Raw genomic sequence first — 57,023 nt, forward strand, 5'->3', positions numbered from 1 at the left:
GCGACGCCGCGGTGGCCGTCCTTCAGGTGCGCAACCTGGGCGGCTGGGCGCTGTCGGGGCTGCGGGCGCGCGACAGGTTCGGCGCGGGCGAGCAGACCGTGGACCTGCCGCGCCTGCCCAGGCGCGCGCTCAGGACCGTCTCCTACCCGCTGCCCACGGACGAGCGCGGCGAGATCCCCGTCGGCCCGTTGCTGCTGATCCGCGCCGACCCGCTCGGCCTCACCCGCAGGGTCCGCGAGTACGGCGAGGCCGTCACCCTCCTGGTGCGGCCCCGCACGGTCGCGCTGCCCGTCCCCCCTTCCGGACGCGCCCACCACCTGGAGGGCCCGACCAGCGACAACGCGCCCAGCGGCACGGTCACCTTCCACACCCTGCGCGAGTACGTCGTCGGCGACGACCTGCGCCACGTCCACTGGCGCTCCAGCGCCCGCACGGGCACCCTCATGGTCCGCCAGCTCATCGACGCCAGCCTGCCCACCACGACCGTCGTCCTCGACACCCGCGACCTGACCGAGCTGTCCGTGGACGCCGCCGCCTCCGTCGCGCTGGCCGCCGCCCGCGCGGGCTTCCCCGTGCGGCTCATCACAGGCGAGGGCGTGCTGGCCGAGACCAAGTCCGACGCCGAGCTGGTTCTCGACCGGCTCGCGCTGGTGCGGGCCGGCGACGCGCGCGAGGCGGTACGGCTGGCGCGGGGCGGCGGCTCCCTCGTCCTGGTCACCGCCGACCCTGCCGAGGCCGCGAGGGCGGCGGCCGTCAGGAAGAGGTTCGACAGGGTGATCTGCGTGTTCACCGGCTCGGCCGAGGTCAGCGTGCCGGGGGTCGTCACGCTCCGCCTGGGCGACCTCGACGCCCTGCCGTACGTCTGGACCGCCCGATGACCACCCCACCGCCCCCGCCGCCGCAGGGCCCCTCGCCCGCGTCCTTCTCGGGTCCTTCACCCGCGTCTCCCTCGGGCTCTTCACCCGCATCGTCCTCGGGTCCCTCGCTCGCGTCTGCCTCGGGGGTGGCCTGGGGGCCTGTGGGTGCGCCTGCCCCGGCGCCGCCCGCAGGGCCTTCCGTCGTGCCCGCCGCGGCGCCGCCCCCCACGCCCCCTGGCTCCTCCTCCAGGCGCGCTCGGGGAACCGCATCGAGGCGGCGCGGCCGGCGGGACGGCGCGCGCGTCGCCGAGGTCGCGCTGTGGCGGCGGATCGCCGGGCCTGCCGTCGTGGCGGCGCTCGCCGCGACCGCCGGATGGGGCTTCCACCGCGTCTTCCCCGCCGCCGACCTGCTGGCCGTCGTGGTCCCCTCCGCCATCGTCCCCGCCGTCGTCGCCGCGCTGGCCAGGAACAGGCCGCTGTGGCTCGCGCTCGTCCTGGACGTCGTCCTCTGGCTCGCGGCGACCGTCCCGCTCTACGGCGCCTTCACCCTCGCCTTCGCGAGTGATCTCACCAACTCCTGGCAGGCGCTGCTCACCACCCTGCTGCCCGCGCCCGCCGAGCCCCGGCTGCTGATCCTGACGCACACGCTGGTCTGGCTCGCCGCCGTCACCGGCGCCGAGACCCTCACCCGCACCCGGCTGAGGATCGCTCCCGCGCTGCCCGCCCTCCTCGTGTACGGCGTCGCGCTCGTGCTCGGCGTCGACGGCGAGGGCTCCAACCTGGCCACGTCCGCGGCGCTCCTCGTCATGGTCGGCCTTCTGCTGGTGCTGCGCGAGGACAGGCCCGCCCTGTGGCTGCTGCCCGTGCTGCCCGCCATCGGCGTGGTGACGCTGGTCGCCGTGCTGCTCGGGCCGGTGCTGCCGATGGCGCGGGAGCCGTACGACCCGAGACGGGACGCCGAGCTGCCGCCGCCGGTCAGAGTCGACAGCGTCAGCCCGCTCGACAGGGTCTCGGCCTGGCTGCAGATCCCCGACAGGCCGCTGTTCACCGTGAAAGCCGACAAACCGCTCAACTGGCGGCTGGCCGTCCTCGACCGTTACGACGGCGTGCGCTGGACCTCCAGCGGCCGCTTCCAGCCGACCGGCGGCAGGGTGCCGTCGGACGCCTGGACCGGCGCCACCACGACCGTGCGGCAGACGGTCACCTTCCAGGGGCTGCCAGGCACCTGGCTGCCCGCCGCAGACCGTCCCGTGGATGTGAAGGGCGCGCGAGGGCTGGCCGCCGATCCCGAGAGCGGGGCGCTGCTGACCTCGGCGGCGACGGGGAAGGGCTTCACCTATCAGGTGACCTCCGAGGTGGCCGTCCCCACGAAGGACGAGCTGCTGCACGCCGTGCCGGTGGCCGACCCCGGCCTGACGGCGTTCCCCGTGGGCCCGCAGGAGAAGCTGTTCAGGAAGCTGGCCCAGGACGCCACACGCGGAGCCGACGTGCCGATCAGGCAGGCCTACCGGCTGCAGAACTTCCTGCGCACCACCGCCAAGTACGACATCACCGCGCCGCCCGGGCACTCGCTCAAGGCGCTGGAGTTCTTCCTCGACACCACCTACCGGGGCACCTCCGAGCAGTTCGCCTCCTCCTTCGCGCTCATGGCCCGCACGCTCGGACTGCCCGCCAGGGTCGTCGTGGGCTTCCGGCCAGGGCAGGCGAAGGACGGCGTCTACCACGTGCGCTCGGGCGACGTCATGGCGTGGGCGGAGATCAAGTTCGACAAGCTGGGATGGCGGCCGTTCTACCCCACACCGGGCAAGAGCGGCGCGAAGGACGACCACGACGTCGTCTCCTCGGCGATCGAGGAGAGCGAGCAGCTGGAGGGGGAGTTCGGCCAGAGCGGCGCCTCCAAGGCCAAGGAGCCCGCAGCCAAGGGCAAGCCCGTGCCGGTGGCCGAGAGCACGTCGTACTGGTGGGTGATCGCCCCCGTCGTCGTGGCCGCCTACCTCCTGCTCGCGCTGGCGCTGCCGTGGTGGCGCCGCCGCTCGCGGCGCGTGGCCACTCCTGACGCGCGACGGGTCATGGGCGCCTGGCACCAGGCCTGCCAGGACCTCGGCGTGGTCGGTAAGCACTCACTCACCGCCTCCGAGATCGTGGCAAGGCACCCAGCCGTCGAAGAGCTGCAGCCGCTCGCCGCCCTCGCCAACCACGTCCGCTACGCCCCTGACACCCTCCCGCCGCACGCCGCCTCCGAGGCCTGGCGCTACAGCGACGCCATCCGCGCCCACACCCGCCGAACCACCCCCCTCCACAGCCGCCTGACCCACCGTCTCAACCCGAAAACCCTCATCCGCCCCTGAACCCCGCACCCCTGGGAGGGACGGGCAGTAGGCTCCCGGCTGTGCCGAACCAGACGCGCAGCGCCCGCATGACCGCCCAGCTCCTCCACCGGCCGCAGGGGCTCGGCCCAGGGGAGATGGTGCGCCACCTGCTGGCCGTCCAGGCGCAGGACGTGCCCTCCGCGCTGCTCGCCTTCCGCGCCAGATCCGCCACCCTCACCGTCGCGCAGATCGAGGACGCCTGGCACTCCCGCGAGATCGTCAGGGCGTGGGGCCCGCGCGGAACCCTCCACTTCGTGCACCGCGACGACCTGCCGTGGCTGCTCGCCCTCACTCGCAACGACACCGGCACCCTGCGCAGGCTCGCCCAGGAAGGAGTCACGGGCGGCGACCTGCCGCACCTGATCGACCGCGCCCTCGCGGGACAGGGCCCGCTCACCAAGGCCCAGCTCGAGGAACGGCTCGCGGATCGAGCCAAGGGCCAGGGCGTCGTCCACCTCGTGGCACTCGCCGCCTTCCACGGCCTCGCCGTCCTGGGGCCGCTCAAGGGCGGGAAGCCGACCTACGTCCACGCGGCCGACTGGCTGGGCGCGCCGATCTCCTTCGAGTCCGACCGGGACAGGGCGCTGGCGGAGCTGGCCGTCCGCTACCTGCGCGCCCACGCTCCCGCCACCCCCGAGGACCTGTCCGCCTGGTCGGGGCTGCCCGTGGGCGCCGCCCGCACCGCCTTCCGGCTGGCCGCCCCCTCTGCCGTGGACGCCGCCGCCGAGCCAGGCGGGGTACGGCTGGCGCCCGCCTTCGACGAGTACCTGATGGGGTGGGCGGACCGTACGCCGATCCTCGACGAGCGGCACAGGCGCGAGGTGTTTCCCGGAGGCGGCATCCTCCGCCCCGTCATGCTGGTCGACGGCGTGATCAGAGGCACCTGGTCCCGCAAGGGCGAGGCGGTGACCCTCAGCCCCTTCGAGGAGAGCGAGGCGCCTGAGCGGGAGAGCCTGCGGAACGGCGAGTCGCATGGGCGTGAGCGTCACGGGGATCTCGGCCCGCAGGGGCGGGAGGAGTCTGACGGCGGTTCGCGAGCTCTCGGGGAGACGGGCTCCAGGGGCGGCGGCTCTCGGGGCGGAGATTCTCGGGGGTGGGCGGAGGAGGTGGCCGATGTCCGGGCCTTCCTCAGCGGCTCACCGCGCCTCTGATGCAGTGGGGCTTCGACCAGGCGACCGTGCTCTTCTGGCTGATCTCCAGCGCCGCGCCCACCAGGAAGCAGTAGCCGGTGTCCGGGTCGAGGCCCAGCACCCTGGCAGAGGTGGCGCCCGCCTCCATCGTCATGAGCTGCTGGCCGTCGGCGGGCTCGCGCTGCAGGACGAGCGGGTAGCGGCGGGTCTTCGCGGGCAGAGTCCACTGGACCGTGACCGCGGCCCCCTTGTCGGAGACCACCCGTAGCCTTCGGGGCGCCAGCGCGGCCAGAGCCGCCTTGTTGATCTCGGCGGGCTCGGTCGAGGCCGACTGTGGCCGCTTGGAGGCCCGGGCTGGGGGCTGAGGCTGCTGGTTCTGTCCGGGGAGGACGACGGCGAGGACCGTTCCCGCGACGGCCATGGCCACGACCGACGCGCCGATCACCACTTTGCCCCGCAACCGCGACCCACGCGTCTCGACGGGCGTCGTCGAGGCATGCCTCCCCTCAGCCAGCGTCGCACCCACGCCACCCAGGGAGCCCCCGACGCCCAGGGAGCCCGCAGAGGCTGCGGAACCTGCACCGCCCACGGTGCCCATCGAGCCTGCGGTGCCCATCGAGCCTGCGGTGCCCATGGCGCCGAGGTCCGGGGGGAAGCCGACGGAGCTCGGGGAGGCAGGGAAAGTCGGGGAGGCGAGGGAGTTCGCGGAGGTCGGTGAGACGGGCGAGGGGGTCGTCGGCTGTCCCGCGCCGAAGGCGGGACCGGGTGACGCGGTGACGGGACCCGAACCGGGCGCGAACGGCGATCCGTCAGAGGGAGCGAAGGGCGAAGCCGCGACAGGCCCGTAGGGCGAGCCCGCATGCGCGGGCGGCGCGTAAGGCGAGCCGTCCTGGGAGGGCGGCGCGTAAGGGGAGCTGTTCTGGTGGGGAGGCGCGTAAGGGGAGCCGTCCTGGGAGGGCGGCGCGTAGGGCGGGCCGCCATGCGAAGGAGGCGCGTAGGGGGAGGCGTCCGAAGGGGGCGCGTAAGGGGAGGTGTGGGCAGGAGGGGGCGCCTCCGCCATGGGGGCGGGCGCGGGCTCGGCGGACACCAGGTCCGTGACCGGCAGCCCGAGCGCCTCCTGCACCTCCCTCAGCCGCCTCGCGAACGCCCACGCCGACTCGTACCGCTCGCCCGGCGTCTTGGCCATCGCCCGGAGGATCGCGTCCGTCGCGATCGACGGCACGTCCGGCCTGTTGATGGGCGGCGGCTCACTGCTGAGCACCCTGAACATCAGCGGCGCGATCGAAGGGTCGGTCGGCGAGTGGAAGGCCGGCTGCCCGGCCAGCAGATGGTAGAGCGTGGACCCGAGCGAGTAGACGTCCGACGCGACGCTGTGCGGCTGTCCGCTGACCACCTCGGGCGCCGCGTGCAAGGGCGTGAAAGCCTGGGACGTCGCCGACATCTCGGACGAGTCGACCACCCTCGCGACGCCGAAGTCGGCGATCGCCGGCTCGCCGTACCGGGAGACGAGGATGTTCTGCGGCTTGATGTCGCCGTGCAGCACCCCCGCCTCGTGCACCGCCGCCAGGGCGGCGGCCAGCTTCACGCCGCTGCGCAGCACGTCGGCCAGGGGCAGCGGCCCCTGCGCGCGCACCCTGTCGCGCAGCGAGCCGTTCTCGAAGAACTCCATGGCGATGTACGGCTTGCCCGCCCGCGTCGTGCCCGTGTCGAAGACGGTGACCACGTTCGGATGTCCGGTCAGCCGCCCCGTGAGCTGCAACTCGCGCTGGAACCTGCGCATGGTCCGCTGGTCGACCCTGTCGACGGTCAGGACCTTGAGCGCCACGACCCGGTCGAGGCGCTCCTGGTAGGCCTTGTAGACCACGCCGAACCCGCCCTGTCCCGCCGTGTCGAGCACCCGGTAGCCCGGGGCGTCCTCCCCTGAACGCACGCCGCCTCCCCCTGTTCCCCGGGCGAGTTTAGTGGGGTTTGCGGTGCTTGATGGGGCGTAGTGACATCAGAGCGAGGGCAGGACGGTCGCGGGCAGCATGAGCCACGCGCCGCCGACCACCGAGGCCGCCGCGACCAGCAGGAAGAACAGGACGTAGAAGCCGCCGGGCAGGAAGGTCAGCCTGGCGAGCTGGTCGGCGTCGGAGTCGGGCGCCTGGCCCCTGCGCCGCTTGCGCCTCAGCTCGAGGATGGGTCTGACCCCGCCGAACAGCAGGAACCACACTGCGACCTGCGCCACGACCATCTGGACGTCGTCGGGGGTGTACATCGACAGGGCGAACACCGCGCCGCCCGTCGCCAGCAGGATCAGCGCGCCGTACAGGTTGCGGATCAGCAGCAGCATGCAGACCAGGAACAGCAGCACGCTCCACACCAGCAGAGTGACCCGCCCCTGGGCGGTCAGCCACGCGCCGGCCAGGCCCAGCAGAGAAGGGGCCACGTAGCCGGCGAGCGCGGTGAAGACCATGCCGGGGCCCGTGGGCCTGCCTCTGGTGAGAGTCACGCCCGAGGTGTCGGAGTGCAGGCGGATGCCCTGCAGTTGGCGGCGGCTGAGAAGCGCCACCAGCGCATGACCACCCTCGTGGGCGATGGTGACCAGGCCCCTGGTCAGCTGCCACGACGTGCGGTAGGCGACGATCACGAAGGCGGCCAGGGCCGAGAGCGCCACGAGCCACAGCTCGGGGGGCGGCTGAGCCTCGACCAGGTGGGCCCATAGCTTGTCCATCACGCATGACCCTATCCAGGTAAGGTCGCGACTGTGGCCATAGAACAAGATTCTGCCGTGCCCGGCTGGTGGCAGGCGCTGGGGCTGCCGGGACTTGTCGACCTGCACGTCCACTTCCTGCCCGAGCGGATGGAGCGCAGGGTGTGGCACCACTTCGACAACGGCGGCCCGCTCATGGGACAGGGCTGGCAGATCCGCTACCGGCAGCCGGTGGAGGAGCGCGTCGCGCTGCTGACCGGGATGGGCCTGCGCGCCTTCCCCGCCCTGGCCTACGCCCACAGGCCCGGCATGGCCGCCGACCTCAACGCCTGGACCCTCGACTTCGCCCGCAAGGTACCCGAGTGCCTGCCGTCGGCGACCTTCTTCCCCGAGCCCGGCGTGCTCGCCTACGTACGGCAGGCGCTCGACGACGGCGTCAGGATCTTCAAGATCCACCTTCAGGTCGGCGCCTTCGACCCCAGGCTCCCCGAGCTCGACCCGGTCTGGGGCCTGCTCGCCGAGGCGGGCACGCCCGTCGTGGTGCACGCCAGCTCGGTGCCCGTGCCGGGCGGCTGCGTCGGCGTCCAGCCGGTCAGCGAGGTCATGCGCCGCCACCCCCGCCTGCGCATGGTGATCGCGCACCTGGGGATGCCCGAGTACGAGGACTTCTTCGACCTGGCCGAACGCCACGAGCGCGTCGCCCTGGACACCACGATGGCCTTCACCTCCTTCGCCGAGCTCGGCATGCCCTTCCCCCAACGGCTCAGCCCGAGGCTGCGTGAGCTCGGTCTTGCTGGGAAGGTGGTGCTCGGCAGCGACTTCCCCACCATCCCGCACGCCTACGCCCACCAGCTCGACGGCCTGGAAGGACTCGGTCTGGGTGGTGACTGGTTGCGCGCCGTGTGCTGGGAGAATGCGATACGCATGATCTGATCAGAGGGGGATGTCATGAACGACCGGCATGTGGCCTTGCTCACCACCTTCTTCGAGGCGTTCAGCAAGAGCGACACCGACGCCATGGAGCGTTGCTACCACCCTGACGTCAGCTTCGGTGACCCGGTCTTCCAGGAGCTGGAGGGCCGCGACAAGGTGATGGCCATGTGGCGGCTGATGCTGTCAAGAGGCGACGGCACCGACGTGGCCTACCGGGCGATCACCGCCGACGACTTCACCGGCAGCGCCGGCTGGACGGCCCGCTACACCTTCACCAGCACGGGCCGCGAGGTGGTCAACGAGGTGGAGGCGTTCTTCCGCTTCGACGACGGGCTGATCGTGCGCCACCATGACGACTTCGACTTCCGCCAGTGGTCCAGGATGGCGCTGGGCAGACCTGCGGGGTTGCTGCTCGGGTGGACCCCGATGTTCCGCAAGACCATCAGAGACCGGGCCCAGCAGGCGCTCACCGAGTTCCAGCTGTCGTAGGAGGGCCCCCATGGCACGGATGAAGGGCTTCCTGCGCAGCGGCGGGCGCGAACCGGCACCCGAGCACTCGATGGACCCCAAGAGCGAGGAGGCTCCTCCCTACCGCCCCACCGTCATCGACAACGCCCTCTACCTCGACGGCCACCGCATCGGCACGCCCGCCTCCCTCGCCGACGCCTTCGACAGCCTCAAGAACACTCCAGGCAGCATGGCCTGGATCGGCCTCTACCGACCGAAGGACTGGGAGCTGGCCAAGCTGGCGGGCGAGTTCGGCCTGCACGAGCTGGCGCTCGAGGACGCCATCGTCGGTCACCAGCGTCCCAAGGCCGACCGCTACGGCGAGATGCTCTTCGTGGTGCTGCGCGCCGCCACCTACCTCGACGACGTCGAGGAGGTCGCCTTCGGCGAGGTGCACGCCTTCGTCGGCAACAACTTCGTGGTGACCGTACGGCACGCCGAGTCGCCCGATCTGGCAGCGGTGCGCAGGCGCATGGAGTCGGACCCCGACCTGCTGCGTCAGGGGCCGCAGGCCGTCCTCTACGCCATCCTCGACGCCGTGGTCGACGGCTACGCCCCCGTCGTGGCGGGGCTGCAGAAGGACATCGAGGAGATCGAGGTGCAGGTCTTCGGCGGCGACCCCACGGTCTCCCGCCGCGTCTACGAACTGTTCGGCGAGGTCATCGAGTTCCAGAGGGCGACCAGCCCGCTGCTGTCGATGATCGACGGCTTCATCGCGGGCGCCCACAAGTACGGCGTCAACGAGGAGCTGCAGAGCTACCTGCGCGACGTCGCCGACCACGCGATCACCGTCTCCGAGCGGGTGGCGGGCTTCCGCCAGCTGCTGCAGAACATCCTCATGATCAACTCGACGCTCGTGGCGCAGGAGCAGACCAGGGCCAGCTACGCGCAGAGCGAGGAGGTCAAGAAGATCTCCGCGTGGGCGGCCATCCTGTTCGCGCCCACGCTGGTCGGCACCATCTACGGGATGAACTTCGACCACATGCCCGAGACCCACTGGGCCTTCGGCTACCCGTTCGCGATCCTCTTGATGGCCTTGGTGTGCGTCGTCCTCTACGTGGTCTTCAAACGGCGCGACTGGCTGTGAGCCCGATCCCTGGAGGGCGGTCTCACTTGGAAGGCAGCGTCCAGGTCACGGTGCGGGTGAGTGATCCGTGGGTGTTGAAGGACTTGGCCCAGCCGAGGACCTCGAACCGTCCGTTCTCGTCGTCAGGGATCCCGGTGGCCTTGTCCGCGGCGCCCGCGTTGAAGTTGTAGCGGTCCTCGGCGTGCAGGGTGATCTGCATGGTCGCCTGGTTGCCCTGGACGGTGACGTTGCCGCTTCCCCAGATCGCGTGCGCGCCGATCGCCTTGTCCCAGTTCTCCGTGGTGGTGTCCCCCTTGGTCGGCAGGCCCGTCATCTCGAAGCGGTTCCTGCCGCTCTCCCTGTACAGGCGCTCGGCCTCCGCCTGGGCGTTGGCGATGGCGTCGTCGACGGACCTGCGCACCCCGTCGTCCTCGTCGTAGGCCTTCTCGTAGTTCACCTGATGGTCGCGGCCCGAACCGCTCATGTAGCGCTCGTAGGCGTCCAGCCCGTCTTCGAGGTCGGGGCGCTTGATCCGGGCCCCGTGCATCTTGGCCCGCCACTCGTACCAGTTCCTGTAGTCCTCGAGCGTCGGCTTGAGATCGGGGTCGTAGGGGAAGTCGTGGTCGTAGGCCATCTCGGGCGGCTGAACCGGTCCGATGCGGTACTGCCCCGACCACGGGACGCCACGGGGCGACTCAGGGGCGGGGTCATGCCGCTTCGGTCCCTCTTTGTACAGCACGCCGCCGGCCGCCGCCAGCATCGTGGGCGCCGTCGGGAACCGGAGCCGGCGCTTGGGGACCTTGGGCAGTGCCGGCGGCTTCGCGCCGAGCATCCGGCGCACGCGGGCTTCCACGGCTCGGACGAGCCTTCCGCGGAAGTACCTTTCGAGCTTCTGGCGCAGAACCGCCACGAAGCGCCGGGCGAACACCCGCAGGATCCCCACGAAGGTGCGCGCCTTGAGCATGGCCAGCCCTCCGGAGAGGACGGCCATGGCGAGGGCCCATGCCAGGGCGACCATCACGTAGATAGCCAGGAGGATCAGCGCCGCCTTGACGATCTCGATGAGGCGGGCGACCAGGTCGAGGCCGTCGGCGAGGGCGTGCATGGAGGCGGCGAGGCCCTGTAGATGCCCCTTCGGCGCGGTGCCGCCGTCGTCGTACTCGGCCATGTAGCCGTTGAGCGCGTCGACGTGCTCGCCCGAGTTGCCGGCGGAGGCGTAGGCGACGGCGCCCTTGGCCCCCGGGTTCACCTCGCCGGACAGCGCGTCGCCGCAGCCGCGGTAGGCGGCGGCGCACCGCCGCAGCACGTCCTCGTCCTCGTCCGGCCACGGGACACCCAGCAGGTTGAAGCCAGGCCGGAGCTCGGCGGGCATGGTCACCGCCATCAGGCCGGCCTCCTTCGCGTGGGTACGGGCCTTGTGCCGTCAGATCTCACGGCTGTTCCGTGCCCGGTCGATGGCCTGGGCGCCGGCGACGGCGTCCGCCTCGGCCAGACGGAGCTCCTTGGCCATGTCGTCCATGCCGGCGCCGGCAAGGTCGATGTTGCGGTGCAGGTGGCCGCACACCTCGTCCAGCAGGTCGTGGAGCGCCTCCATGTCCATGCCGATGTCGCTGCCGCCCCATGCTGTCGTACCGCTGCCGCGCACCGTCGCGAGGAGGGCATCGGTGTGCTGACGCAGCAGCAGACCGGCCTCACGCAGATGCTGGGCGCCACCGCTCATGGACGCGTCGTCGAACAGAAGCTCCCGTTCCACCGTTCACCTCGTGCGCAAAGATCACTTACGCAGGAAGATATCACCGCTCGATGTGCTTTTGAGGTCGTTCAGGAGAACAAAGCCGACATGGTGGGGTGCGGGCGGGTCTCTCCCCGAAGTACGGCGGGCAGGGCTCGCGCGCCGTACTCGGGAGAGACCCGCAGGTCAGGTGAGCAGCTTGCGCGCCGCCTGCTCGATCTCGGCCTCCGACAGCAACACGTGGTTGGCGGCCTCGCCCAGCGGGATGAAGCTGTCGGCCGAGGCGACCCTGGCCAGCTGCCCGGTGAAGCCCGCGTCGAGCATCTCGGCCACGATGCCCTCCGAGACGCCGCCCGTGCGCCTGCTCTCGTCGGCGATCAGGACCTTGCCAGTCAGCTCGGCCGCCCGCATGAGGTCCTCCATCGGCAGCGGCGCCAGCCACCGCAGGTCGAGGACCCTGCAGCTCACCCCGTCCTGGGTGAGCTTGACCGCCGCCCGCAGGCTCATCCGCAGGCCGTTGCCGTACGTCACGATCGTCAGGTCACGGCCGTCGCCGTAACCGCGCGCCCTGCCGATCGGCACGTGCGTCTCGGCCCACCTGGTCGGCGGCGCGTACGGCGCGAGCCACCCGCTGTCGCCCTCGTCGAACAGGTCGCGGGTGTTGTAGAGCGCGATCGGCTCGATGAACACGCACACCGAGCCCTCGGTGCGCGCGGCGGCCAGGCACGTGCGCAGCATCGCCGAGGCGTCGTCGGGCCTGGACGGCGAGGCGATGACGATGCCAGGGATGTCGCGCAGCGCGGCGATGGAGTTGTCGTTGTGGAAGTGGCCGCCGAACCCCTTCTGGTAGGCGTAGCCCGCCACGCGCACCACCATCGGGTTGCGGTAGGCGCCGCGGGAGAAGAACGACATCGTCGCCGCCTCGCCGCGGATCTGGTCGAGCGCGTTGTGCAGGTAGGCGAGGTACTGGATCTCCGGCACCGGCAGCATCCTGGACACGCCCGTGCCGAGCGCCAGGCCGAGCACGGCCTGCTCGTCGAGGAGGGTGTCGAAGACACGCCCTGCGCCGAAGCGCTTCTGCAGCCCTCGCGTCACGCCGTAGACGCCGCCCTTCTTGGCGACGTCCTCGCCGAAGACCATCATCTCCGGGTAGACGGCCAGCGCGTCGGCCAGCGTGCGGTTGATCGCCTGGGAGAGCGTGAGCGGCTTGTCCTCCTTCTCGGGCAGCTGCCCCGCGAAGGCCTTCTCCCTCGCCGAGGGCTCGGCGGCGACCGGGCTGATCTTGGCGATCATGTCGGCCCTGCGCGGGGCGAGCGGCTCGATGATCTCGCGGGCGGAGGTGAGCTTGGGCGCGCGGGTGGCCTCCAGCGCCATCCGCAGCAGGTGCTCGCGCTCGGCCTCGTAGCGCCTGAGCAGCTCCTCGGGCGTGGCCAGCCCCGCCTCGACCAGCAGGGCGGCCGTGCGCAGCAGCGGGTCGCGCTCGTAGTCGGCGCGGATCTCGCGCTGGGTGCGGTAGGAGGACTCGACGTCGGAGCCCGCGTGGCCCATCAGCCGCACGGTGCTCAGGTGCAGGAAGGCAGGCGAGCGCGTGGTGCGCACGTGCTCGGCGGCGCGGACGGCCGCGTCGTGGACCTCGGCCAGGTCGCAGCCGTCGGCCTGGATGTACTCGATGCCCGGACGGCGCGCGGCCGCCTCCACCCAGCCCTTGGGCGTGCGGACCGAGATGCCGAGGCCGTTGTCCTCGCACACGAACAGGATCGGCAGCGGCTGGCCCTGGTAGGTGGCGTAGGAGGCGGTGTTGAAGGCCGACAGGGCGCTGGCGTGGTTGATCGAGGCGTCGCCGAAGCTGCACACCGCGATCGCGTCGCCCGGCCAGGCGGAGGCGACGCCGAGCGCCCTGGCCCGCTCGATGGCCAGCGCGACGCCCACCGAGCGCGGCAGGTGGCTGGCGATCGTGGAGGTCTGCGGGATGATCGCCAGGTCTGGATGGCCGAACACCTTGTGCCTGCCACCCGCGATCGGCTCGTCGGACGAGGCGGTCAGCCCCAGCAGCACGTCGCGCAGCCCTTGCTCGGGCAGGCGGCCCGCCATGACGGAGCGAGTCAGGTAGAACGCCCCCGAGCGGTAGTGAAGGAGAGCGGGATCGGTGGTCCGGACGGCGGCGGCCACCGCGGCGTTGCCCTCGTGGCCGGCCGAGCCGATGGTGTAGAAGCCCTCGTTCTGCTCGCGCAGCCATCTGGCGGCGATGTCGAGCAGCCGGCTGCCCTGCTGGCGGTCGTACAGCTCACGGCATCGCTCGCCGGTCAGCGTGCTGCCCTCCTTGATGGGCAGGGCCGGATCTCGGGGAGCGCCCGCCTTGAGCGTCGCAACCGCATCGGTGAAGTGAGTCTCAACAGTGTCGCGCGCCACAAGCCCGATTATGTCCCCCAGATACCGCGTGCGTCTGCCGGTCCGGCAGGACGAAGTTCTTATCTGACAGATCTGAATGACAGTTTGTCAGGATTTCAAACTCTTTGCCTGTCCTAAACGTCTACTTTAAGTACGACGTGGCACCCTCATGCCGCGTTTCAACCAACGGGGAAAGGAACGGAGTACCCGAATGTTGCAACGCTTTCGAGCGGCAGCCGTGGCGCTCGCGGTAGGAGCAGGGGCACTCGCCCTCGCGCCCACCGCCACTGCGGCGACCGCGCCGAGCATCTCTCAGGTGGATGTCTCTCCCTCGCCGATCGTCGTCACCGGCGACCAGCAGGTCACCGCGACGTTCACGTTCACGACCAAAGACGCCGGCAAGGCCGAGCTGAAGCTCAGGGCCCCCGGCGACGTGGGTGTGGGCACCCCGGTCGACCTGACTCCCGCGCCTCACGGGCAGGAGACCAGGTGGACGGGCAAGAAGTCCTTCGACGCCAAGAACGCCGGCAAGTGGAACCTCCTGGCCATCGCCCACTCGGGTGACGGCTCGGAGAAGTCGACCAACGGCTCCTTCACCGTCGAGGTCAAGAAGAGCGCCGTCGACACGAAGATCGTGGACTTCGGCGCGCACCCGGACGTGGTCGCCAAGGGCGACCGCATCTCCGTCTCAGGCCGCCTGCTCGCCGAGCGCGACGGCTGGAAGGGATACGGCGACCAGCGCGTCACCATCACCTTCCGCGAGAAGGGCACCGACGCCTACCGGCACATCACCACGGTCGGCACCAGCCGTAGCGGCTGGTTCTCCGCCAGGGTGAGCGTCGAGGCCACCGGCTGGTGGCGGGCCGAGTTCAACGGCCACGCCGGCGCCAAGGGCTCCGTCAGCGACACCGACAGGGTCGATGTCAGGCACCGGTCGGCCGACAGCAGGATCGTCGGCTTCAGCGCCGACCCCGAGCCCGTCGACAAGGGCGACAGGCTCAACTTCAGGGGCGCCCTGCAGGTCGACGGCTCGCACGGCTGGGACGGCCTGGCCGGCCAGCGGGTCACCATCCTGTTCAAGGCGCACGGCTCCAGCAGGTGGGAGGCCGTGACCGGTGACAGGACCGGCCGCGACGGCCGCTTCTGGGCCTCGGCCACCGCGCAGACCTCCGGCTGGTGGCGCGCGGTGTTCTCGGGGAGCAGGGGCGTCGAAGGCTCCAGCAGCTCGAGTGACTGGGTGAGGGTCGTCAAGCCGACGCCCCCGCCGAGCAGGGACAAGAGCAAGCTGGTCAAGTTCAACGCCTACCCCGAGCCGGTCAAGTACGGCAACTACCTGCGATTCAGGGGCGTGCTCCTGGTCGACGGCGGTGGCTACGAGGCCAAGGTCGGGCTGTACTTCAAGCCCAAGGGCTCCAGCAAGTGGCAGTTCGTCAAGACGACGAACTCCACCGGCAGCGGCAAGCTCTACACCAAGGTCAAGGCCTACAAGTCGGGCTACTGGAAGTTCGTCTTCAAGGGTGACGACGACGCCTACGGCTCGCAGAGCGGCAGGGACTACGTCCGCGTCAAGAGGTAAATGATCGGTGAACGAGGGGGCCTGGTCGTCAGATCAGGCCCCTTTTCATCGCCGTGACCACGGCGGCCGCCCTGTTGTCGACGCCGAGCTTGCCGAAGACGTGCCGCAGGTGGGTCTTGACCGTGGTCTCGCTGATCAGCAGCCGCCTGGCGATCTCCTTGTTGCCCGCGCCCGCCGCGACCAGACGCAACACCTCCAGCTCGCGTGGGCTCGGCTCGACCTGCTCGCGCAGGCCGAGCAGCTTGGAGGTGATCGAGGGGGCGATCATCGGACGGTCCTGCGCCGCCGTGCGGACCGCCCTGTGCAGATCCTCGCGCGGCGCGTCCTTCAGCAGATAGCCGACCACGCCGTGGGCCAGCGCCCTGGAGACGTCCTCGTCGGAGTCGTAGGTGGTCAGCACGATCACCCTGATCTCTGGACGGTCGGCGCGTAACCTCCTGATGGCGCCCACGCCGTCGAGTCCGGGCATCCGCAGATCCATGAGCACCACGTCGGGCCGCGCGCTGTCGGCCATCGCCAAGGCCTCGTGCCCGTCACCGGCCTCGGCCACCACCTCGATGTCGGACAGCCCCTCGAACATGCCGCGCAGCCCGTCGCGCACCACGGGATGGTCGTCGACGATCATCAGGCGCAGGGGATGCTCACGCACAGCGCCGTCCCCTCTCCTCGCGCCGACTCCACCGTGACCGCGCCGCCCACGCGGGCCGCCCGCTCCCGCATCGCGGTCAGCCCGTAGCCGCCCTCCCCGCCCGCGCCGCCCGGTCCCGCGCCGTCGACGCTCAGTCCGTCGAGTCCCGCGCCGTCGAGTCCCGCGCCGTCGTCGAGCACGTCGAGCGTCACCTCCCCGTCCATGTACGTCAGCGTGAGCGCCACCGAGGTGGCCCGCGCGTGCCTGGCCACGTTGGCCAGGCCCTCCTGCGCCGCGCGCAGCAGCACGACCTCCACGTCGGGGTCGAGCGGGCGGGGCGGCCCGCTGACCGCCATCCGCGCGCGCACCCCGGTCCGCGCCGACCAGCGCCTGACCACACCCGCCAGGGCGAGGTCGAGCCGCTCCCTCTGCAGCGGCTCCGGCCGCAGCTGGTGCACCGACCTGCGCGCCTCCGCCAGGCTCTCCCTGGCCAGCCGCTTCGCGCTGGCGATCCGCTCCCGTACGGCCGCCAGGTCGTCGCCCGCCTGCTCGGCCGCCTCCAGCTGGGTGATCACCCCGCTGAAGCCCTGCGCGAGGGTGTCGTGGATCTCCCCTGCGAGCCTGGTCCGCTCCTCGAGCACGCCCAGTTCCTTGTTGCGTTCACCGGCTTTGACCAGGAAGTTGACGAACAGCCCCATCAGGACGGCCAGCGCGATGCCGGCCAGGAGCGAGACGGCCCTGGAGGGAGCCCGGCTGATCTCGGCTAGGCCGCCCGCGGCGCTGAAGGCCGTTGTCACGAGCACCGCCGCGCCGCCGTACGCCCATCTGCCCGGCAGCATGACGTACGGCAGCGAGAGCATCCCGAAGATCAGCGTGTCGAAGGCGGGATCGAGGACGATCAGCACGGCCATGAGCGCGATGAGCACCGTCAGGTGCCAGCCCATCGGGTGCAGCCGCTCGAACCTGTCCCTGCCGCGCACGACGAAGAGCCAGTAGTAGAGCGCCATCACCGCGGCCACCGCCCACGCGGGGGCCCCGCCCTCGCGGCCGGTCAGCGCCGGGATCGCCAGACACGCGTAGAACAGCAGGTGGAAGGCTCTAAACCACCTGGCCTCCTCGTCCATCTCACTCCCAGCGGAACAGCGCGGCCGAAATGACGGTGGACACCACGATTATCCCCGTGAGCGCGAGCAGGGGAAGCGCCGTCGGCGTTCCCGCCCAGCCCTCGCGCAGCGCGGTGACCGCCGGGCCGAGCGGCAGGTACTCGCCGATCGCGCGCAGCGCAGGGGGCAGTCCCTCCCTGGGGATCGCCGCCCCGCTGAGGAAGATCATCGGGAACATGATCATCAGGCCGAGCAGGTCGGCCACCCTGACCGTGCGCGCGACGGCGGCGATCAGGAACCCGAGCGAGCAGGTCATCAGCACGGTCAGCACGAAGGCCAGGGCCAGCGGGGCCGGGTGGGCGGGAGCGTCCACCCCGAAGGCGGCCAGCGCCGCGACCACGATGATGGCCGCGCCCGCCAGCCCCATGACCAGCTGCGCCACCACCTGCGCGGCCAGGACGGCCAGCGGCGCGATCGGCGTGGTGGCCAGGCGGCGCAGCACCTTGCGCTCGCGGTAGGTCACGACGAACCCGGGAAGCGCGGAGATGCCGCCGATGGCCAGGATCATGGCCAGGTAGCTCGGCACGAGGACCGCGATCCTCTCGCTGCCTGTGTGCAGCACCAGCAGCATCAGGGGGAAGGCCACCATGAAGAACAGCGTGCCGGGGTCGCGGGACAGCAGGGTCAGCTCGGTCGCCGACATCCGGGTGAAGGCTCTCATCGGACCAGCTCCAGGTAGGCCTCGTCCAGGGAGTTCGTCCCCGTGGCGGTCATGAGCTCGGCGGCTGTTCCGAGCGAGATGATCCTTCCCCTGGCGAAGACGGCGATCCTGTCGCACAGCGCCTCGGCCTCGTCCATGAAGTGGCTGACCAGCACCACCGTGACGCCCGCGGCCTTGAGCTCGCCCACCAGCGCCCAGGTCTCCCGCCTGGCGACGGGGTCGAGCCCGGTGGTGAGCTCGTCGAGTATCACCAGTTCAGGGCTGCCCACCAGGGCCAGCGCGATCTGCAGGCGCTGGCGCTGACCGCCCGACAGGTCGCCGTAGGCCTTGCGGGCCAGCGGGGCGAGCCCCCAGCGCTCCATCACCTGCCGCCAGTCGTCGGGGCGGCGGTAGAAGGCGGCGAAGAGCCTGAGCGCCTCGGCGACCTTGAGCCGGTCGGGCAGGCCCGCCTCCTGGAGCTGGACGCCGATGCGCTCGGCGAGCGCGCGGCGGCGGCGCGCGGGGTCGAGCCCGAGCACCTCGATCGATCCTCCGTCGGGGCGGCGCAGGCCCGACAGGCACTCGACCGTGCTCGTCTTGCCCGCCCCGTTGTGTCCGACGACGCCGAAGGTCTCCCCGGTGTCCACGGTGAACGACACGTCGTCGACGGCGACGTTCGCTCCGTACGTCTTGCGCAGTGCGCTGACTCGTATGGCTGTCATGCCGCCAGCCTCGCCGCGGGACGGGAGCCGCGGCATCGACCTGGACGGCGCCCCCGCCTCGTCCTTTCGGACGATGGAGCTACCCGGCCCTCTTGAACTGCGCGACCGCGATGCCCAGCAGGGCCGCGCCGACCAGCGCCACCAGGCCGAGCTCGACGGCCACGGGCACCTGCCAGCCGTACCTTCCGCTATCTAGACAATGGAGGCGGTAAGGCCAGGCGTTCTGTTAAGGGCCGTTAACTAAGGGTGGACAGGCCCGCGCGCGCCATCGCGCGCAGCACCTCCCTCATCGCCTCCGGCGGCAGCTCGCCCGCGCTGTGCGGCGTCGAGTTGAGCAGTCCGAAGGCCGCGTGGGTCGCGGCCCGCAGGCGCGGAGGCGGGCAGCCGGGGTGCAGCTCGGCCAGGACGGTCACCCACTCCTCGACGTAGAGCCGCTGCAGGCGCCTGATCTGCCGCCGCTGCGGCTCGGGCACGTTGCCCAGCTCCCTGTCGTGCACCGTGATCAGCGCGGGCTGCTCGAGCGCGAACGTGATCTGGGTGTCGAGCAGGGCTTCCAGCGCCTGGGCGGGATCCTGCGCGGAGGTGACGACCGCGACCGCCGCCTCGCGCAGGCGGGTGCTCACGTCGGTGAGCATCTCGGCCAGCAGCGCCTCCTTGCCGCTGAAGTGGCGGTAGAGCGCGGGGCCCGAGACGCCTACCGCGCCGCCGATGTCCTCGATGGACACGCCGTGGTAGCCGCGGGCGGCGAACAGGGTCGCCGCGGCCTCCAGGATCTCGACGCGGCGATTCCGGGTAGGAGTTCTCACATCTCACATTCTAGACACAGACGTTAATGATGATTAACCTTCAGGGCATGTTCAAGCGCAACGCCGAGGTCAACGAGCGGCTGGCGGCCGAGCTGCGCGAGCGCCTGGCCGAGGCCGCCAAGGGTGGACCCGAGCGCTCCAGGCAGCGTCACGTCGAGCGAGGCAAGCTGCTGCCGCGCGACAGGGTCGACGGGCTGCTCGATCCCGGCTCCCGCTTCCTGGAGCTGTCGCCGCTGGCCGCCAACGGCCTCTACGACGACCAGGCCCCCGCCGCGGGCATCATCACGGGAGTGGGCAGGGTCTCGGGCCGCGAGTGCGTGGTCGTGGCCAACGACGCCACGGTCAAGGGCGGCACCTACTACCCGATGACCGTCAAGAAGCACCTCAGGGCGCAGGAGGTGGCGCTGCAGAACCACCTGCCCTGCCTCTACCTGGTCGACTCGGGCGGCGCGTTCCTTCCCAAGCAGGACGAGGTCTTCCCCGACCGCGAGCACTTCGGCCGCATCTTCTACAACCAGGCGACGATGTCGGCGCGCGGCATCCCGCAGATCGCCGCCGTCCTCGGCTCCTGCACGGCAGGCGGCGCCTACGTCCCCGCGATGAGCGACGAGGCCGTCATCGTGCGCGAGCAGGGCACGATCTTCCTCGGCGGGCCCCCGCTGGTGAAGGCCGCCACCGGCGAGGAGGTCACCGCAGAGGAGCTCGGAGGGGGCGACCTGCACGCCCGCGTCAGCGGCGTCACCGACCACCTCGCCGAGGACGACGCGCACGCGCTGGCCATCGTCCGCGACATCGTCGCCACGCTCGCTCCCAGGTCCGACTCGCCGTGGGAGCGCGCCGACCCGGAGGAGCCGCACCTCGACCCGCAGGAGCTGTACGGCATCGTGCCGCCCGACCCCCGCACGCCGTACGACGTGCGGGAGGTGGTGCGACGGATCGTCGACGGCTCCCGCTTCCTGGAGTTCAAGGCCGAGTACGGCACCACGCTGGTCACGGGCTTCGCCCACATCCACGGCCACCCCGTCGGGATCGTGGCCAACAACGGCATCCTGTTCAGCGAGTCGGCGCTGAAGGGCGCGCACTTCATCGAGCTGTGCGACCGGCGGAAGATCCCCCTGGTCTTCCTGCAGAACATCAGCGGCTTCATGGTCGGCAAGGCCTACGAGGCAGGCGGCATCGCCAAGCACGGCGCGAAGATGGTGACCGCGGTGTCGTGCGCGCGGGTGCCGAAGTTCACCGTCGTGATCGGCGGATCGTTCGGCGCGGGCAACTACGCGATGGCGGGCAGGGCCTACTCGCCCAGGTTCCTGTGGATGTGGCCGAACGCCCGCATCTCGGTGATGGGCGGTGAGCAGGCGGCCACCGTGCTCACCACGGTCGGCAACGCGGACGCCGACGCCATCAGGGCGCAGTACGAGCACCAGGGCAACCCCTACTACTCGACGGCCAGGCTCTGGGACGACGGGGTGATCGACCCCATCGACACCCGCACCGTCCTCGGACTCGGGCTGTCGGCGGCGGCCAACGCGCCGCTCGACCCCATCGGCTACGGCGTCTTCCGGATGTGATGATGTTCAGCACCGTACTGATCGCGAACAGGGGCGAGATCGCCGTGCGGATCATCCGCACGCTCCGCTCCATGGGCATCGCCTCGGTCGCCGTCTACGTCGAGGCGGACGCGGGCGCGCTCCACGTGCGCCTGGCCGACCACGCGCTCCGGGTGCCGCGATACCTGGACATGGAGGCGGTGATCGCGGCGGCGCGGTCGTCGGGGGCGCAGGCCGTCCACCCCGGCTACGGGTTCCTGGCCGAGAACGCCGAGTTCGCCCGCACGTGCGCGGCCGAGGGCCTGGCCTTCATCGGCCCGCCCGCCGAGGCGATCGAGGCGATGGGCGACAAGATCCGCGCCAAGCGGACCGTCGCGGCGGCGGGCGTGCCCGTCGTGCCCGGCGGCATCTCCGACCTGGCCTCGTGGAACGACTTCCCCGCGCTGATCAAGCCGTCGGCCGGCGGCGGCGGCAAGGGCATGGTGCTGGTGCGGTCGGCGGCCGAGCTGCCCGAGGCGCTCGCATCCGCCCGCCGTACGGCGGAGGCGGCCTTCGGCGACGGCACCCTGCTGATCGAGCGCTACATCGAGAACCCCAGGCACATCGAGATCCAGGTGCTCGCCGACGCGCACGGCAACGTCGTGCACCTGGGCGAGCGTGAGTGCAGCCTGCAGCGCCGCCACCAGAAGATCATCGAGGAGGCGCCCTCGCCCTTCGTCACCGCCGAGAGGCGCCAGGCGATGGGGGCGGCGGCCGTCGAGGCGGCCCGCTCGGTCGGCTACACCGGCGCGGGCACCGTCGAGTTCATCGTCGACGGGCGCTCGGGCGACTACCACTTCATGGAGATGAACACCAGGCTGCAGGTCGAGCACCCGGTGACCGAGCTGGTCACCGGCCTCGACCTGGTGGAGCTGCAGGTCCGGGTGGCCGCGGGCGAGCCGCTGCCCTTCGGCCAGGACTCGGTACGGCTGCGCGGCCACGCGGTCGAGGCGCGCGTCTACGCCGAGGACCCGGCGCGCGGCTTCCTGCCCACGGGCGGGCGGGTGCTGGCCCTGCGCGAGCCCTCGGACGTCAGGGTCGACTCCTCGCTGACCGAGGGGCTGGTCGTCGGCAGCGACTTCGACCCGATGCTGTCGAAGGTGATCGCGTGGGCCGAGGACCGCTCCTCCGCGCTGCGGTCGCTGGACAGGGCGCTGGCATCGGCCGCCGTGCTGGGTGTGACGACGAACATCCCGTTCCTGCGGGCGCTGCTCGCCGAGCCGGACGTCGTCGCGGGCGCGCTGGACACCGGTCTGGTCGAGAGGGTGCTGCCGTCGCTCCCGCTGGCCGCGCCCGTCCCTGACGAGGTGCTGGCCGCCGCCGCGCTGGCCTTCCACACCACGCCCCGGGCGAAGGACCCATGGGAGATCGCCGACGGCTGGCGGGTGGGAGAGCCCGCCTGGACCACCTGGCGGCTGGAGTCACGCGAAGGGATCCACGAGGTCGGAGTGCGCGGGCTGCCCGCCTCCGGCGCGGAGGTCCGCCTGCCCGCCGCCTCCCCCTCCGGCGGCTCCGGCGCCGTGGGCGCCCAGGCCGCGCCTGCTCGGATCGTGGGCGCCAGGGCGGTGGCCGAGGGGGGCGAGCTGGCCGTCACCCTCGGCGGGCGCGCCTTCCGGTTCACGGCGGCCCGCGAAGGGGAGACGCTGTGGCTCGGGCGTGAAGGACAAGCATGGGCGCTGACCAGGCACAGGATCGGTGACCCAGGCGACAGGGCGGGCGCGGCTGGCGCGGGCGACGGCGTGGTGCGCAGCCCCATGCCCGGCACCGTCCTGCTGGTCAAGGTCTCGCAGGGCGACCAGGTGAGCGAAGGCCAGCCGCTGGTCATCGTGGAGGCGATGAAGATGGAGCACACCGTCACCGCGCCCATGGCGGGCGTGATCTCCGAGCTGCCTGTCAAGGCGGGACAGTCCGTCGACATGGACGCGGTCCTGGCCGTCGTCGACACGGAGGGGTGAGAGGCGTGCCGTTCAGAATCGACGGTCTCCCCGAGCGGGTGACGGTCTACGAGGTGGGGCCGCGCGACGGCCTGCAGAACGAGAAGGCGGTCATCCCTGTCGAGGTGAAGGCCGAGTTCATCGACAGGCTCGCCGACGCGGGGCACCGGGTGATCGAGGCGACCAGCTTCGTGCACCCGAAGTGGGTGCCGCAGCTGGCTGACTCCGGCGAGCTGCTCACGATGCTCAAGCGGCGGCCGGGCATCCGCTACCCGGTGCTGGTGCCCAACGAGCGGGGCCTGGACAGGGCCCTGGAGAGCGGCGTCGATGAGGTGGCGGTCTTCGCCAGCGCCACCGAGACCTTCGCCGCCAAGAACCTCAACAGGAGCCTCGAGACCCAGTTCGACATGTTCGAGCCGGTCGTCGCCCGCGCCCTGGAGGCGGGGGTGAAGGTGCGCGCCTACGTCTCGATGGTCTTCGGCGACCCGTGGGAGGGCCCGACCCCGATCGAGCAGGTCGTGCGCGTCGGCACCAGGCTGCTCGACCTCGGCTGCCACGAGCTGTCCCTCGGCGACACCATCGGCGTGGGCACGCCCGGTCACGCCACCGCGCTCGTCGAGGCCTTCGGCGACCCCTCCAGGCTCGCCGTCCACTTCCACGACACCTACGGCCAGGCACTGGCCAACACGCTCGCCGCGCTCAGGGCGGGCGTCACCGTCGTCGACGCCTCCACCGGAGGCATCGGCGGCTGCCCCTACGCCGAGTCGGCCACCGGCAACCTCGCCACCGAGGACCTGGTCTGGATGCTGCGAGGGCTCGGCATCGACACAGGACTCGACCTCGGCAAGCTCGTCGCCACCAGCGTCTGGCTCGCCGAGCGGCTCGGCCGTCCCAGCCCCTCCCGGGTCGTCCAGGCCCTCTCGAAAGGGTGACAACCATGCTCAACGACGAGTACCAAGAGCTGCGCAAGACCGTCGAGTCCTTCGCCCGCGAGGTGGTGGCGCCGGTCATCGGCGACTACTACGAGCGTGAGGAGTTCCCCTACGACATCGTCCGCCAGATGGGCGACATGGGGCTGTTCGGGCTGCCGATCCCCGAGGAGTACGGCGGGATGGGCGGCGACTACTTCGCCCTGTGCCTCGCCCTCGAGGAGCTGGCACGGGTCGACTCCAGCGTGTCCATCACGCTGGAGGCGGCGGTGTCCCTGGGCGCGATGCCGATCTACCGCTTCGGCACGGCCGAGCAGAAGGCGCACTGGCTGCCCGAGCTCTCCTCGGGACGGATGCTCGGCGCCTTCGGCCTCACCGAGCCGGGCGGCGGCAGCGACGTGCCCGGCGGGATGCGCACCACGGCCGTCCTCGAAGGCGACGAATGGGTGCTGAACGGCACCAAGGCGTTCATCACCAACTCGGGCACCTCGCTGACCGGCGTGGTCGCCGTGGCGGCGCTGACGGGCGAGCGGGAGATCTCCACGATCCTCGTGCCCAGCGGCACGCCGGGCTTCGCCGTGTCGAAGAAGTACTCCAAGGTCGGATGGAACGCCTCCGACACCCGCGAGCTGTCCTTCACCGACTGCAGGGTGCCCGCCGCGAACCTGCTGGGGGAGAGGGGCCGCGGCTACGCGCAGTTCCTGCAGACCCTCGACGAGGGCCGCATCGCGATCGCCGCGCTCAGCGTCGGGCTCGCGCAGGGCTGCGTGGACGAGTCGCTGCGCTATGTCCGCGACAGGCGCGCCTTCGGCCACCCCATCGGCCACTACCAGGCCATCCAGTTCAAGGTCGCCGACATGGAGGTCCGCGCGCACACCGCCCGCCTGGCCTACTACCACGCGGCGTCGCTGATGCTGGCGGGCAGGCCGTTCAAGAAGGAGGCGGCCATCGCCAAGCTGGTCTCCTCCAACGCCGCCATGGACAACGCCCGCGACGCCACCCAGATCTTCGGCGGCTACGGATTCATGAACGAGTTCCCCGTCGGACGCTTCTACAGGGACGCCAAGATCCTCGAGATCGGCGAGGGCACCAGCGAGGTCCAGCGCATGCTGATCGCCAGGCAGCTGGGCCTGGGTGATCTGTAGAAATGCTGGAGTTCCGGATTGGACGGACGGTGCGGGAACGATCTAGGGTCCACGTCATGACCTCAGACGATCCGCACATCCGGAGGGCGGAGCCGAGCGACGTAGATGAGATCTTCGCGCTGGCGCGGGAGTTCGGGCTGACCTTCAGACCCGAGCGCGCGGCCTTCGACCTGGCCTTCCCGCGGTTGCTTGACGACGAGGACGCGCTGATCCTCACCGCGGTGGCCGAGGGCCGCGTCCACGGTTACCTGCTGGGTTTCGTCCACCTCACCCTGTTCGCCAACGGGCCCGTGGCATGGGTGGAAGAGGCCATGGTGCAGCCCGGTTTCCGCAGGCAGGGCATCGGCAGGCGGCTGCTGGAGGAGTTCGAGGTCTGGGCGCGCGAACGGCAGGCGGGCTACGTCGCCCTGGCCACGCGGCGCGCCCCCGAGTTCTACAAGGCCCTCGGCTACGAGGAGTCGGCGAACTTCTATCGCAAGGTGCTGCGCTGAGTTTCGTCAGAGCCTGATGGCATCCTGTTGGGCGTGAGTACCAATACCGTGAGCCCCCTGTTCGTCGGCAGGGCCGACGAGCTCGCCACCCTCGAGGGGGCGCTCGGCCGCGCGCGTGACGGCGCCTCCTCCACCGTGCTGGTCGGCGGCGAGGCGGGCGTCGGCAAGACCAGGCTGATCCGCGAGTTCGCCGAGCGCGCCGAAGGGGCCAGGGTGCTCGTGGGCGGCTGCCTCGAACTCGGCACGGACGGCCTGCCGTTCGCGCCCTTCACCGCGGTGCTGCGCAGGCTCGTGCGCGACCTCGGCCGCGACGCCATCGCCGAGCTGCTGCCCGGCGGCTCGACCCGAGGGCTCGGCCGCCTGCTGCCCGAGTTCGGCGAGCCGGAGGGCGACGGGCCCGAGGCCCGCGCCCGCCTGTTCGAGCAGGTGCTCGGGCTGATGGAGCGCCTGGCCGAGCAGCGAGAGACCGTCCTCATCGTCGAGGACGCCCACTGGGCCGACCGCTCCACCCGCGACCTGCTCTCCTTCCTGGTGCGTTACCAGCGCTCCGACCTGCCGCTGCTCATCGTCGTCACCTACCGAGCCGACGAGCTGCACCGCACCCACCCGCTGCGCCCCCTCCTGGCCGAGCTGGGCAGGATCGACTGGGTCACCAGGCTCGAGCTGCGCAGGCTGAGCCGCCGCGAGGTGGTCGAGCAGGCGTCGAGCATCCTCGGCGGCCTGCCGGGCAGGCTCGACGTCGACGACGTCTACTCGCGCAGCGAGGGCAACCCGCTCTTCGTCGAGGCGCTGCTGGCGGGCGACGGGCACGACACGGTCCCCGAGTCGCTGCGCGACCTGCTGCTGGCCAGCGTCGAGCGGCTGCCGGAGGAGACCCAGGAGCTGCTGCGGGTGGCCAGCGCGGGCGGCGCCAGGATCGAGCACGCGCTGCTGACGGCCGTCGCCGGGCTCGACGAGGGGTCGCTGTCCAGGGCGCTGCGGCCCGCCGTGGCCGGAAACGTGCTGGTCGTCGACGGCGAGGGCTACTCCTTCCGTCACGCGCTGATCCGCGAGGCCGTCCACGACGACCTGCTGCCGGGCGAGCGCACCCGCCTGCACACCCGCTTCGCCAAGACGCTCGAGGACAACCCGCTGCTGCTGCCCGCCACCAGGGCGGCGATCGAGCTGGCCCACCACTGGCACGCCGCCCACGACGTACGGCCCGCGCTGGTCAGCGCGTGGCGGGCGGCGGCGGCCGCCAGGAAGGCCACCGCCTACGACGAGCAACTCAGAATGCTCACCAGGGTGCTGGAGCTGTGGGATCAGGTGCCCGACGCCGCCGAGCTGCTCGAGACCGACCATCTCGAGGTGCTGAGCACCGTCATCCTCGTGGCGCACCTGGCGGGCGAGTTCGAGCGGGCCATCTCCCTGTCGCGGGCGGCGCTGCGGCTGGTCGACCCCGAGCGCGACCCCACGATCACGGCGGGGCTGCTGCGCAGGCGCGGTCTGGCCGCCTACGACCTCGGGCGCGCGGGCTACGTCGACGACCTGCGCACGGCGGCCCAGCTGGTGCCCGCCTCGCCGCCCAGCGCGCTGCGCGCCAGGATCCTGGAGGGTCTGGCGCGCATGCTCAACACGCCCGACGTCTGGGCGGAGAAGGAGGCGCACGCCGCCGAGGCGCTGCGCATCGCCCGCCAGATCGGCGACGCGACGACCGAGGCCCAGGCGCTCATCACCCTCACCTGGTCGCGCAGCCACCGCGCGGACACCGACCAGGACCTCACCGGCTACGCCGAGGCCAGAACGATCGCGGGCGAGGCGCGCGCCTACACCGCGCTGATGCGCGCGGCCATCTCCGAGTCCGACACGCTGGAGGGCTGGGGGCGCCACGAGGCCGCCACCGAGGTCGCCCGCAGGGGCATCGCCCAGGCCGAGGAGTACGGCGTCGCCCGCACCTCGGGCGCGTTCCTCGCCATCAACCTGGCCGAGCCGCTGGTGTCGCTCGGCCGGTGGGACGAAGCGCTCGAGGTCATCGAGCACGCGCTCGACCTGGCGCCGCCCCCTCCCTACCGGGCCAGCCTGATGGGGTTCTCCCTCGACATCCTGCTGGCCCGCGGCGACGTCGAAGGGGCCGAGGCGCTCTTCCACGAAAGTCACAGCATTCTCGCCAAGGGCACCTACCGCGACCAGACCCTGCTGCCGAACCTGCGCAGGGAGCTCAAGCTGCGCCTGGCCCAGGGGTACGACGCGCAGGCGCTCGAGCTGATCGCCGCGGTCCTGCGCGCGGAGGACGCGCACGCCAACCCCCGCCATGCCAGCCCCCGCTACGGCTGGCCCTTCCTCGTCTCCGCCCTCCACGCCGCCACCGTGATCATCCCCGGCCGCGCCGGCGCGCCGGGCTCTCCCGGTACGCCGGCCCGCCCCGGCCCGTCCGGTACGCAGGGCGGGCCTGGCCCGTCCGGCGCGGCGGGTCTGCCCGGCTCGTCCGGCGTGGCGCGCGGTGTGATGGGGCTGCCGGGGGCGGCGCTTCCCGACGGTGAGGAGGCCACCGCCGAGCAGGTGGTGCGGGGGCTGCGCGAGGTGGCGGAGAAGCTCGAGACCAGGGGCGAACTCCAGCGGGCGCAGAGCCTCACCTTCGCCGCGATGGTCTCCCGCGACCTGGCCGCATGGGACACCGCGACGCAGGCGTGGGAGGCGCTGAGCCAGCCGTACGCGCGGGCCCAGACGCTGCTGGCCGCAGCGGAGGCGGCGATCGCGCCGCCGGGCGGAAGAGAGCCGGTGGGTCAGGCGGGCGGCGTTCGCGAGTCGGTGGCCGAGCGGTTGTCCACGGCCCGCGCGCTGGCCGAACGGCTCGGGGCCGTGCCCCTCCTGGCCGAGATCGACTCGCTGGCCCGCCGCGTCCGCATCTCCCTCACGGGGGAGTCTCCGGCCGAGGAGACCAGGCTCGGGCTGACGGCCCGCGAGTTCGAGGTGCTGAAGCTGGTCACGAGGGGGTTGAGCAACAGGGAGATCGCGGGGGAGCTGTTCATCTCGGTCAAGACGGTCAGCGTCCACGTGTCGAACATCCTCGCCAAACTCGGCGCCGCCTCACGAGGCGAGGCCGCCGCCACCGCCCACCGCCTCCACCTCTTCACCACCCCATGACCGGTACTGCCTGCCACGCCTGGGCTACCGCCCACCCCCTCCACCGCATGACCGGTACTGCCTTGACACCCCTATCCCTGCCTCCCGCGACCGGCAGTCGACGTGTAGGTCCGTCATCACCGCGCGATCGGCAGCGGTCCGTTCTCTGGCATCGCCTTGTGCGCTGGGTCTTCGTGACCGGTAGCTGATCCGTCCGTCACATCACCTTGTCTGTCCTGCTCTCCCGTGACCGGCTGATCTTGGGAATGGATGCCGAGCTCAGCCGTACGGCGGGCCGCAGAGCGCTGAGCTGCCCGGACAAGGCCCGGCGCCGACCCCTTTTCCGATCCAGAACGCGCGCGTGTCCAGAGCCGGTCTGGTCGAGGGTGCAGGGGTTGCGTAGGAGGTCTTGACGGCTGGGCTCACCCGGCTGGACCGATGGCCGGAGCGACAAGGCGAGCACGGCCCCGCGTGGCGGCACCGTGCTCGGGATGTCTGTCAGACGTTGATGGCCTTGTTCTGTGCGGCGTCGAAGCTCTGTGCGGCGTCGAAGAGGCGTCGGCCGGACTGGTCGTCGCCGGTGATGGTGAGCCGCCCGTCGGTGACGGCCTTGGCGAAGGCCTTATGGTCGCCGAGGACGCGGGACAAGGTGTCGGGGTCGGAGTCGATGATCGCGTCGGGTCGGTCGTGCGGCTCTCCACGCCTCACGTCGACGAGGTGGCCGTCGGCGACCCGGAGAGTGAAGCGGTATCGGCCGAGGCGTATCTCGTAGGTGGCGCTCCAAGGCCGTTCTGGCTGCGGGCTGAACAGGCTGCGCAGCCTGATCATCGCGGAGTCCGCACTCACAGGGTCAGAGGATCGTTCAGGCGCGAGCGCGCCCCAGTGTCCCAGCGCGACGACGACGGGATCCAACGCGGTGCCCCATCCGGTCAGCTCGTAGACCTGTGAGGCGGCCGGTGGGGGAAGGGTGCGGCGCCGTACGACGCCGACGCCCTCCAGTTCCCGCAGTCGCTGGGCCAGGACCTTGGGACCCGCGTTCGGCAGTCCGGCCTGCAGGTCGGTGAACCGTTTCGGGCCGAGCAGGAGTTCGCGAACGATCAGCAGGGCCCACCGCTCGCCCACATGGTCGAGTGCGGTCGCGATCGCGCAGCCATCACCGTACGGACGGTTCGTCGTCATGGTTTCCACTATACCCATGAGGACTCGCTCTTGACCACGCATCAGCTACCTGTTAGACCTGTCAGTACTTCCCAATGGAAAGTAGTCACTACTCGATAGGAAGGGCTGATATCGATGGAGCGCACAGCCGTCAACCCGTGGCCGTTCTCGGTCCCGCTCGGCTTCGACCAGGCGCAGCTCGTCGAGGGGCGCCGACGAGAGCTCATCTGCAGCGCACAGGACGCAGTCGACGCCAACGGCGACTCGCAGCACCCGGGTGACCTGGCCGCCCAGCTCGGGCTCGCGCTCGACAACCTCGAAACGGTCCTGGCCGGCGCCGACATGACCCTCGCCAACGTGGTCCGGCTCAACTTCTACACCACCGACGTCAACAGCCTGCTGCAGCACTTCCCTCTTGCGACGAAGCGCTTCGGGGGCAAGCGCTTCGCCACCACCGTGCTCGGCGTCGCGAGCCTCGCAGGGCCTGACCTGCTCGTCGCGATCGAGGCCACCGCGATGGACTGAGCCGGCCGAGCCGCGAACGCGTCTACGGCCCGGTCGATCCCCGACGACACAATTTCCCGACCGGGAGCCGGCGTCGGCGGACTGGCCACCCACAAGAACAGGAGAAGGACATGCCCATCGGATACCTCGACGTGCCCACCGGTGCCGACCTCGAGACCAAGCGGGAACTCGTGAAGGCGATGTACGAAGCGATGCGCGAGGCCTACCCGTTCCCTGACGACACGCGGATCTTCCTGCCCGAGTGGGCGCTGGACAGCGTGAGCCAGAACGGGCTCCTCGGCTCCGAACCGGCCAGGCCCGCATTCGTCGCCCATGTACCTGAGGGCGTCGACATCGACGTCAAACGCACGATGCTGAAGAAGCTCAACACGGCGGTCGCCAAGGCCTACCGGCTGCCGTGGTTCATCACCTTCCTCCACGAGCACCCGCTCGACCTCGTGGCGGTCGACGGAGTCGTCCTCGCGGACGACCAGCAGCGCGTCGAAGACCAGCGAGAGGCCTACAGCTGAGCGGTCCAGGGCGCAGGCTTCCCCAGGAGTCCTGAGGCGGTGAGGGGCGCGGCGGGCCGGTCCCGCTACGGCATGCCGAAGTGACGCAGGAGGCGAAAGGTCACGATGCGTTACGCTCGTCCCAGCTATGGATCTACCGCGCGACCTCCCCCGAGACCTCTCCGGCGCTTTTCGCGTCGTCGGCCTGCCCTGGCCGGACGCCCGGCTGGACCACTTCGACGGGGTGCTGGCCGAGCTCGGCGACCGCCCCGAGGCGCGGCCACTGCGCGACCACGTCCGCGTGCTGCGGAAGGCCCAGCGGGTCTTCTTCGAGCACCTGCGAGATCTCGCCGACGAGCACGACGGCGACGGCATGCGCCTGATCCGGCACAAGGACCGACCGTGCGTGAGCGCGGTGCGGGAGAAGTGGGCCAGGACCGCGGCGCAGATGGCGGACTACCACGAGGCCGTCAGCGCCCGCACCCGGCAGGCCGTCGGCGGGCTGCACGCCTCCAGCGAGCTGCCCGCGGTCCCCGACTACCTCGACGGCTCCCGGCCCGCCTGGCTGGAGCGACGGCCCGAGCGCGGCATCCGCGACGAGCCCACCGCCGGCCGCGCGCCCGCCGCCGAGGCGCTGCTGCGCTGGCGCGAGGACCCGTACGGGCCGCGGATCTGCGTCGTCACCGGCTCGCCCGCCTCGGGCAAGACCCGGCTGCTGGCCTGGTTCAGCCACTCCACCGTCTGGCACTGGTCGGGCTACGAGAGCACGGCCGAGGCCGCCGTCTGGTTGCGCGGCATGGAGGTCGAGGAGGCCGTACGCGAGCTGGCCCGGCAGCTGCGGCTCGACGGCGACGAACCGAACCGACCACCGGCGCACGAAAACGCCGGCCCAGGCCGCGCTCTCACCGGCCCGGCCGGTCCGCTGGCCGCCCTCGACCGGCCCGTGCTCGTCACGCTCGCCGACCCGCATCGGAGCGCCGACCCCGGACGCACCCTCCACGAGCTGATCCGCCCCCTGGCCGCCGACCCGCGCGTCCGCCTGCTCGTGGAGTTCCCCGACCCCACCGCCCTGCGGTCCTGTCTGACCGGCTCGGCCGAGCTTTCCGGCGTGCCGGTCTTCGCGCTGGACCTGGACGACCCGCGCTGCACCGATCTGGACGCCTTCACCGCGTGGTACGCGGCCGAGCGCGCCGGGCGCTCCCCTTTCACCGCGGACCAGGTCTACCCCTCCCCGGCGCTCGCCGCCATCGCCGCCCGCGCCCGGGGCGCCGACCCGGGGCCTGGCCTGCCCATCGCGGAGCGCGTGGCGGGCGCCTGGCTGGACGGCCTGTCATCGGCGGCCCGCGCCGCCGTCGGCACGCTCGCCCTCGCCTTCGCCCCGATCGGCCCGTACACCTGGCGGCTGCTGCACTGCGGACGCCACCGCGACGACCCGGAGGCGGCCGCCCGCGGCGTGGCGGAGGCCGCCGGCCATCTGCCCCTCGCCGAGCCGGGCCTGCCCGCGTATGCCGTGGACCTGCCCGCCCTGGCCGAGGCCGTGGCCCCGCCTTCCGAGGCGCACCGTGAGCTGGCGGCCGTCATGCGCGGCTGGCCGGTCTCGGTGGAGCTGTCCCCGCCCGAGTACGCGCGCCTGCACCTGGCCGGGCACGAACGCCTGGCCGGCGGACCGGAGGGCATCGCGCCGCTCCCGCTCTGCCGGCCACCGGTCAGGGTCACGCGCGAGCTGCTGGAGAGCCTGTACGGCAAGGGCGGCGTCATCCGGTTGACGCCGGAGGAGATCCATCCCGCCATCACCCACGGGCCCACCCGCCGGTTCCTGGCCGAGGTCGGCCTGCCCACGAACGGCGTGCACGAGGAGGACTGGACGGGCGACAGCCTGCGCTGCGTCAAGCCCATGACGGAGACGTGGCCCGAGGAGGACGCGCGGGAGCTGCGCGCCTGCGCCGGCCTTCCAGGCGACCTGGGCGCGGTGTTCATGCTCGACTCGCTGCACTCCTGGTACCTCTTCATGGACGGCAGGACCGGCCTGGTCCACGAGGTGCCCGAAGGGCTGGAGAGCGCCCGAGTCGCCCACAGGGACGTCGAGTCGTACGTCTATTTCGCGTACGTGATCCACCGGGAGCGCGCGCTGTGGTGCGGCAAGGACGCCCACCCCGACGCGGCCTACTGGTGCGCCGAGGACCTCGTACTGGAGCTGCACACCTACGAGCCGCAGGCCATGGCGGGCGACGAGCCGCTCTGGCCGCCGACCCTGCTCGACTACACCCTCCTGTGACGGCGGCGGGTGGGAGGGTCAGCTGGTGAGCTGGGCGTCGAGGCGGTAGCCGTCGACCGTGACGTACACCTGGTCGCCTGGCCTGGCGTTCAGGCGCATCAGCACGGGCTGCAACGAGTCGAAGACCGGCTGCTGGTCGCGCCAGACGAGCACCACCGCGTTGTCACCCGGCCCCGTCACCGACAGCAGGGTGCCGGGGCGCATCCCGAGCTGGGCGGCATACCCCTCGGGAACCGCCACGGGCGCGCCGCGCAGATGCTCGGGCGTGACGTCGATGCGCTGCCACCGGCGCGGATCGGAGGTCGGGCTCGGCGGTGGGGGCGGCGGGGTGGAGGGCGCGCCCGCCAGCAGAGGCGGCGGCGCGGAGGAGCCGGCGAGCAGGGGAGAGCGTCCGCCTGACAGCGCCGACAGCGTGGCCAGCGCCGCGCTGGGGTCGATCTGCTGCGGCGGCGCGGGCGGCACGGGCTGCCCGCCTCTGTGGTGGTGGCCGTTGGCCCCTGGCGTACGGCGTGGCAGCGGCTGCTGGACGGCCGGCTGCGCGCTGGGCCCGTCGGAGGGTGCCTCGGCGGGCAGCGCGTCGAGCCAGGCCTTGGCCGAGTGCCGCCTGATGCCGAGCTCCGCCAGCAGCTCCTCGACGTCGGCGTCGGCGGGATGGGCCGCGAGCAGTTGCCTGGTGCGCGCCTGCAGTCCTGTCAGGTCGCCCACGACGAGCCAGCCGTCCTGCAGACGACGGTCGGGCATGAGCGTGACGAGCACCCGCCACAGCGGGCTGCGCAGGGTGGGCACGATGACGGGGTGGGCGGGGTCGGCGCCGATGAGCTGGTCCTCGGTGGCGGCGGTGCCGAGCCACTCGGTGAGACGGAACATGTGGCCGGTCACCGGCGCGGACTCGGAGGAGCGCAGCCAGTGCAGCACGCGCTCCTCGGCGGTGCGCTGGGCCTGGGACAGCACGTCCCTGTCGACCAGGAGTTTGTGGGCGAGGGTGCGCAGGGTGTCGGGCTCGGCGGCGAACAGGCGGTTGACCGCGACGGCCAGCTCCAGCCGGTCGAAGGAGCGGAACAGCCCGTCGACGACGCGCACCATGGGGTAGTCGTCGTCAGGCGTCTCCGCGATGGGTGGCGCGGCGAAGGTGGGCGGCGCGTAGGAGCTGGGGGACGGCGGCGCGAAAGGCGAGAGCTGGCCCGGCTGACCCGTCTGGCCAGGCTGCGGCTGACCGGGTTGTCCTGGCTGGCCCGGCGCCTGCTTCGCGCCGGGACCGGCCTGCGAGCCGGCCTGGCCCTGCGAGCCCGGCTGGCCCGGGTGCGAGCCGTTGGACCCTGGCCCGGGCTGCCCGGCCTGACCGGGGAAGGCTCCGCCGGAGGGGCCCACGGCGGGAAAGGAACCGGTGGAAGGCCCGCCACCGGGCTGGCTCGGGAACGAGCCGGTCGAAGGACCCACCGCGGGCCGGCTGGGGAACGAGCCGGTGGAGGGACCGACGGCGGGCTGGCTGGGGAACGAGCCGGTCGAAGGACCCACCGCGGGCTGGCTGGGGAACGAGCCGGTCGAAGGACCCACCGCGGGCTGGCTCGGGAACGGGCCGGTCGAGGGGCCCGCGCCGGGGGCGCCAGGCTGGTTCGGGAAGGGGCCTGTCGATGGGCCGCCGCCGGGCTGGCTCGGGAACGAGCCGGTGGAGGCGGGGCCGCCGGGCCGCTGAGGCAGGGGCGAGCCCTGGTCCTGGCCCTGGGACGCCGGCTGGCCAGGAGCGCCCGCCCCGGGAGCCTGTGAGCCGGGACGCGAGACTCCGGGAGCGTCCGGCGTGGCCGAGCCGGGAGCCGAAGGGCCGGACGGGCCCGCGGCGGGCCCCTGCACGGGAGAGCCGAGAACGGGCGCGCCTGGATGGGACGCGCCGGGATGCGACGGAGTCCCCTGACCGCCGGCCTGCTGGGGCGAGAAGAACCCGCCCGAAGGCGCCCCCTGGGCGGGGACGTTGGCGGGACGCTGGGGGAGCGCTCCCGCCGGACGTACGGCTGGGGCCTCCGACGTCGCGGGGATGCGCCCGAGGACCTCCCTGAACACCGAGCCCACCACGACCTCGGTCGAGGCGGAGGAGGACGGCGCGCCGAGGTCGCCCGTGCTGAGCCGGCGGAGCACCCGCCATCCGCCCAGCCCGGTGATCACCGTGCGGGCGGGTTCAGGCCAGCCGGGCAGGGACGGGTCCACCTGGTGCACGTGCAGCGCGGGCAGCACGTCGGCCAGCGGCAGGTGGTCCCAGCGGGAGGCCGCGAGCCGCGCGAGCCGTTCGCACATCCACTCGACACCGGTGGTGCCGAGAGCTCGCGACAGCGAGAGCGAACCCCACCAGCCGGCGGGGAGTCGAGGGTCGGCCAGGGCTTCGGCGACCTGCTGAGGACGGCTCCAGCGCAGCGCAGGGACCAGGTCGCTCAGGCAGATCGATGACTCGACGTCCATCGGCGGACCGCATCCTCCCCAAAAGTTGTGACGCGTGTGGCTAATGGTGCAGCCTACGCCGCAAGCTATCAATCGGTGTGAATAGGGTAAAGACGATTGGAACCCAAACCGTACCGTGGGCGTCCCCCCACGATGGCCACCGCGTCGGCTCCCGCCGAGCACCCCGCCTCGAGAGATGCCAGGTCAGAGCCGCCCCTGAGCCTCGCGGTGAGAAAACCCGCCGCGAAGGCGTCGCCTGCGCCGGTGGAGTCGATCACGTCGCGCTCTCTGCCCGCGGTGGCGGCGGTTACGCGTCCCTCCGTGGCGAGGATCGCGCCCTCCGCGCCGAGCTTCACCACCGCCGTGCCGTACCTGAGGCTGAGGGCCGAGGCGGCGGCCTGCGGGGTGGCGGCGCCGGTCAGCAGGAGCGCCTCGTCCCTGTTGGGAATGATCAGGCGGGCGGGCGCGGTCTCGGTCAGGAAGCGTTCGACGCCGAAGTCGCGCAGGAAGCCGGTCGAGGCCGGGTCCACGCTGATCGTCAGGCCGAGCGACGAGGCGGCGGCCATCGCCAGCCTGGCCAGCTCGAGACCGGGCTCGGCGAACAGCGTGTAGCCGGACAGATGGAGGTGGCGCACGCCGTCCAGCAGGTCGGGCGACCAGTCGTCGGCGGAGATGCGGCCGCCGGCGCCCCTGTTGGTGAGCATGGAGCGCTCGCCGGTGACGTCGACCATCGCGATGACCACGGCGGTCGGATGGTCGGGGTCGACGCGGGCGTGCGGTCGCACGCCCGCCTTGGTCAGCTCGGCGGTGTGCCACTCGCCGGTGTCGAAGCCGACCCTGGTGAGCAGACGGACGTCGGCGCCCAGATGGGCGGCCCACGAGGCGGTGTTCGCCCCCGAGCCGCCCGGACGCAGCACGATGTCGGCCGCGGTGTCGGTGCCGGTGCTCACGGGCGCGCCGTGGAGGGCGACGACGTCCGTGACGACGTCGCCGATCACCAGGAGCCCTGCGCTCATCTCCCGGACCACGCGACCGCGATGTCGCTGGCGACGCGGACGTTGCCGCGGACGGCGGCCAGGTTGGCCTCGAGGGAGGCGCCGTCGGTGCCGCGCACGAGGTACGACAGCAGGAACGGGGTGATGGCCTGCCCCGTGACGCCCTCGCGCTCGGCGGCGGCCAGCGCCTCGGCCAGCACGCGGTCGTGCAGGGCGGGGTCGAGCTGCTCGGCGACGGGTACCGGATTGGCGATGATCAGCGCGGTCTCCGGGCCGCCCAGGGCGTCCTGGCCGCGCATGATGGCGGCGGCCTGCTCGGGCGACTCGATCCGCCAGTCGATCGGCTCTCCGGAGCTGTGCAGGTAGAAGCCGGGGAAGGTGTCGGTGCGCAGGCCCGCGATGGTGACGCCGCGGGTCTCCAGGCGCTGCAGCGTGGCGGGCACGTCGAGGATCGACTTCACGCCCGCGCAGACGACGGTGATGCGGGTGCGGGCCAGCGTGTCGAGGTCGGCGGACTCGTCCTGCTCCTCGGTCCAGCCCCGGTGCACGCCGCCGAGGCCGCCGGTGGCGAAGACGCGGATGCCCGCGCGGGCGGCGAGGAACGAGGTCGCCGAGACGGTGGTGGCGCCGCTGGCCTCGAGGGCGGCGGCGACGGGCAGGTCGCGCTGGCCCAGCTTGCGAAGGCCGGGCTCGGTCGCGATGCGCACCAGCTCGACCTCGTCCAGGCCGATCCTGGCCACACCGTCCAGCACGGCGATGGTGGCGGGAACCGCGCCCGCCTTACGGACGATCTCCTCCAGCTCCCTGGCGACCTCCAGGTTCCGCGGCTGCGGCAGCCCGTGAGAGATGATCGTGGACTCGAGGGCCACGACGGGAGCGCCCGAGGCGAGCGCCTCGGCGACCTCGGCGGACGGGCGGAGGGCGGGGTCAGTGGTGCTGGGCATGAGGTGGTTCGAGCTCCTTGGACGTGCCGGCGCTGGTCTCTTCTGGAACGGGGCAATGGCCGGGGATTGTTCCAAAAGGAGCAGGTTACCCAAGGTCAGACGAACAGTGTCACGAGGGCGAGGGAGATCGCGCCGATCAGCGCCGTGGAGATCGCGCCGAGCAGCAGCGCCCTGCCGCCCCTGAGGAGTTTGCGGGCGTCGATGCCGGTGCCCAGGCCGAACAGCGCGGCGGCGAGCAGCAGGCCGCTGATCCTGGGCGCCACGTCGGTGACGGCGTGCGGCACCAGGCCCGTGCTCCGTACGGCCACCATGAGCAGGAACCCGAGCACGAAGAGCGGCACCAGCGGGGTCGAGCGCCGGCGGGACAGGCCCGTGCGCAGCGTGGTCAGCGCGACGATCGGGGCCAGCAGCACCACCCTTGCCAGCTTCACCGTGACCGCGACCGCGAGGACGGCGCCGCCCGTGGCCGCCCCGATCGCCGCCACCTGGGCGACCTCGTGCACCGAGGCGCCCGTCCACACACCGAGCTGCCGCGCCGACAGGCCCAGCCACGACGCGGTGAGGGGCAGCAGCACGATCAGCGCCGTGCCGTACAGCACCACCACGCTCAGCGCGCCGGCCGCGTCGTCGTCGTCGCTGACGCCGCCCTCGCCGCCCGTGGCCTCGTGCATCCCCGCCACGGCCGCCGCGCCGCAGATGGACACGCCCGTGGCGACCAGCAGCGAGGTGCCGGGGGACAGGCCGAGGCGCCGGCCGATCAGCGGGGTGATCGTGAAGGTCAGCCCCGTGGCCAGCGCGATGACGGCGATGGGCTGCCAGCCGAGCGCCAGCACGTCGGGCAGCGCGATCTGCAGGCCCAGCAGGACGATCGCGGTCCGCAGCACCGTACGGGAGACGAACCTGACGCCGGGCGCGACCGAAGCGCCGATCCCAGCGGTGTTGGCGAGGGCGGCGCCCAGCGCCACGGCGACGACCGCGGGGCTGAGCATGGGCACCAGCGTGTTGACCACCAGGGCGACGGCCACCGCGGCGGCGGTGAGGGCGAGACCAGGCAGGAGCCGTCCTGCGGCGGGGGGAGCGCCGGCGGTGAGGGTCATGGTCCCAGTGTTCGGCCTCGTGGAGACGGCCAGTAGACCGATCTTGCCTGGGAGGTCATAGCCTGAGGCTATGAGTGAACTGCCCGACCTGGAGTCCCTGCAGCTCCTGGTCGACGTGGGCGAGCTGGGCAGCCTCGGCCAGGCAGCCAGGGCCGCGGGCATCGCGCAGCCCTCGGCCAGCAAGCGCATCGCCCGCCTCGAACGCCGCCTCGGCGTGCCGCTGCTCGAGCGCACGCCGCGCGGCTCCGCGCTCACCGCGGAGGGCAGGATGGTCGCGGGCTGGGCGGCCCACGTGCTGGCCGCCGCCCGCGAGCTGATGCGCGGCGTCGAGGCCGTACGGCAGGGCGAGGCCGCACAGCTGCACGTCGCGGCCAGCATGACGGTGGCGGAGTACCTGGTGCCGCGCTGGCTGGGCGAGCTGCAGGCACGCGAGCCCGACATCCAGGTCGGGCTCGACGTCATGAACTCCACCGACGTGGCGGCCAGGGTGCTGGGCGAGAAGGTCGAGCTGGGGTTCGTGGAGGGGCCGACGGTTCCCGACGGCCTGGCCAGCAGGGTGGTGGCCACCGACAGGCTGGTGGTCGTGGTCGCTCCCGCGCATCCGTGGGCGCGCCGCCGTACGGTGCTGAGAGTGGCGGAGCTGGCGGCCACCCCGCTGGTGGTGCGCGAGCCGGGGTCGGGCACCAGGGAGACGCTCGACCTGGCCTTCGCGGGGCAGCACGTGGCCAGCCCCCGGCTGGAGCTGGGGTCGAACTCCGCGGTGAAGGGCGCGGCGCAGGCAGGCTCGGCGCCCGCGGTGCTGAGCGGGCACGCGGTGGAGGCGGAGCTGGCCACAGGACGGCTGGTCGAGGTGCCGCTGGCCGGCCTCAACCTGGTGCGCAGCCTGCGCGCGGTCTGGCGGCGCGGCAGGACGCTGACGGGGCCGGCCGCGACGCTGCTGGCGATCGCCTCCCGGCCTTGACGATTCGCCGGCCATCCAGGACAAATAGGACGTATGTCGTACGATGTCGTGATCGCAGGCGCAGGACACAACGGCCTGGTCGCAGCCGCCTACCTGGCGAGGGCGGGGCGCAGGGTGCTCGTGCTCGAGCGGCAGGACCACGTTGGTGGCCTGGCCATCTCCACCAGGGCCTTCCCCGGCGTGGACGCCCGCCTTTCGCGCTACTCCTACCTCGTCAGCCTGCTGCCCACGAAGGTCGTCAAGGACCTGAGGCTGCGCCTCCAGCTGCGCGGCCGCCGCTACGCCTCCTACACCCCCGTGGGGAACGGCGGCCTGCTGGTCGACAACGCCGACGAGGAGCGCACCAGGGCGTCCTTCGCCAAGGTCACCGGCGGCGAGTCCGACTACCGGGCCTGGCGGGAGTTCTACGGCATGACCGCGCGCTTGGCCGAGCGCGTCGCGCCGACGCTGCTCGAACCGCTGCGCCCCGCATGGGAGCTGCGCGAGCTGGTCGAGGACGAGGTGGCGTGGCGCGACCTGTTCGAGAGGCCGATCGGGCAGACGGTCGACGAGAGGTTCGCCGACGACACCGTGCGAGGGGTGGTGCTGACCGACGCGCTGATCGGCACCTTCGCCGACCCCTCGGAGGATCTGCTGGCCAACAGGTGCTTCCTCTATCACGTGATCGGCGACGGCACCGGCGACTGGAACGTGCCCGTCGGCGGGATGGGCGCGGTCACGCAGGCGCTGGAGTCGGCGGCCAGGGAGGCGGGGGCCGAGATCAGGACCGGCGCCGAGATCGTGGGCATCGACCCCTCGGGCGAGGTGACCTTCCGCGACGCCGGGGGCGAGCACGCGGTGAACGGCTCGCACGTCCTGGTCAACCTGCCGCCCGCCGTACTGGACCGCCTGATGGGACGGGAGCCGGCGGTCCCCGAGGGGGCGCAGCTCAAGGTCAACATGGTGCTGAGCAGGTTGCCCAGGCTGAAGGACGCGAGCGTGGACCCGCGCGAGGCCTTCAGCGGCACCTTCCACATCAACGAGGGACGCGACCAGCTGGCCCGCGCCTACGAGCAGGCGGCCGCCGGCGAGGTGCCCGACGTGCCGCCCGCCGAGGTCTACTGCCATTCGCTGACCGATCCGTCGATCCTGGGCCCCGGGCTGAAGGCCGAGACGATGACCCTCTTCGGCCTCCACATGCCCGCCCGACTTTTCCCGAAATATCGCGATGAAGCGGTGGCGGCGACGCTGCGGTCGATCAACTCCGTCCTGGCCGAGCCCCTGGAGGACTGCCTGCTCCTCGCGCCCGACGGCACCCCGTGCATCGAGGCCAAGACCCCCTTCGACCTGGAACGGGAGGCGGGCCTGCCTGGCGGGCACATCTTCCACCAGGACCTCAGCTGGCCCCACGGCGAGGCGGGCCGGTGGGGCGTCGAGACCGAGCACCCGCGGATCCTGCTGTGCGGCGCGGGAGCGCGGCGCGGAGGAGGCGTCAGCGGCATCCCGGGACACAACGCCGCGATGGCACTTCTGACCGGACCTTCATGACGTTCTCATGAAGCCGGTCTACCGTTGGTGACCATGAGTGATGGCGCACGCCTGCTGGTGGTCGACGACGAGCCCGCGCTGAGGGAGGCGCTGCAGTCGAGCCTCGAGTTCGAGGGCTACCGGGTCGCCACCGTCTCCGACGGCCAGGCCGCGCTGGAGGAGCTGGCGCGCGAGGGCTACGACGCCGTGCTCCTCGACGTCATGATGCCCAGGCTGGACGGCCTGACCGCCTGCCGCAGGCTGCGCGCGGGCGGCAACCACGTGCCCGTCCTCATGCTCACCGCCCGCGACGCCGTCGGCGACCGGGTCTCGGGGCTCGACGCGGGCGCCGACGACTATCTCGTCAAGCCCTTCGAGCTGGACGAGCTGCTGGCCAGGGTCCGGGCCCTGCTGCGGCGCAGCTCGCTCGGCGGCGGCGGCTCCGACAGCGGCGCGCTGGCCTTCGGCGACCTGCGGATGGAGCCCGCCACCCGCGAGGTGACCAGGGGCGCGCGGCGGCTCGACCTGACCAGGACCGAGTACCTGCTGCTGGAGCTGCTGCTCACCCATCCGCGCCAGGTGCTGACGAGGGAGCAGATCCTCGAGGAGGTGTGGGGGTTCGACTTCGAGCCCTCCTCCAACTCGCTGGACGTCTACGTGATGTATCTGCGGCGCAAGCTGGAGGCCGAGGGTGAGCCCCGGCTGATCCACACCGTGCGCGGGGTGGGGTACGTGCTGAGAGCCGCCGCGTGAGACGACGCACCCTGAGGTCGCGGCTGACACTGCTGGTCACGGTGGCGGTGGCGTTGGCGATCGCGGCCTCGGCGGGACTGTGCTGGTTCATCGTCAAATGGGAGCTCAACGCCCAGCTGGACCACGCGCTGGCCGAGCCCGAGAGCCCTTCGAACAAGCGCTGGCTCGTCGACAACTGCGAGGAGGCGGGGACCTCCGACCCCTTCTCGGGCATCGCCACGGTCCTGTTCGAGGACGGCACGACCTGCTCGCTCGGCCCGCCGATCAAGGTCAAACCCCAGGACAGGCTCGTGTTCGGCAACCACGGGAGGCCGGGTTTCCGCTTCGGCACCACGACCGACGGCAAGCCGGTGCGCGTGATGGTGAGCTTCGAGCGGCCCCCTGACCGCGCGCCGGGCGAGCCGAGCGGCATAGTGATCCTGGAGGGCCGCTACACCTACCAGATGCAGAGCACGCTGCGGAACCTCGCCCTGATCCTGGCCGTGGTGGCGGCGATCGGGGTGCTCGGGGCGGCCTCGGCAGGGCTGCTCGTCTCGCGGACCGCTCTGCGGCCCGTCGGCAGGCTCACCAAGGCCGTCGAGCACATCGCCCAGACCGAGGATCTCAACACGACGATCCCCGTCGAGGGCACCGACGAGATCGCCCGCCTCAGCCGCTCCTTCAACGCGATGACCGCCGCCCTGGCCGGCTCCCGCGACCGCCAGCAGCAGCTCGTCGCCGACGCGGGACACGAGCTGCGCACCCCTCTGACCAGCCTGCGCACCAACATCGACCTACTGCTGCGCAGCGAGCACACCGGCAGGGCCATCGAGCCCAAGGCCAAGGAGCGCCTGCTCGTCAACGTCAAGGCCCAGTTCGAGGAGTTGTCCACGCTCGTCGGCGACCTGCTCCAGCTCTCGCGCGGCGAGGGCGACCACGAGCCGCACGTCGAGCTGGCCTTCCACGACGTCGTCAGCGCCGCCGTCGCGCGCGCCAGGCTGCGCGGCGCGGACGTCACCACCGACCTCGCACCCTGGTACGTCGAGGGCAACCCCTCCTCGCTCGAACGCGCCGTCGTCAACCTGCTCGACAACGCCGCCAAGTTCAGCCCGGGCGGCAAGGTCGAGGTGGCGCTGCACGAGGGCGAGCTGACGGTCCGCGACCACGGGCCAGGCATCCCCGCCGAGGAGCTGCCGCACGTCTTCGAGCGGTTCTGGCGCTCGCCGTCCGCCCGCAGCCTGCCGGGTTCGGGGCTGGGGCTGGCGATCGTGGCGCAGGCCGTCAAGGAGGCGGGGGGACAGGTACGGCTGGACAACGCCGCAGGTGGCGGCGCCGTGGCCTGGATACGGCTGCCCGGTTCGCCGGTTCTCAGTCAGTCTTAATCGCTGGCTCAGTCAGGTCCAAGTCGCACCCGAGACCTTGGAACCATGAAGACAGCAGTCAAGACGCGCCTGGTCGAGGTGGTCGTTCCCGTCCACAACGAACAGCGGGCGCTGCGGGCGAGCATCGAGCGGCTGCACGGCTACCTCGCAGGGTCCTTTCCCTACGGTTTCCGCATCACGATCGCCGACAACGCCAGCTCCGACAACACCTGGCAGATCGCTCAAAAGCTGGCCGCGTGCCACCCGGAGGTGAACGCCGTCCGCCTGGAGGAGAAGGGGCGGGGACGGGCGCTGCGGCAGGTGTGGGCGGCCAGCGAGGCCGACGTGGTCAGCTACATGGACGTCGACCTGTCCACCGACCTCGACGCCTTCCTCCCGCTGGTGGCGCCGCTGCTGTCTGGCCACAGCGACCTGGCCATCGGCACCCGCCTGGTCAGGACGGCCAACGTGGTGCGGGGGCCGAAGAGGGAGTTCCTCTCGCGCACCTACAACCTGCTGCTGCGCGGCGTGATGGGGGCGGGGTTCTCCGACGCGCAGTGCGGATTCAAGGCCGCCCGCACCGAGATCGCCCAGGCGCTGCTGCCCGCTGTCGAGGACCAGGAGTGGTTCTTCGACACCGAGCTGCTGCTCCTGGCCGAGCGGCACGGCCTGCGCATCCACGAGGTGCCCGTCGACTGGGTGGACGACCCGGACAGCAGGGTCGACATCGTCAGGACGGCCGCCGACGACCTCAGGGGCATGGCCAGGGTGGCCCGCAAGGCGCTGTCGGGCGCGGCCAACCTGCCCGTGCCCGCGCGCGTCCAGCAGGCGCGGCTGCCCAAGGGCATGGCGCGGCAGCTGCCCAGCTTCGTGGTCATCGGCATCGTCAGCACGCTGTCCTACCTGCTGCTCTACTCGCTGCTCAGACTCGTGGCCCCCGCCTACGCCGCCAACGCGGTGGCGCTGTTCGTGACGGCCGTGGCCAACACCGCCGCCAACAGGCGCTTCACCTTCGGCGTGAAGGGGAGCGCGGGCGCGATCCGCCACCAGGTCGAGGGCCTGATCGCCTTCCTGGTGGGCCTCGCGCTGACCACCGGAGGCCTGGCCCTGCTCCCCTCGGGCGCGCCGCACTGGGTCGAGCTGGCGGCGGTGATCGTCGCCAACGGGCTGGCCACCCTGGTCCGCTTCCTGCTGCTGCGGGTGTGGGTCTTCAACCCCGACAGGAGGAGCTCCCGATGACCGTCACCACACTGCCTGCCTCGCACGGGGCCGTACAGGGAAGGGGCCGCATGGCCCGCGTCGTCCTCGGGCCCGAGCGGGAGCCCCGCTGGGCCAGACCCGCCCTGTGGGGCGTGCTCGGCCTCGCCTTCGCGCTCTACGCGTGGGCGCTGAGCGGCATGGCCAACGAGTACTACTCGGCGGCGATCCTGTCGGGCACGAAGAGCTGGAAGGCCTTCTTCTTCGGCGCCCTGGACTCCGGCTCGTTCATCACCGTGGACAAACCGCCTTTCGCGCTGTGGGTCATGGGGCTGTCCGCGCGGATCTTCGGCTTCGGCACGTGGAGCATGCTGCTGCCACAGGCGGTGGCGGGCGTGGTCACGGTGGCCCTGGTCCACTCGGCCGTACGGCGGAGCCTTCCCCCCGAAAGGCCGGGCGCCGCGCACGCGGCGGCGTTGCTCGCGGCGGTGGTGATGACGCTGACGCCGACCACGGTGGCGATCAACCGCGACAACAACCCCGACACGATCCTCGTCCTGCTCCTGGTGGCGGCGGCCTGGTTCGCGCTGGAGGCGATCAGGCGGGGCCGGCCGCGGGCGCTGCTGCTGTGCGCGCTGCTGGTCGGGCTGGGCTTCAACACCAAGATGCTGCAGGCCTACCTCGTGGTGCCCGCCCTCGCCCTGGCCTACGTCACGTGCGCGGCGGCGCCGTTCCCGCGCAGGCTGGGGCACCTTCTGAGCGCAGGGGCCGTGCTGGTGGCCTCCAGCGCCTGGTGGATGGTGATCGTCGACCTGTGGCCCACCTCGTCGCGCCCCTACGTCGGCGGCTCCACCGACAACTCGGTGTGGGACCTGGTCATCGGCTACAACGGGCTGGGCCGGATCTTCGGAAGGGGCTTCGGGGGCAGCGGCAGGGGCGGCGGCGCCTCCTTCGGCGGAGAGTCGGGCGCGGGCAGGCTGTTCAACGACACGATGGCGGGACAGATCTCGTGGCTGCTGCCGTTCTGCGCCCTGGCGCTGCTGCTGGCGGCGGCGACCTGGCGCACCCTCGGCGCGCGGGCGGTGGCCGGCGAGGACCGCTCGGCCGTCAGCGCCCTCGGAGATTGCGGAGGGCTGAGGGCGAGCAGGGCCGCCTGGCTGGTGTGGGGCGGATGGCTGGCCGTGCACCACGTGGTGTTCAGCTTCTCCAGCGGCACCTTCCACCCGTACTACTCCACCGCCATGGCTCCGGCCGTGGCGGCCGTGACGGGGATGGGTGCGGTGCTGATGTGGCGGGCCTACCGGCGCTCTCCCTGGTGGTGGGTCCTGCCCCTCGCGGTCGCGGCGACGGGGTCGTGGTCGTTCGTGGTGCTGCGCCGTACGCCCGAGTTCGTCCCGTGGCTGGCGTGGGCGGTGGCGGCCGCGGGCGTGGCCGCGGTGGCCGGGCTGGTAGGAGCGCGTCTCGCACGCGGGAGGGCCGCGAAAGCGGCGGCCGGGGCAGGGGGAGCGGCCGGCGCGAGGGCGGCCGCGGTCTCGGTGGTCGTCGCGCTGTTCGCGGTGCTGGCGGCGGGCGCCGCGTACGCGGTGACCCCCCTGCGATCGCCGATCAACGGCACCAACCCGACGGCGGGCCCCTCGTCGGGCTCGGGCTTCGGTGCGGGCTTCGGCGCGATGCGTGGCGGCCCCGGCGCGGACGGCGGGACGCGCGCGATGGAGGCGCCACCCGGTCAGGCGGGACAGACGAGGAGCGGTCCGGGGGGCGGCGTCAGCAGCGCGCTGATCACCTACCTGGAGCAGAACCAGGGGACGGTCACCTGGCTGGTCGCCGTCGGCAGCGCCAGGCAGGCCGCCCCGATCATCCTGGAGACCGGCGAGCCGGTCATCGCGATGGGCGGCTTCACCGGCAGGGACCCCGCGCTGACCGTCCAGGGGCTCAAGGAGCTCGTCGCCTCCGGCCGCCTCAAGTACGTCATGGCGGACGACGCGCGCGGCGGTCCCGGCAGGGGCGACAGCGAGGTCACCGACTGGGTGCGGGCCACCTGCGCGGCGGTGGACGGCCAGGACGGCCTGTACCACTGCGCCCCCTGACCTCCGCCGCCTCGGGCGCTGGACGTATGTCCGTATCGGCTACTCTTGGCCGGTGCGACGTGCGGACAGTGCCCGAGGCAGCAGGGCGGACCAGGCTGACCAGCGCAGGGCCGAGCTGCTGGAGGCCACGCGCAGGGTCGTGCTCGAACGCGGCCTGGCCAACACCCGGGTCGCCGACATCGCCAAGGCGGTCAACGTCAGCGGTGGGCTCATCCACTACCACTTCGCCACCAAGGACGAGCTGATCACCGCCATGCTGCGGGCCACGCTCGACATCGAGAGCGCCAGGCTCGACCAGCTCGTCACCGGCGAGGGCAGCGCCGCCGAACGTCTCGACAGGGTGCTGCGCTTCTACATCCCGCAATCGCGCTCCGACCAGAGCTGGCTGCTCTGGATCGACGCATGGAACGCCGCGCTGCGCGAGAGCGCGGTCCGCCAGATCGTCCTGGAGCTGGAGACGACCTGGCTGCGCGCGCTCGAGCAGGTGATCTCGGCGGGGGTCGCGGAAGGCGACTTCACCTGCGAGGACCCGGCGGGCGCCGCCGAGCGCATCGACGCGATGCTCGACGGGCTGATCATCAGGTACACCCTGCACCCCTCGGTGCTGTCGAGGGGCAGGCTGCTCGAGCACGCCCACATGGCCGCCGCCCGCGAGGTCGGCATCTCACCCGACGCCTTCTCCGGTTAGCCGCCCCGACCCTCTGCCTAGCGGGTCAGGGCGTCATGACGCCGTCGCGCATCTCGTGGACGTCGTCGCAGAGCCCGCCGAGCAGGTCGAGGTCGTGGCTGACGACCACCACGGCCGTTCCCCCCTCCGCCACCTCGCGCAGCAGGCCCGCGACCCTGCCCGCCGCCACCGTGTCCAGCCCGGAGGTCGGCTCGTCGGCCACCACCAGCGCGGGAGCCGCCATCACCGCTCGCAGGATCGCCACCCGCTGGCACTGTCCCGCCGACAGCCGTCCAGGTCTGGTGCGCGGATCGAGGTGGCCGAGCCCGACCGAGGCGAGCGCCTCGACGGCCCTGGCGCGCCGCTGCGCCGCCCTCAGGCCGGTGAGCGGCTCGGTGATCGTGCGCCAGATCGGCCACAGCGGGTCCAGGCTGGCTCTGGCGTCCTGGAAGACGGGCATCACCCAGCCGGGCCGCCGCTCCGGCAGGCGGAGCGTCCCCGCGTCGGGCGGCTCCAGCCCTGCCAGCAGCCGCAGCAGCGTGGACTTGCCCGACCCCGACCTGCCGTGCACGCCCACCACCTGACCGGGGCCGATCGTCAGGGAGGCGTCCCTGACGGCGGCGCGGGCGCCGTAACTCCGGGCGAGGTTGCGCGCCTCCACCAGTGCGGGCCCCTGGGGGGCGGCGCGCCCGCCCGAGGCGGAGGCGAGCGCCGCCACCAGCGCCCGCGTGTGCGGATGCCGTGGATCGGCCAGCAGCCGATCGGCGGGCCCCGTCTCCACGACGCCGCCCTCGCACAGCACCGCCACCCGTGAGGCCCAGCGCGCGGCCAGCCGCAGATCGTGAGTGATCACCAGCAGCGCTCCCGCCGACCTTCCCAGCGCCGCCATCACCTCGTCGGCCAGGTCGGCGTCGAGCGCGCTGGTCGGCTCGTCGGCGACGGTGAGAGCGGGCGACAGCGCGCCCGCCGCCGCGATCGAGGCGCGCTGCAGCATGCCGCCCGACCACTGGTGCGGATGCTCGGCCAGCGCGGCCGCGTCCAGCGAGAGCGCCGCCACCGCGGCCTCGGCGGCTCCCCGCGGCGGCCGCAGCCCCGCCGCCCGCCACGCCTCCCGCACGTGGTGCCCGACCGTCCGCAGCGGGTCGCACGCGGTGAAGGGGTCCTGCGCGACGTATCCGGGCCTGCCCTCGGTGCGGATCGACCCCTCGGCGCGGGCGCCGCGCGGCAGCAACCCGAGGACGGCGCGCGCCAGCGTGGACTTCCCGCTCCCCGACGCTCCGACGACGGCCAGCCGCTCGCCGGCCTCCACGGTGAGAGAGACGCCGCGCAGCGCCCGCGTGCCGTCCCGATAGGTCACGGAGAGCCCTGACACCTCCAGCGCCGGGCTCACAGCCGCTCACCCAGCCAGTCGCTGAGCAGTCCCGCGGCGCTGACCGCGACAAGGATCGCCACGCCGGGCCCCGCCAGGAGCCAGGGTGAGGAGGCCAGGTCGTAGCGGCTCTCGGCGAGCATCTGCCCCCACTCGGCGGTGGGCGGCTGCGCGCCGAGACCCAGGAAGGACAGGCCGGACAGCCCGATGATCGTCTCGCCGAGCCCCAGCGCCGCCACGGCGAGCACCCGCAGGAAGGCGCCGGGGAGCACGTGGCCGAGCACGACGCGACCGCGCCCGACGCCCGCCATCCTGGCGGCGACGACGTCCGGCCTGGTGGCCGCGGTGAGCACGTGCGAGCGGGTGAGCCTGGCCACGGGGGCCCACGCGGCCACCGACATGGCCAGCACCAGATGGACCAGCCCAGGACCGAGCGCGCCCACCACGGCGAGCGCGACCAGCGTGCTCGGCACGGCCAGCAGGACGTCCACCACCCTGGAGATCGCCGCGTCGACGGGCCCGCGCGCGTATCCGGCCACGCCTCCCGCCACGACGCCGATCGCCGCGCCGAGCGCGGTGACGGCCAGCGCCGCGCCCAGCGTCACCCTGGCCCCGCTCGCCAGGCGCGCGAGCACGTCCCTGCCGAGCTGGTCGGTGCCGAGGGGATGGGCGGCGCTGGGCGGCAGCAGCTTGGCCGCGTAGTCGGGCAGGTCGGGGTCGGGCAGCGCCAGGGGGCCCGCGAGCGCCAGGACGGCGAGCAGCGCGGCGGCGGCCGTACCGGCGAGCAGGGAGGCTCTCACAGGCGTGGGTCTCCCGCACGGGTGGCCAGGTCGGCGGCGACCGCGCCCGCCAGGAAGGCCAGCACGCCGGCGAGCACGCAGCCCTGGACCACCGGCAGGTCCCTGGCGGTGATGGCCTCCACCAGCAGGCGCCCCACGCCCGGCCAGGTGAAGACGCTCTCGACCACGGCCGCCCCTGCCAGCAGCCCGCCGACGGTCATGCCCACGACTGCCAGCAGCGGGGGAGCGGCGTGCGGGAGGCCGTGGACCAGCAGCACGCGCAGCTCGCCCGAGCCCCGGGCGCGAGAGACGTCGGCGAAGGGCGCGCTCGCCGCGTCGATCAGCGCCCCTCTGGTCACCCGCGCCCACTGCGCGACGATCCCCGCGGCGAGGGTGGCGGCAGGCAGCGGGGTGTCGGCCCATCCGCCCTCGGCCACGACCCTCCCGACGCCCCAGCGCACCACCACGATCTCCAGCAGCGCCACCCCCAGCAGGAAGGACGGCACGGCGGCGCCGGCGAACATCACGCCCCTCGACAGCGCGTCGGGCCAGCGGTGGCGGCCGAGTGCGCCGGCCAAGGCCAGGGCGAAGGCGGGCAGGATCGCCAGCGCCACCGCCGTCAGGCACAGGCGCAGCGTGGCGGGCAGCCGTTCGCCGAGCTCGGCGGTGACGGGCCTGCCCGTGCGCCAGGAGGAGCCCAGGTCGCCGGTGAGCGCGCCGCCGAGCCAGCGGGCGTACCTGACGGGCGCGGCGTCGCCGAGGCCCAGCTCGGCGCGTACCGCCTCGATCTGCGTCTCGACGGGGACGGCCACGCCCCTGGACAGCAGCACCTGTCGCGCGGGATCGCCGGGCGACAGCTCGGCCAGTCCCCAGACCAGCAGGCTGGCGGCCAGCAGCGTGCCCGCCGCCGACGCTAGGAGCCGCAGGAGTCGCCGCACGGAGCCGTGGAGGCGTCGAGGTGCAGCAGGACCGACGAGGGCCGGTAGTCGCGGTAGCGGGGACCCGCCACGACCCTGGGCACCCTGTCCACGACGATCAGGTGGTAGGCCTGCTCCTCCACCGCGATGCGCTGCGCCTCGCGCAGCAGCCTGTCGCGCTCGGCTGGTTCGAAGGCGCCGGCGAGCCCGTCGATGACCTGGTCGAGGCCGGGGTCGGCGATCCCGCCGAGGTTGCGAGGGCCCTTCGTGCGCATCATCTGCGCCAGTGGCGCGACGGGGTCGAAGCCGTAGGACAGCGAGCCGTCGAAGCTCAGCCCGACGTCCCAGCCGTCGGCCGAGCGCATCGCGGCGTAGTTCTCGGGCACCTCGGCGACCTTCACCCGGAAGCCCGCCTTCGCCAGCTGCGCCTGCATGGCCACGGCCAGCGGCTTGGTGTCGGGCTGCGGCGAGTAGGCGTTGATCGTGATCGCCAGGGGCCTGCCGTCCCTGGCCCTGGTGCCGTCGGCGCCCCTGCGCCATCCCGCCTCCTCCAGCAGGCGCTCGGCCGCGGGCAGTTCGGTGCGCAGGTTCTTGACGGAGTACGGCAGCGCCTCGGGGTAGACGCCGGAGGGTGTGCGGTAGAAGCCGTCCATCACCGTCTCGGCCAGCTCCTTCCTGTCCACGGCGAGTGACAGCGCCCGCCGGACCCTGGAGTCGTCGAGGGGGGCCTTGCGCACGTTGAGGAAGCCGCGTAACTGCCCCGTCGCCAGCGCCGCCTCCCTGATCGAGACCCGCGCGTCGCCCTTCAGCGTCCGCAGCGCGTCGGTCGGGGGGTAGAAGGCCAGATCGGCCTCGCCGCTGCGGACGGCGAGCGTGCGCGCCTGCCCGTCGGGCACGAACCGCACCTCCACCCCGTCGAGGCGCACCTTCCCTCCCCAGTAGCCGGGGTCCCTCGCCAGCACCAGCTTGCGCGAGTCGAGGCTCTTCACCTCGAAGGGCCCGGTGAAGGTTCCGCTGGCCACGTCGAAGACGGAGAACATGCTCTCGTCGGCCAGCAGGCTCGGCAGGTTGGCCACGGGCTCCCCGGTCTCCAGCCGTACGGCCAGCGGCCCGGTCACGGCGACCTTCGCCCCCTCCAGCGCCGACCTGACGGCCGGGTTGCGCGCCAGATGCGCCTCCATCAGCTCCTTCAGCGCGACCGCGTCCAGCGTCCTGCCGCTCTGGAAGCGCACCCCCTGCCGCAATGTGAGCGTCCACGCCGACTCGCCCTGCCTGCTCAGCGAGGCCAGCAGCCACGGTTCCACCGTGCCGCGCTCCGTCGGGCGCATGAGCAGCTCGCCGTAGCCCCACTCCGAGGCCCAGAACCCCTGCTTGATCGGGTCGAGGCTCTTCACGCTGTACGGCGTGACCACCCGCAGCCGCGCCTGCGCCACGGGCTCCTGAGCGCCGCACGCGGCCAGCGAGGCCAGCAGGGCGACGGCAAGGAACGGCCGCTTCACATCAATCGACATGGACCATGACAATGCAGCCAATGAAAACCATTGTCAATGCGCCTCCGGCCGGATCGGCGGGCGCGCTCGTCGGGGCGAGGTCAGGCGGGAAGGGCTGCCAGCAGGTAGGCCAGGCGGGCGGCCGCGCCGTTCACGTCGTCCACGGTGCCGAGCCGGTAGCCCCAGGAGGTGACGTAGGCGCCCTCGGGGGAGCAGGTCACGGTCTCGGTCAAGGTAAGGGAGAAGCGATTGACCACCGAGACGAACGCCGGCTCGCTGGCAAGGGCGAGATTCTGCACACGCAGGTCCGCGTGTGTTCCTGCAGCCCTGGCGAATTCCTCGAGGCACAGCATGGTGTCGAGCATCGTGCATCACCTCCGCATCAACTGATCGCTAGGGTTGCACGATCTTGCTGGGGTAGGCAAGCAATTGTCGGTATTAAAGTTGCGATTGTTTCGCGTAGTCGTGATTCACGCGCATGATGACAGATCTGGCCTCTTCTCCATAGACCGCCACCTTGTGGTACTCGTCGAACACCCGGGCGTAGAACTCCACGTCCTGACGCTCGCTGGTGCGCACCTCCTTCGACCTCGTCGGCACCAGGACCTGGTCGTTGTCGAAGAGCCAGAAGCCGGTCAGCGGCACCGAGGGGTGCTGCTGCTCGAACGGGATGATCCCCAGCTCGATGGTGGGAAGCGTGGTGACCGCCAGCAGCCTGTCCATCTGGCCCTGCATCACCTGGCTCGGCGCGAGCTTCGTCCGCAGCGCGGCCTCGGGCATGATGAATCTGAACGTGCGGGAGGCGTCGTAGAGGATCTCCTGTCGCTGCATCCGCACCCGCACCGCCGCGTCGAGCTCGCCTGTCGCGCCGTACTCCCGCTTGAGGGTGAGGAAGACGTGCCGCGAGTACTCCGCGGTCTGCAGCAACCCGATGATCACGCCCGGCTCGAACACCCTGAACAGGGTCGCCCTGGCCTCCTGACCTCGTACGTCCTCCTGCGAGGCGGCCAGGCCGCTGTGCGCCCAGTGCCGCCAGTCGGAGCGCCGCAGCTCGATGGCGGCGGCCCGCTCCTTCAGCTCGGCCAGCTCCTCGGGCTCGGCCCGCACGGCGGCGGCCCAGGCGCTCACGTCGTCGTCGGTCGCGCTCTGCCTGGCGTTCTCGAGGCGGGAGACCTTGGAGGGCTGCCAGTCCAGCAACTCGGCGAGCTCCTTGCCGGACAGCCCGGCCGTCTCGCGCAACTGCCGCAACCTGATGCCCATCTCGACACGGGCCTGCTGGAATGACGTCACGCCGCCAGAGGCTAGACCCAGCGGGGACGATCATGCCAGGGGTAGTGCCGCAATTGTGACGTCAGAGCACCCTGCGTGCGATCTCCACGAGCAGTTCCCGAGGCACCTCCACGGCGCTCTCTCCGTCGAGCACGTCCCGCAGGTCGGCCAGGGCCTCCCTGTCGGTCACGGTCAGACCCTGGACGACGATGGTTCCGCGGTCGGTCTCGTAGAGCGTCGGGCAGGCGCCCGCCTCGGACGTGGAGCCGAGAAACCTCATGCGCATGATGCATCCTTCCCCGAAACCGCGATGGCAATTGCGCGCAATTGTACGGGGAAGATCACGCTTAAGATGAAAAATCGCCGTATTTGGTATGGGCGACGGCGCGCTTGTCGGGCAGGAACTCGCTCGGCCACAATCCGGGGGACGGAGAGTATCCGCGCAGCACGCGCCGCGCGATGGAGGCCTGGTGCACCTCGGTCGGCCCGTCCATGATCCCCATGAGCGGCGCCGACTGCCACAGTCTGGCCAGCGGGGTGTCGGTGGAGACGCCGAGCGCCCCGTGCAGGTGCATCGCCCGGTAGACGACGTCGTGGAAGACCCGCGCCGCGGCCACCTTGCACGCGGCGATCTGGGTGCGCGCCTCCTTGGTCGAGGACTGGTCGATGAGCCACGCGGTGTGCAGCACGAGCAGCCTGAACTGCTGGATCTGCAGGTAGGAATCGGCGATGGCGGCCTGCACGAGCTGCTTGTCGGCCAGCACGCCGTCCACGGTCTGCCTGGACAGCGCCCGCTCGCACATCATGTCGAAGGCCCGCTTGACCGCGGCGACCGTGCGCATCGCGTGGTGGACCCTTCCGCCGCCCAGCCTGGCCTGGGCCACGGCGAACGCGCCGCCCTCCTCGCCCAGCAGCGCGTCGGCCCCCACCCTGACCTGGTCGTAGCGGATGTGGGCGTGGTGACCCCCTCGCTCGCCCATCGTGCCGATGTTGCGCAGGATCTCCACCCCCTCGGTGCCGGAGGGGACCAGGAACATCGACATCCGCTTGTACGGGTGCGCGTCGGGATCGGTGACGGCCATGACGATGAGGAAGTCGGCGTTGGCCGCGTTGGAGGTGAAGTACTTCTCCCCGTCGAGGACCCAGCCGTCCTCGGAGCGGACGGCCCGCATCGTGAACAGCCGGGGGTCGGACCCGCCCTGCGGCTCGGTCATGGAGTAGGCGGAGAAGGCCTCGCCGTCGAGCAGGGGACGCAGGTAGCGCTCCTTCTGCTCGGCCGTGCCGTACATCGCGATGATCTCGGCGTTGCCCGTGTCGGGCGCCTGGCAGCCGAAGATCACCGGAGCCCAGGTGGAGCGGCCGATGAGCTCGTTCATGAGGGCGAGCTTCAGCTGGCCGTAGCCCTGGCCGCCGAGGTCGGGCCCGAGGTGGCAGGCCCACAGACCGCGCTCGCGCACATGCTCCTTCAGCGGATCGACGATCTTGCGCAGCCGCTCGTCCAGCTTCTGGTACGCCTGGCCGGGGAAGACCAGGTCGAGCGGTTCGACCTCCTCCGTGATGAAGGCATCCATCCAGTCCAGCTTGGCCTGGAACTCCGGTTCTACCGAGAAATCCATGTCTGTGCCCTCGCGAACAGGTCGAGTGTTGTCTGGTGAAGAAGGTCACCGATGTCCTTGGGCGCCTTGCCAGCGCACGCGCGCGCGTGGGTGCCCTCCAGCACGATGCCGAGCTTGAAACAGGCCATCACGACGTACCAGTCGACCGAGGACAGGTCGCGCTCGGACAGCTCGGCGTAGCAGTCGACGAGCTCCTCGGCCGCCGGCAGGCCGGGCACCTGCAGCTGCGACGACGGCCAGGTGGCCACCAGCCAGCCCAGGTCGAGCAGCGGGTCGCCGATCGTGCACATCTCCCAGTCGACGATCGCCGCCACCCACGGGCCCGCGTGGGAGAACATCAGGTTGGCCATGTGGTAGTCGCCGTGCATGACGCCGGGCGTGAACGTCCGCGGCCTGTTGCGCTCCAGCCACTCGGCCGTCTCGCGCAGCAGGGGGATCTCGGGGCCCGGATAGCCTTCGAGCCTGCCGTACGACTCCAGTTCGCTCGTCCAGCGCGGCACCTGCCGCTCGAGGAATCCCTCAGGCCTGCCGAAACCGGGCAGCACGTCGGGCGAGACCCTGCCGAGCGCGGCCAGAGCGACGGCGGCCTCCAGGCCCATGCGCTGCCTCATGGCGGGGTCGGAGGCGTGCGGCTCAGGCAGCCCCGTCGTCGCGTTGAAGCCGTCGACCGGCTCCATCAGGTAGAAGACCGGCTCGTCGGCGGTCTGCGCGGCCACCAGCCTGGGCGCGGGCACGCCGGTGCCGTCCAGCGCCGCCAGCACGCGCGCCTCGCGGCGCAGCACCTCGTTGCTCTTCGCGCGCACGTGCAGGGGCGGCCTTCTCAGCACGTACGGCACGCCGCCCCGCTCGAAGGCGATCATCACGTTCTGCGTGCCGCCGAGGACCGGCCGCGCGTTCTCGAACGGCCCCTCTGGCAGGCCCTCGGCGTCCATCCAGGCGCCGAGCACGTCGAAGTCGATCGCGCTGACGTCGATGTGCGCGGGGGTGGTGGTCACGACAGAACCGAACCATGTTCTGGTTGCCGGGTCAACCCATGGTCGTGATCATCGGGGCGGCCGCCCGGCCGGCCGGCGTCAGCCCAGCGCCTGCATCGTGGGGGCGAACAGCTTCGACTGGTCGCCGGGCAGCGCGCCGCCTCGCACCATGGCGCTGGTGGTGAAGAAGTGGGGCACCCCGCGCTCGACCGCCCAGTCCACGAGGTCGGGACGGCTGTCGTCGAGGTCGAGACGCACCGGCAGCGTGGAGCCCGCCGCCAGGTCGGCGATGAGATCGCGCGCGGTGGCCTGGTCGTCGGCGACGACCGGCCCGATCATCAGCGTGCCGTCGTTGCGCCACGCGCCGCCGAAGCCCGTCATCCGCCCGTCGCGCTCGGCCACCCGCACCTGCTCGTGGAAGCCCGGCATCCGGCGCAGCACGGCCGACCTGTCGGCGCCGAACCGCGCGGCGTCGAAGGCCACGACGGCCTCGATGTCGTCGGCCTTGTGGGTGCGGCCCGAGGCCTGGCCGGTGAACATGCCCTTGTGGGTCACGACGGTGGCGACGGCGCGGAAGCCCGTGCGCTCGTAGAGGGGACGGCCGTAGGCGGTGGCGTGCAGCGACACCGTCCTTTCGCCGGCCCGTGCCAGCACGTGCTCCATGAGCGCGCGGCCCATGCCCTGCCTGCCGTACCTCTCGGCGGTCAGGACCATGCTGATCACCGCGTGGTCGTCGCCGTAGAGGGTGACGATGTTGGTGGCGGCCAGGCCGTCGCCGTCGGGCGCGTCGATGCCGTACGCCTCGCCGACCTCCAGCAGGAAACGCCACTTGCGGCTCTCGGCGCCCCAGTCGCGGCTGAGGGCCAGGCGGCCGCAGGCGGGCAGGTCGTCTTCGGTGAGGCGGCGGATCTGCATGCGGGCCATCCTGTCCCACATCCCTGACCGGCTTCAAACCGATTCCTGCGGATCTCGTCTGTCCGGGTCTGGTCCTCCTCCGGTGCGTTTCCTCGCGGGCGGGCCCCCTGGAGAGCGCTGGGAGGATGGGGGGATGGAGTGCGTTGTCGCGGTCGACGTCGGCGGGACCTTCATGAAGGGCGGTCTCGTCCGCGACGGCGCGATCCTCTACGCCGAACGCCGCCCCACCCCGCGAGCCGAGGGCCCTGCCGCGGTGATCGCCGCGATCTCCGCCTTCGTCGCCGACCTCGCGGCGCCGCGCGGGGGACTGCGGCCCACGGCGGTGGGGCTGGCCGTCCCCGGCCTGGTCACGCCCACGCACGCGGTCTTCTCCTCCGCGTTCGGCTGGCGGGACGTGCCCGCCGCCGCCTTCACCGACGTTTCGCTGCCCGTCGTGCTCGGTCACGACGTGCGCTCGGCGGGCGCGGCCGAGCTCGCCTACGGCGCCGCCCGCGCCGAGCCGAACGTCCTGTATCTGCCCATCGGGACCGGCATCGCGGCCGCGCTGGCGCTCGACGGCGCCCTGTACGGCGGAGCCGCCGGATGGGCGGGCCAGATCGGCCACGTGCCGGTCCACCCTGACGGCCTGCCGTGCCCCTGCGGCCAGCGCGGCTGCCTGGCCGCCTACGCCTCGGCGTCGTCGATCGCGGCGCGCTGCGGGGAGAGCTCGGCCGAGGCGGTCCTCTCACGGACCGACGAGGTGGCCCGCAGGGTGTGGGACGAGGCGGTGGAGGCGCTCGCCCTCGCCCTGGCCACCGCCACGCTGCTGCTGGACCCCGCGCTCGTGGTGATCGGCGGCGGGCTCGCGCAGGCGGGCGAGGCCCTGGTGGGTCCGCTGA

The 57,023-nt window shown here is 72.1% G+C and carries 49 protein-coding genes (1 of these 49 running past the window's edge); 24 read left to right on the forward strand and 25 right to left on the reverse strand.

Annotation, left to right across the window (positions count from 1 at the left end; all coding sequences use genetic code 11):
* The 3 genes from ABFX50_RS03270 to ABFX50_RS03280 all read left to right on the forward strand — a co-directional run.
* Positions 1-878 (forward strand): DUF58 domain-containing protein (locus ABFX50_RS03270; RefSeq protein ID WP_346143057.1); only part of this gene is annotated, 878 nt, incomplete at its 5' end.
* Positions 879-1,060: 182 nt separating this feature from the next.
* The gene (locus tag ABFX50_RS03275; RefSeq protein ID WP_346143059.1) at positions 1,061-3,205 is read left to right on the forward strand and encodes a transglutaminase TgpA family protein; all 2,145 of its coding nucleotides are present in this window, start codon (positions 1,061-1,063) and stop codon (positions 3,203-3,205) included.
* A gap of 41 nt (positions 3,206-3,246) precedes the next feature.
* Positions 3,247-4,377, forward strand: coding sequence for a winged helix DNA-binding domain-containing protein (locus tag ABFX50_RS03280; protein ID WP_346143061.1), 1,131 nt, complete (start codon positions 3,247-3,249; stop codon positions 4,375-4,377).
* On the opposite strand, the gene ABFX50_RS03285 is transcribed toward ABFX50_RS03280, so the two are convergent.
* Both ABFX50_RS03285 and ABFX50_RS03290 read right to left on the reverse strand, forming a co-directional pair.
* Positions 4,355-6,286, reverse strand: coding sequence for a serine/threonine-protein kinase (locus tag ABFX50_RS03285; RefSeq protein WP_346143063.1), 1,932 nt, complete (start codon positions 6,284-6,286; stop codon positions 4,355-4,357). The genes ABFX50_RS03280 and ABFX50_RS03285 overlap by 23 nt on opposite strands.
* 66 nt (positions 6,287-6,352) lie before the next feature.
* Positions 6,353-7,069, reverse strand: coding sequence for a M50 family metallopeptidase (locus ABFX50_RS03290; protein ID WP_346118542.1), 717 nt, complete (start codon positions 7,067-7,069; stop codon positions 6,353-6,355).
* Between the two features lie 33 nt (positions 7,070-7,102).
* Between ABFX50_RS03290 and ABFX50_RS03295 the strand changes: the two genes are divergently transcribed.
* Genes ABFX50_RS03295 through ABFX50_RS03305 form a run of 3 tightly spaced genes read left to right on the forward strand, consistent with a single transcriptional unit; the run spans position 7,103 to position 9,575 of the window.
* Positions 7,103-7,981 carry an amidohydrolase family protein gene (locus ABFX50_RS03295; RefSeq protein ID WP_346118540.1) on the forward strand — a complete coding sequence of 293 codons (879 nt, stop codon included), beginning with the start codon at positions 7,103-7,105 and terminating at the stop codon, positions 7,979-7,981.
* 15 nt (positions 7,982-7,996) lie between these two features.
* On the forward strand, positions 7,997-8,470 hold the full coding sequence (locus tag ABFX50_RS03300) for a nuclear transport factor 2 family protein (protein WP_346143065.1): 474 nt from the start codon (positions 7,997-7,999) through the stop codon (positions 8,468-8,470).
* A gap of 10 nt (positions 8,471-8,480) precedes the next feature.
* Complete coding sequence (locus ABFX50_RS03305) at positions 8,481-9,575, forward strand: magnesium and cobalt transport protein CorA (protein WP_346143066.1); 1,095 nt, start codon at positions 8,481-8,483, stop codon at positions 9,573-9,575.
* Positions 9,576-9,597: 22 nt separating this feature from the next.
* On the opposite strand, the gene ABFX50_RS03310 is transcribed toward ABFX50_RS03305, so the two are convergent.
* The 3 genes from ABFX50_RS03310 to ABFX50_RS03320 form a co-directional block, all read right to left on the reverse strand.
* Positions 9,598-10,938, reverse strand: coding sequence for a WXG100-like domain-containing protein (locus ABFX50_RS03310; protein ID WP_346143068.1), 1,341 nt, complete (start codon positions 10,936-10,938; stop codon positions 9,598-9,600).
* A gap of 39 nt (positions 10,939-10,977) precedes the next feature.
* On the reverse strand, positions 10,978-11,307 hold the full coding sequence (locus ABFX50_RS03315; protein ID WP_346143070.1) for a hypothetical protein: 330 nt from the start codon (positions 11,305-11,307) through the stop codon (positions 10,978-10,980).
* Between the two features lie 165 nt (positions 11,308-11,472).
* A complete protein-coding gene (locus ABFX50_RS03320; protein WP_346143072.1) occupies positions 11,473-13,695 on the reverse strand; it encodes a thiamine pyrophosphate-dependent enzyme in 2,223 nt (740 codons plus the stop codon).
* A gap of 295 nt (positions 13,696-13,990) precedes the next feature.
* On the opposite strand from ABFX50_RS03320, the gene ABFX50_RS03325 reads away from it, so the two are divergent.
* A complete protein-coding gene (locus tag ABFX50_RS03325) occupies positions 13,991-15,250 on the forward strand; it encodes a hypothetical protein (protein WP_346143074.1) in 1,260 nt (419 codons plus the stop codon).
* A 28-nt stretch (positions 15,251-15,278) separates the two neighbouring features.
* Here the strand turns inward: ABFX50_RS03325 and ABFX50_RS03330 are convergent, their stop codons facing one another.
* The 5 genes from ABFX50_RS03330 to ABFX50_RS03350 form a co-directional block, all read right to left on the reverse strand.
* Positions 15,279-15,899, reverse strand: coding sequence for a response regulator (locus ABFX50_RS03330; protein ID WP_312895461.1), 621 nt, complete (start codon positions 15,897-15,899; stop codon positions 15,279-15,281).
* On the reverse strand, positions 15,875-17,002 hold the full coding sequence (locus ABFX50_RS03335) for a sensor histidine kinase (RefSeq protein ID WP_346143076.1): 1,128 nt from the start codon (positions 17,000-17,002) through the stop codon (positions 15,875-15,877). Before ABFX50_RS03335 ends, ABFX50_RS03330 begins: the two co-directional genes overlap by 25 nt.
* A 1-nt stretch (position 17,003) precedes the next feature.
* Positions 17,004-17,702: an ABC transporter permease gene (locus ABFX50_RS03340; protein ID WP_346143078.1), complete on the reverse strand. Its 699-nt coding sequence runs from the start codon at positions 17,700-17,702 to the stop codon at positions 17,004-17,006.
* Entirely contained in the window at positions 17,699-18,403 is a 705-nt protein-coding gene (locus ABFX50_RS03345) for an ABC transporter ATP-binding protein (RefSeq protein ID WP_346143080.1), read from the reverse strand. The genes ABFX50_RS03340 and ABFX50_RS03345 overlap by 4 nt, the downstream gene beginning before the upstream one ends.
* A gap of 236 nt (positions 18,404-18,639) precedes the next feature.
* The gene (locus tag ABFX50_RS03350) at positions 18,640-19,209 is read right to left on the reverse strand and encodes an SACE_7040 family transcriptional regulator (RefSeq protein WP_346143082.1); all 570 of its coding nucleotides are present in this window, start codon (positions 19,207-19,209) and stop codon (positions 18,640-18,642) included.
* 47 nt (positions 19,210-19,256) lie between these two features.
* Here ABFX50_RS03350 and ABFX50_RS03355 point away from each other — a divergent pair, with 47 nt between their 5' ends.
* The 6 genes from ABFX50_RS03355 to ABFX50_RS03380 are packed head-to-tail and all read left to right on the forward strand — an operon-like array spanning position 19,257 to position 28,417.
* The gene (locus tag ABFX50_RS03355; protein ID WP_346118514.1) at positions 19,257-20,777 is read left to right on the forward strand and encodes a carboxyl transferase domain-containing protein; all 1,521 of its coding nucleotides are present in this window, start codon (positions 19,257-19,259) and stop codon (positions 20,775-20,777) included.
* Between the two features lie 2 nt (positions 20,778-20,779).
* Entirely contained in the window at positions 20,780-22,750 is a 1,971-nt protein-coding gene (locus ABFX50_RS03360; RefSeq protein ID WP_346143085.1) for an ATP-binding protein, read from the forward strand.
* A gap of 5 nt (positions 22,751-22,755) precedes the next feature.
* Positions 22,756-23,661, forward strand: a complete 906-nt coding sequence (locus ABFX50_RS03365) for a hydroxymethylglutaryl-CoA lyase (protein WP_346143086.1) — start codon at positions 22,756-22,758, stop codon at positions 23,659-23,661.
* A gap of 5 nt (positions 23,662-23,666) precedes the next feature.
* Complete coding sequence (locus ABFX50_RS03370; RefSeq protein ID WP_346143088.1) at positions 23,667-24,803, forward strand: acyl-CoA dehydrogenase family protein; 1,137 nt, start codon at positions 23,667-23,669, stop codon at positions 24,801-24,803.
* A 56-nt stretch (positions 24,804-24,859) separates the two neighbouring features.
* Positions 24,860-25,294, forward strand: coding sequence for a GNAT family N-acetyltransferase (locus tag ABFX50_RS03375; RefSeq protein WP_346143090.1), 435 nt, complete (start codon positions 24,860-24,862; stop codon positions 25,292-25,294).
* A gap of 33 nt (positions 25,295-25,327) precedes the next feature.
* Positions 25,328-28,417, forward strand: a complete 3,090-nt coding sequence (locus tag ABFX50_RS03380; protein ID WP_346143092.1) for a helix-turn-helix transcriptional regulator — start codon at positions 25,328-25,330, stop codon at positions 28,415-28,417.
* A 477-nt stretch (positions 28,418-28,894) separates the two neighbouring features.
* Here ABFX50_RS03380 and ABFX50_RS03385 read toward each other — a convergent pair whose 3' ends face one another.
* Positions 28,895-29,575 carry a winged helix-turn-helix transcriptional regulator gene (locus tag ABFX50_RS03385; protein ID WP_346143094.1) on the reverse strand — a complete coding sequence of 227 codons (681 nt, stop codon included), beginning with the start codon at positions 29,573-29,575 and terminating at the stop codon, positions 28,895-28,897.
* Positions 29,576-29,689: 114 nt separating this feature from the next.
* On the opposite strand from ABFX50_RS03385, the gene ABFX50_RS03390 reads away from it, so the two are divergent.
* The 3 genes from ABFX50_RS03390 (at position 29,690) to ABFX50_RS03400 (ending at position 32,842) form a co-directional block, all read left to right on the forward strand.
* On the forward strand, positions 29,690-30,079 hold the full coding sequence (locus tag ABFX50_RS03390; RefSeq protein WP_346143096.1) for a RidA family protein: 390 nt from the start codon (positions 29,690-29,692) through the stop codon (positions 30,077-30,079).
* Between the two features lie 110 nt (positions 30,080-30,189).
* Entirely contained in the window at positions 30,190-30,588 is a 399-nt protein-coding gene (locus ABFX50_RS03395; protein ID WP_346143098.1) for a hypothetical protein, read from the forward strand.
* A gap of 127 nt (positions 30,589-30,715) precedes the next feature.
* Positions 30,716-32,842, forward strand: a complete 2,127-nt coding sequence (locus tag ABFX50_RS03400; RefSeq protein WP_346143100.1) for an SUKH-4 family immunity protein — start codon at positions 30,716-30,718, stop codon at positions 32,840-32,842.
* An 18-nt stretch (positions 32,843-32,860) separates the two neighbouring features.
* On the opposite strand, the gene ABFX50_RS03405 is transcribed toward ABFX50_RS03400, so the two are convergent.
* The 4 genes from ABFX50_RS03405 to ABFX50_RS03420 form a co-directional block, all read right to left on the reverse strand.
* Positions 32,861-35,290 carry a hypothetical protein gene (locus ABFX50_RS03405; protein ID WP_346143102.1) on the reverse strand — a complete coding sequence of 810 codons (2,430 nt, stop codon included), beginning with the start codon at positions 35,288-35,290 and terminating at the stop codon, positions 32,861-32,863.
* A 68-nt stretch (positions 35,291-35,358) separates the two neighbouring features.
* On the reverse strand, positions 35,359-36,285 hold the full coding sequence (locus ABFX50_RS03410) for a carbohydrate kinase family protein (RefSeq protein ID WP_346143103.1): 927 nt from the start codon (positions 36,283-36,285) through the stop codon (positions 35,359-35,361).
* The gene (locus ABFX50_RS03415) at positions 36,282-37,208 is read right to left on the reverse strand and encodes a pseudouridine-5'-phosphate glycosidase (protein ID WP_183645809.1); all 927 of its coding nucleotides are present in this window, start codon (positions 37,206-37,208) and stop codon (positions 36,282-36,284) included. Before ABFX50_RS03415 ends, ABFX50_RS03410 begins: the two co-directional genes overlap by 4 nt.
* A gap of 95 nt (positions 37,209-37,303) precedes the next feature.
* Positions 37,304-38,305 carry a YeiH family protein gene (locus tag ABFX50_RS03420; RefSeq protein WP_346143106.1) on the reverse strand — a complete coding sequence of 334 codons (1,002 nt, stop codon included), beginning with the start codon at positions 38,303-38,305 and terminating at the stop codon, positions 37,304-37,306.
* Between the two features lie 70 nt (positions 38,306-38,375).
* Between ABFX50_RS03420 and ABFX50_RS03425 the strand changes: the two genes are divergently transcribed.
* From ABFX50_RS03425 to ABFX50_RS03455, 7 genes are read left to right on the forward strand one after another with little or no spacing between them, the layout of a single operon-like run.
* Positions 38,376-39,266, forward strand: coding sequence for a LysR family transcriptional regulator (locus tag ABFX50_RS03425; protein WP_346118498.1), 891 nt, complete (start codon positions 38,376-38,378; stop codon positions 39,264-39,266).
* A 33-nt stretch (positions 39,267-39,299) separates the two neighbouring features.
* Positions 39,300-40,793: a phytoene desaturase family protein gene (locus tag ABFX50_RS03430; RefSeq protein ID WP_346143108.1), complete on the forward strand. Its 1,494-nt coding sequence runs from the start codon at positions 39,300-39,302 to the stop codon at positions 40,791-40,793.
* A 33-nt stretch (positions 40,794-40,826) separates the two neighbouring features.
* Positions 40,827-41,525 carry a response regulator transcription factor gene (locus ABFX50_RS03435; protein ID WP_183645805.1) on the forward strand — a complete coding sequence of 233 codons (699 nt, stop codon included), beginning with the start codon at positions 40,827-40,829 and terminating at the stop codon, positions 41,523-41,525.
* A complete protein-coding gene (locus tag ABFX50_RS03440) occupies positions 41,522-42,886 on the forward strand; it encodes a sensor histidine kinase (RefSeq protein ID WP_346143111.1) in 1,365 nt (454 codons plus the stop codon). Before ABFX50_RS03435 ends, ABFX50_RS03440 begins: the two co-directional genes overlap by 4 nt.
* A 45-nt stretch (positions 42,887-42,931) precedes the next feature.
* Positions 42,932-44,104 (forward strand): bifunctional glycosyltransferase family 2/GtrA family protein, encoded by a 1,173-nt coding sequence (locus ABFX50_RS03445; RefSeq protein ID WP_346143113.1) that lies wholly within the window; start codon positions 42,932-42,934, stop codon positions 44,102-44,104.
* Complete coding sequence (locus ABFX50_RS03450; RefSeq protein ID WP_346143114.1) at positions 44,101-46,149, forward strand: glycosyltransferase family 39 protein; 2,049 nt, start codon at positions 44,101-44,103, stop codon at positions 46,147-46,149. The genes ABFX50_RS03445 and ABFX50_RS03450 overlap by 4 nt, the downstream gene beginning before the upstream one ends.
* A 52-nt stretch (positions 46,150-46,201) precedes the next feature.
* A complete protein-coding gene (locus tag ABFX50_RS03455) occupies positions 46,202-46,837 on the forward strand; it encodes a TetR/AcrR family transcriptional regulator (RefSeq protein WP_183645801.1) in 636 nt (211 codons plus the stop codon).
* A gap of 25 nt (positions 46,838-46,862) precedes the next feature.
* Here ABFX50_RS03455 and ABFX50_RS03460 read toward each other — a convergent pair whose 3' ends face one another.
* The 10 genes from ABFX50_RS03460 to ABFX50_RS03505 all read right to left on the reverse strand — a co-directional run bounded on the left by ABFX50_RS03460 (position 46,863) and on the right by ABFX50_RS03505 (position 56,145).
* The gene (locus ABFX50_RS03460) at positions 46,863-48,206 is read right to left on the reverse strand and encodes an ABC transporter ATP-binding protein (RefSeq protein ID WP_346143117.1); all 1,344 of its coding nucleotides are present in this window, start codon (positions 48,204-48,206) and stop codon (positions 46,863-46,865) included.
* The gene (locus ABFX50_RS03465) at positions 48,203-48,985 is read right to left on the reverse strand and encodes an ABC transporter permease (RefSeq protein ID WP_346143119.1); all 783 of its coding nucleotides are present in this window, start codon (positions 48,983-48,985) and stop codon (positions 48,203-48,205) included. The genes ABFX50_RS03460 and ABFX50_RS03465 overlap by 4 nt, the downstream gene beginning before the upstream one ends.
* Complete coding sequence (locus ABFX50_RS03470; RefSeq protein ID WP_346143121.1) at positions 48,982-49,902, reverse strand: ABC transporter permease; 921 nt, start codon at positions 49,900-49,902, stop codon at positions 48,982-48,984. The genes ABFX50_RS03465 and ABFX50_RS03470 overlap by 4 nt, the downstream gene beginning before the upstream one ends.
* Positions 49,878-51,392, reverse strand: coding sequence for an ABC transporter substrate-binding protein (locus ABFX50_RS03475; RefSeq protein ID WP_346143123.1), 1,515 nt, complete (start codon positions 51,390-51,392; stop codon positions 49,878-49,880). The genes ABFX50_RS03470 and ABFX50_RS03475 overlap by 25 nt, the downstream gene beginning before the upstream one ends.
* Before the next feature lie 80 nt (positions 51,393-51,472).
* Positions 51,473-51,736 carry a hypothetical protein gene (locus ABFX50_RS03480; RefSeq protein WP_183645796.1) on the reverse strand — a complete coding sequence of 88 codons (264 nt, stop codon included), beginning with the start codon at positions 51,734-51,736 and terminating at the stop codon, positions 51,473-51,475.
* Positions 51,737-51,809: 73 nt separating this feature from the next.
* The gene (locus tag ABFX50_RS03485; protein WP_183645795.1) at positions 51,810-52,661 is read right to left on the reverse strand and encodes a Scr1 family TA system antitoxin-like transcriptional regulator; all 852 of its coding nucleotides are present in this window, start codon (positions 52,659-52,661) and stop codon (positions 51,810-51,812) included.
* 61 nt (positions 52,662-52,722) lie between these two features.
* The gene (locus tag ABFX50_RS03490) at positions 52,723-52,926 is read right to left on the reverse strand and encodes a hypothetical protein (protein WP_183645794.1); all 204 of its coding nucleotides are present in this window, start codon (positions 52,924-52,926) and stop codon (positions 52,723-52,725) included.
* 61 nt (positions 52,927-52,987) lie between these two features.
* The gene (locus ABFX50_RS03495) at positions 52,988-54,256 is read right to left on the reverse strand and encodes an acyl-CoA dehydrogenase family protein (protein WP_346143126.1); all 1,269 of its coding nucleotides are present in this window, start codon (positions 54,254-54,256) and stop codon (positions 52,988-52,990) included.
* Positions 54,241-55,251 (reverse strand): phosphotransferase family protein, encoded by a 1,011-nt coding sequence (locus ABFX50_RS03500; protein ID WP_346143127.1) that lies wholly within the window; start codon positions 55,249-55,251, stop codon positions 54,241-54,243. The genes ABFX50_RS03495 and ABFX50_RS03500 overlap by 16 nt, the downstream gene beginning before the upstream one ends.
* Before the next feature lie 78 nt (positions 55,252-55,329).
* Entirely contained in the window at positions 55,330-56,145 is an 816-nt protein-coding gene (locus ABFX50_RS03505; RefSeq protein ID WP_183645792.1) for a GNAT family N-acetyltransferase, read from the reverse strand.
* A 133-nt stretch (positions 56,146-56,278) separates the two neighbouring features.
* Between ABFX50_RS03505 and ABFX50_RS03510 the strand changes: the two genes are divergently transcribed.
* A protein-coding gene (locus ABFX50_RS03510) for an ROK family protein (RefSeq protein ID WP_346143130.1) crosses the window boundary here: on the forward strand, positions 56,279-57,023 show its 5' portion. Its footprint extends 128 nt past the window's final position; the window shows 745 of its 873 coding nt (coding positions 1-745); it begins with the start codon at positions 56,279-56,281; its stop codon lies off the right edge, out of view.

The sequence above is a fragment of the Nonomuraea recticatena genome (genome assembly GCF_039533245.1).
In the GTDB taxonomy this organism is placed as follows: Bacteria; Actinomycetota; Actinomycetes; order Streptosporangiales; family Streptosporangiaceae; genus Nonomuraea; species Nonomuraea roseola.

Bases quoted from the DNA above. Each gene is read 5' to 3' on its own strand.
- ABFX50_RS03340 (WP_346143078.1), bottom strand. From the start codon at position 17,702: ATGAGAGCCTTCACCCGGATGTCGGCGACCGAGCTGACCCTGCTGTCC.
- ABFX50_RS03480 (WP_183645796.1), bottom strand. From the start codon at position 51,736: ATGCTCGACACCATGCTGTGCCTCGAGGAATTCGCCAGGGCTGCAGGA.
- ABFX50_RS03400 (WP_346143100.1), top strand. From the start codon at position 30,716: ATGGATCTACCGCGCGACCTCCCCCGAGACCTCTCCGGCGCTTTTCGC.
- ABFX50_RS03370 (WP_346143088.1), top strand. From the start codon at position 23,667: ATGCTCAACGACGAGTACCAAGAGCTGCGCAAGACCGTCGAGTCCTTC.
- ABFX50_RS03410 (WP_346143103.1), bottom strand. From the start codon at position 36,285: ATGAGCGCAGGGCTCCTGGTGATCGGCGACGTCGTCACGGACGTCGTC.
- ABFX50_RS03360 (WP_346143085.1), top strand. From the start codon at position 20,780: ATGTTCAGCACCGTACTGATCGCGAACAGGGGCGAGATCGCCGTGCGG.
- ABFX50_RS03425 (WP_346118498.1), top strand. From the start codon at position 38,376: ATGAGTGAACTGCCCGACCTGGAGTCCCTGCAGCTCCTGGTCGACGTG.
- ABFX50_RS03395 (WP_346143098.1), top strand. From the start codon at position 30,190: ATGCCCATCGGATACCTCGACGTGCCCACCGGTGCCGACCTCGAGACC.
- ABFX50_RS03420 (WP_346143106.1), bottom strand. From the start codon at position 38,305: ATGACCCTCACCGCCGGCGCTCCCCCCGCCGCAGGACGGCTCCTGCCT.
- ABFX50_RS03290 (WP_346118542.1), bottom strand. From the start codon at position 7,069: ATGGACAAGCTATGGGCCCACCTGGTCGAGGCTCAGCCGCCCCCCGAG.
- ABFX50_RS03375 (WP_346143090.1), top strand. From the start codon at position 24,860: ATGACCTCAGACGATCCGCACATCCGGAGGGCGGAGCCGAGCGACGTA.
- ABFX50_RS03505 (WP_183645792.1), bottom strand. From the start codon at position 56,145: ATGCAGATCCGCCGCCTCACCGAAGACGACCTGCCCGCCTGCGGCCGC.
- ABFX50_RS03475 (WP_346143123.1), bottom strand. From the start codon at position 51,392: ATGTCGATTGATGTGAAGCGGCCGTTCCTTGCCGTCGCCCTGCTGGCC.
- ABFX50_RS03305 (WP_346143066.1), top strand. From the start codon at position 8,481: ATGGCACGGATGAAGGGCTTCCTGCGCAGCGGCGGGCGCGAACCGGCA.
- ABFX50_RS03385 (WP_346143094.1), bottom strand. From the start codon at position 29,575: ATGACGACGAACCGTCCGTACGGTGATGGCTGCGCGATCGCGACCGCA.
- ABFX50_RS03415 (WP_183645809.1), bottom strand. From the start codon at position 37,208: ATGCCCAGCACCACTGACCCCGCCCTCCGCCCGTCCGCCGAGGTCGCC.
- ABFX50_RS03310 (WP_346143068.1), bottom strand. From the start codon at position 10,938: ATGGCGGTGACCATGCCCGCCGAGCTCCGGCCTGGCTTCAACCTGCTG.
- ABFX50_RS03300 (WP_346143065.1), top strand. From the start codon at position 7,997: ATGAACGACCGGCATGTGGCCTTGCTCACCACCTTCTTCGAGGCGTTC.
- ABFX50_RS03345 (WP_346143080.1), bottom strand. From the start codon at position 18,403: ATGACAGCCATACGAGTCAGCGCACTGCGCAAGACGTACGGAGCGAAC.
- ABFX50_RS03435 (WP_183645805.1), top strand. From the start codon at position 40,827: ATGAGTGATGGCGCACGCCTGCTGGTGGTCGACGACGAGCCCGCGCTG.
- ABFX50_RS03390 (WP_346143096.1), top strand. From the start codon at position 29,690: ATGGAGCGCACAGCCGTCAACCCGTGGCCGTTCTCGGTCCCGCTCGGC.
- ABFX50_RS03490 (WP_183645794.1), bottom strand. From the start codon at position 52,926: ATGCGCATGAGGTTTCTCGGCTCCACGTCCGAGGCGGGCGCCTGCCCG.
- ABFX50_RS03450 (WP_346143114.1), top strand. From the start codon at position 44,101: ATGACCGTCACCACACTGCCTGCCTCGCACGGGGCCGTACAGGGAAGG.
- ABFX50_RS03495 (WP_346143126.1), bottom strand. From the start codon at position 54,256: ATGGATTTCTCGGTAGAACCGGAGTTCCAGGCCAAGCTGGACTGGATG.
- ABFX50_RS03405 (WP_346143102.1), bottom strand. From the start codon at position 35,290: ATGGACGTCGAGTCATCGATCTGCCTGAGCGACCTGGTCCCTGCGCTG.
- ABFX50_RS03430 (WP_346143108.1), top strand. From the start codon at position 39,300: ATGTCGTACGATGTCGTGATCGCAGGCGCAGGACACAACGGCCTGGTC.
- ABFX50_RS03355 (WP_346118514.1), top strand. From the start codon at position 19,257: ATGTTCAAGCGCAACGCCGAGGTCAACGAGCGGCTGGCGGCCGAGCTG.
- ABFX50_RS03445 (WP_346143113.1), top strand. From the start codon at position 42,932: ATGAAGACAGCAGTCAAGACGCGCCTGGTCGAGGTGGTCGTTCCCGTC.
- ABFX50_RS03335 (WP_346143076.1), bottom strand. From the start codon at position 17,002: ATGGACGAGGAGGCCAGGTGGTTTAGAGCCTTCCACCTGCTGTTCTAC.